Here is a 56,954-nt window from a genome sequence, read left to right on the forward strand (position 1 = left end):
AGCTTCACAGCGAGTTGGTCACGTGTCTCGTCCGGGATGGGCATACCACACCAACGATCCCCAGAACGGGAAGCAACACCTTGATTCCCTGCAAGCCCTAAGGACTGTCCCGCAAACTGCCTGCTCGGGGGCCTGATGGCATGATCGAGGCGTGATCGGTGAACCTGCTCAGCCCGGAGCTAAGAAGTATGTCCTGTTTGATGTCGATGGCACGTTGATCGATGCCGTGGACAACCAGCGCCGGGTTTGGCGCGTGTGGGCGGAGCGATACGGGCTGGATCCCGATGAGGTCTACCAAGTGGCGCTGCGGACAAGGCCGATGGAGACCTTCGCGCAGGTCGTTCCCGACCGTGACCCGAGGGGGTGCCTGGCCGTGCTGCATCAGCTGGAGGACGAGGATGTGCGGTCCGGCGTGTATGCGGCCTTCGACGGTGCGTCTGAGCTGCTGGGCGCTCTGCCCTCCGGGGCGTGGGCGTTGGTGACGTCGAATTACGAGCACCGGGTGCGCGGACGCTTCGCCCGGACGAGCTTGCCGGTGCCGGATATCATCGTGGATGCCGCCTGTGTCGAGGAAGGCAAGCCCTCGCCTGTCCCTTATTTGCTGGCTGCCAAGGGGCTCGGTGCCGAGCCGGAGGACTGTCTGGTGATCGAGGATGCCCCCTCCGGGGTGCAGTCCGGACTGCGTGCCGGCATGACGGTGTGGGGGGTCAACTCTCCCGTTGCGGTGGACGGCGTGCACCGTCACTTCAAGAGCCTGCGTGCAGCAGTCCCCGACGTTCTCGCCTTCGCGTCGGGAACCGACCCTCACCGGCCGGAGGGCTCAATGCCAGTGGAATGATCTTGCTGTGGCTGGTGTGATCACGGCGTCGGAGCCGTCTTGGATAGCCCGTTCACCGGGCTGAACCCGCGCCAGTTCGCAAAGCTGGTGACGGTGCTGCGTCGCGCCGGTGTCGATACTGACCACCGAGGTCGGCCGTGGGGATTGTCGCTTGACGACCGCACGCTGCTGGTCACGGCGTACTGGCGCACGAACTTGACGATGCGCCAGCTCGCCCCACTGTTCGGCATCTCGAAGTCCGCGGTCGACCGCATCATCGATCACCTCGGACCGCTGCCGGCACTGCGACCTCGGCGCCGCTTCGCGAAAGGCACCGTACTCATCGTGGACGGCACCTTGGTCCCGACCCGTGACCACGCCATCGCCGAGCAGTCGAAAAACTACCGGTACTCCACCAACCACCAGGTCGTCGTTGACGCCGACACCCGGCCGGTAGTCGTGGTCGGACAGCCGCTGCCGGGCAACCGTAACGACTGCAAGGCGTGGGGGGAGTCCGGCGCAAAGGGCGCCGTCGGCCACACCATGACGATCGCCGACGGAGGCTACCCAGGGACCGGACTCGTGATGCCGCACCGTCGCCGGGCCGGCGAGGAACTGACCGAGTGGAAACAGGAGCACAACCGCTCACACAAACAGGTCCGGGCCCGCGTCGAGCACGCCTTCGCCCACATGAAGACCTGGAAGATCCTTCGCGACTGCCGTCTCAAGGGCGACGGCGTACACCACGCCATGCTCGGCATCGCCCGCCTACACAACCTCACCCTCGCTCTGGGCCCGCACGGGCTGGTCGTCAAGACCATCGGTGGTCAGACGGTGCGGATGACAGAGACGGGCTTGATGTCCTGGGCGTCGATGAGGGTGCGGACGTCGTTCGGGTCCGAGGTCCAGATGATGGCGCCGAGGCTGGCTGCCATGGTCACGACGGTGGCGTCGACGATGTCGGAGGTGCCGGCCTTGCCGCAGAGGATGCCTGCGGCTCTGGCGGTTTCGAGGCCGACGGGTACGACGTGGCACCCGGCGAGGAACTTGCCGAGTCTGACCTGGCGGCGGGAGTCCCGCCATGCCTGGCTGACGACGACGGCGGGGACGTGGATGTCCCGGCCGTCTTCGAGGGCCAGGCTGTGGCGGGCCCACATGCGTCGGTCGTCGTTGTCGATGGCGATGAGTACCCCGGCGTCGTACAGGTAGGGGATATTCACGCGGCCGAGGCTCCCGAGCTGCTGAGGTACTCGGCGTCGGCGGCGGCCAGGTCTGCGCGTGCGGCGGCGAGCTCTTCCGGGGTGAAGGCGCCGTGTTCTGCCTGCCACTCCCGGATGACGGCCCGGCCGGCCCGCAGGCGCAGCTCGCGTTCGGCTGCTCCGGCGACGAGGCGGGAGAGTGGGATGCCTTCTTCCTCGGCGGCTCCGGCCAGGGCTTCGACCAGGGATTCGTCGAGAGTGATAGTCACCTTCTTGGTAGCCATACATCAACCATAGCGTGGTATGGCCTTCAGAGTGGATGCGTGGATCACGTGCCGGCGAGCGGAGGGTGTGAGTGCATACAGCAAGGAGGCCCCTCGCCGACTCGATGGGCCGCGTGGCTGCGGGTGAGGCTGGGTCCACATTCGCCGGAAAGAGCGGATTCGTGATGAATATCTTGCTCGGCCGTTAGGTGGCGGCGCACGGTTTCGAGCACGGGCCAGGCGAAGGGTCGGGGCATGGGTGGCGAGCGTTTTTCAGAGGTGCAAGAGGGATGTCCGGGACCGGAACTTTCCCTGTGATCGTCCGCGGTGCCGACATGGGTGGACGGTGCGGTACCGGGAGAGGTCGTTTCCCCGTCAGGTGGGCTCGGATGGTGCGGACGCTTTCGCCGACACGGTCGAGAACGACAAGGAGGACGGCGTTCGCTTTCGATCCTGCGCGAGGGCTTGTGCCGTTGCGGGTCTGGGCTCAGGAGTGGCTGGAGCGGCGGGTCATCGGTGAGTCGACGCGCCGCAACTACGAAGGGTTCATCCATAACCATCTCGTGCCGCGCCTGGGGCGGGAGATGCTGGCCAGGCTGGCGCGGCGCGATTTCGAGGAGTTTGTGTCAAGGACGTGCATGCCTCCGGTGCCGGGTTGGCGGTCTCCACGGTCAATGACCGGATGGTGATGGTGGCCGCCATGCTGGAGGCGGCCGTCGTTGATAAGCGCATCCCGGACAATCCCGCGCGCGGCATCCGGGTATCCCGGGCGGACCCGTGCGCGGTGGACGAGGACGAGATTCCCACGCTGGGCGACGTCGATCTGATCGCGGAGCACATCGCCCCGCAGTACCGGCTCGCCGTCTACCTACAGTCGGGTACCGGCCAGCGCCCCTGCGAGGCCCTGGCCTTCTCCGCCGAGTGCCGACGGTCCGGCTACGTCAGGGTCCGCTGGCAGGTCAGCGCCAAGGCTCACCGCGATGACTGCCGCACGGTCTTCGTGCCGCTCAAGCACCGGGCGGAGGGCGAGTACCGGGACGTCCCGGCCGCCCCGTTCATCGAGCAGGAGATTGACGACCACCTGTCGCGGTGGGAGCCGGTGCCCGTAGCCTTCACCGGTCAGCGGGGGCAGACGACGGCGACTGGAGGTCCTCTTCGCCCCGCGCCGGCGTGGCAAGGGCGTGATGCCCACCGCCTCCACCTACGGCTACCACTTCAGGAAGGCGTACGTGTCGGCCGGCCTGGTCGATGTGGACGGCAAGGCCAAGTGCGCGCCCGGCAGTCTGCGGCACTTCTTCGCCTCGATCGCGTTGGCGAAAGGCGTACCGATCTGCGAGGTCTCGCGATGGCTCGGGCATGAGTCGATCAAGACCGCCGTGGACATCTGCGGTCACCTCGTCCCCGAGGCGTGGGATCGTTGTCGAGACATCATGCAGAACGCCATGCGCCATGCGCCCTGCGGTCGAGGACTCGGAGGGGTCTGTCTCCTCGGCTTGACGTGCTGGATGTGTTGGATCGGTCCCGACGGTGCTGGATGCGTGCTGGATACGATCAACCGAAGGAACATTTCCGCAGGTGGGAGCGCTGCATTGAGCGTTCCGGATCAACGTGTAGGCGCAGTTCCACCACATCGCTGCCGTCAAATATGCAGGTCAGAAGGGTCCGGCTCGTTGGAGTCGGGCCCTTGCTCTTTGAGTCGCGACGTGAGTGACGTGAGCTAGGCTAAACGTAGATTGAATCTACGTAATATCGAAACTGTGTTTGTGTGGGTACCCCCGGTCGAGGTGATGGGCTGTGAGCGGCTTCAAGGGCAGGGCGCTGGACCTGGAGCGGCTGGATCGCCAGCTGGGTCGGGTGGCTCAGGGCGCTGGGACCACGCGCGGTCAGGCTGTGATCATGACGGGGCGGCGGCGGGTGGGGAAGTCGCGGCTGGTCCAGGAGTTCTGTGATCGATCCGGGCTGCCGTACTTGGTCTTCCAGGCCACGCGAGGCCGTAACCCTGTGGCCGAGCGGGCTGATTTCATCGCCGCGCTCGCGCAGTCGCCGCTGCCGGGGGCGGAGTTGGTGGCCGGGCTGCAGGCCGGCGACTGGAACCAGGCGCTGCGGTCCCTGGCCGTCGCGCTGCCCGACGACGCCCCGAGCATCGCGGTGATCGACGAGGTGCCGTGGTTGGTGGAGCAGGACCGAGAGTTCGAGGGTGCGCTGCAGACGGTCTGGGATCGCCACCTGTCCGCCAAGCCCGTGCTGCTGATCCTGGTCGGCAGCGATATCTCCGTGATGGAGGCCTTGCAGACCCATGGTCGCCCGTTCTTCGGACGGGCCACGAAGATGACCGTCGATCCGCTGCGCCTGGCGGATGTGCAGGCCGCCACCGGGCTGGGCGCGGCAGAGGTGGTGGATGCCCTGCTGATCACCGGGGGGTTCCCGGAGATCGTCCAGTCCTGGCGGCCGGGGATGAGCCGTACCGACTTCCTGGCCGAGGCGGTGGCCAACCCGCTCTCGCCGCTGCTGGTGGCGGGCGAGCTGTCGCTGCTGGGCGAGTTCCCCGAGGCGTCCCACGCCCGGTCGGTACTGGAGGCTGTGGGCGCCGGCGAGCGGACGTTCTCCACCATCGCGGCCCGGGCCGGCGGGTCCGGCGCACTGCCTTCCGGGGTGCTGACTCCGCTGCTGAACACGCTGCTGGGCAAGCGCGTGCTGGCCGCCGACCTCCCGCTGTCGGCCAAATCCGACCGCAAGAACAAGCGCTACCGCATTGCCGACCCCTACCTGCGCTTCTGGCTGGCCTTTCTGCAGCGCGGCCTGCCGCTGATCGAACGTGGCCGGGGCGACCTGGCGCTGGAGCGCATCGAGCGGGGCTGGACCAGTTGGCGCGGACGGGCGGTGGAGCCGATCGTCCGCGAGTCGCTGCTGCGGCTGCTGCCTGACGAGGCGTGGCCGGACACCGAGGCGGTAGGCGGCTGGTGGAACCGGCAGAACAACCCCGAGATCGACCTGATCGGCGCCGACCGGGAGCCGGTGGCCGGGCGGGTGCACTTCCTCGGCTCCATCAAGTGGCTGGAGGACCGGCCGTTCGACCGCCACGACTACGACGCCCTGGTCCGCGACATGCTCGCCGTCCCGGGCGCGGGGACGGACACCCCTCTCGTCGCGGTGTCACGCAGCGGCATCGCCTGCGGCCTGCCGCTCGCGGCGCACTGGGGCCCGGAGGACCTCGTACGCGCCTGGCGGTGACCAGTCGGCGCCTGCCCTCTGGGGTGGGGGCGGATCACTCCCGCCCACCGGTGCTGCAACGTCATCGCTGGACCACGGTCGGACGAGACCACGACCGGCAGCTACGGGCGTTCCGCTTCCACGGCTGATCGGACTGCCGGAAGGGGCCGAGCCCACGAAAGCCCAACCCCTTCTGCGTTCCCGAGCTTGATCCGTGCCGACTTCTCCGGCGCTCAGCCGGGGAAGACGTGGTCGTGGGTGACGTGGCGGGAGCGCAGGAGCAGTTCGCCGTTCTCGCCGCGGACCAGGACGTCGTGGACGACGCAGCTCGGGCCGAACTCGGGCTCCTTGACGTCGGCGTGGACGGTGAGGACCAGGCAGTAGCTCGTCGCCGTGATCGAGCCGTCGGACGCCTGGTCCACGGCCACGTGGTTGAACCAGTGCCGGCGCTGGATCCTGCGGGCGTCGAACTTGCGGTGGAAGTCCTCCAGGACGGCGATGATCCCGGCACGGGTACGGGCGGCCGGCAGCGAAGGGGAGTGCTTGAACTCGCCGTCCTCGGTGAAGGTCGCGGCGTAGCCGGCGAATTCGCGGCCGTCCAGCTTCTGCATCTGGTGGCCGTAGAACGACAGGACCTCGGCATACAGGCCGGTGGGAAGCTCGGTGATGGTCATGCGGCCACGGTCGCCCCGTGGCCTCGAAGTCCGCTCGAGCCGGGTTCGAGTGGGCCCTGCCAGCCTCGTCGCCATGAGCACCGTGACAGTGATCGGGGCGGGCACGATCGGCCTGGGATGGATCAATCTGTTCAGCGCCTGCGGGCTGACCGTACGGGTCAACAGCCGCAGGCCTGACGCCCGGCGCATCGTGCGCGAGGGGCTCGAGTTGTTCTCCCCGGGCCGGGCGGACGAGCTGGCGGCGCGGATCGAGTTCGAGCCGGACGTCGGCCGGGCGGTGGCCGGAGTGGACCTCGTCTCCGAGAACGCCCCCGACGACCTGCCCCTCAAGCAGCGGCTGTTCGCCGAGATCGGCGAGGCCGCCCCCGCCCCCGCCCTCGTGCTGTCCTCGACGTCGAAACTGCTCCCCGACGATCTGAGCCGGGACATGCCCGGACCGGGCCGGCTGGTCGTGGCCCATCCCTTCAACCCGCCGCACATCGTTCCGCTGGTCGAGGTGATCGGCGGGGAACGCACCGACCCGGAGGCCGTCGAAAGGGCGGTGACCTTCCTGGAGTCGGTCGGGCGGACCCCGGTCGTGCTGCGCAGGGCGCTGCCCGGCTTCGCCGCCAACCGGCTGCAGTCCGCGCTGCTGCGCGAGAGCATCCACCTCGTCCTCGAAGGCGTGGTGACCGTCGAGGAGCTCGACCGGATCGTCACCGACTCGATCGGGCTGCGCTGGTCCACCATCGGGCCGTTCCACGCGTTCCACCTGGGCGGCGGGCCGGGCGGCCTGCGCAAGTGGCTCGAGCATCTCGGCAGCGGCCTCGAACAGGGCTGGCGTGGGCTCGGACAGCCCGCCCTCGGCGCAGAAGCCGTCGAGGCCCTGGTCGAACAGACCGAAGCCGCCTATGGCGACCGGACCTATGCCGAGCTGGTCCGGGACCGTGACGACCGGCACCACGCCGTACTGGCCGCCCTGGGGCGGACCGGGCAGTCCCAGGAGGAGAAGAAGTGATGCGTGCCGTGCAGTTCGACCGGTACGGCGACCCCGACGTGCTGTACGTCGCCGAGCGCCCGGTCCCCGAACCCGGCCCCGGCCAGGTGCGCATCGCCGTCGAGGCGGTCAGCGTCGGCCATGCGCAGACCCAGATGCGGCGCGAGGTCTTCCCCGCGCCGATGTGGAAGCCCGTCTTCCCCGTCGTGCTCGGCGGCGACGTGGTCGGCAGGATCGCGGCGGTGGGGCCGGACGTCGCGGGGCTTCGCCCGGGGGACCGGGTCGGCGCCTTCACCCTCTACGGCGCCTACGCCGAGCAGGTCGTCGTCGACGCCGTCACCGTCGTACCCGTACCCGAGGAGCTGGACGCCGCCGAGGCCGCGGTCCTGCCGGGCACCGGACTGATCGCCCTCGGCATTCTGCGGACCGGGCAACTGAGCAAGGGCGAGACGGTGCTGGTGCATGCCGCGGCCGGCGGCGTGGGCCATATCGCGGTCCAGCTGGCCCGGGCGGCCGGGGCCGGCCAGGTCATCGGCACCGCGGGGGCGGCCGACAAGCGCGAGTTCGCCCGCGCGACGGGCGCCGACGCCGTCGTCGACCACCGTTCCCCGCACTGGGCCGAGGAGGTCCGGGAACTCACCGGGGGACGCGGGCCCGACCTGATCCTGGACGGCGTCGGCGCCGAGGTCCTGCAGCAGGGCATCCGCCTGCTCGCGCCGGGCGGCCGGCTGGTGTTCTACGGCTCGTCCGGCGGCGAGCTGGAGATCCCGCGGGTGTCGGTCATGGACCTCATCGGCATCAAGTACGTCACCGGCTTCGCGCTGTCGGCCTGGAGGGGCGGCCGCCCGCACGAGTACGAGGCGGGCGTCGCCGAACTCACCCGGCTGCTGGTCGGCGGACAGGTGAAGTCCGCCGTACACGCCCGGCTGCCCCTGGAGCGGGCCGCCGAGGCGCACACCATCCTCGAGGCCAGGGCCCAGCTCGGGCGGGTCGTACTCATTCCCTGACCCGCCCCGACCCTTCCCTGATCCTCCCTGGCCCTTCTCCGACCTCCATCCCGACCTTCCGAGTTCGTATTCCAAGAGTCCGAAGGAGACCTTTTCCATGACCTCATCGCGTCAACAGGTGATACGTCTGACCACCGCGTCCGCCCTCGCGCTGGCGGGAGTCATGAGCCTGGGCACCAGTGCGCACGCCGCGAACGTGGACGTGCCGTACGAGTGCCGCACCTGGGTGCAGGGCAACACGCACCCGGTCTACGACTACAAGCGCGGGTTCGACGTCACCGTGCCCGCCTCGGTCCGCGCGGGCAAGCAGTTCCAGGCCACGTACGACCCGGCCCCGATCACCGCCTTCGCCGAGTACAACAAGATCGTCAAGGATGTGCGGGTCGCCTACCGGATCCCGGAGGGCGCGAAGGTCAAGAAGGTGAAGCTCACCGGCGGCAGCGGTCTCGGCGACTCCGCTCTCCAGGTCAAGGTCGAGGGCAAGGACATCATCGTCAGCGCGTCCGGCCCGCTCGACGGCGGTGTCGAGTTCGACCTGCCGACGCTGAAGGTCACCTACAAGGCCCCGAAGGCCACCGCTACGCTCAACTTCGGCCCCGGCGGCTCGAGTTATGAGCAGCCCGGCTTCTACTGGTACCGCTACCAGCCGATTCTGGACGAGTGGGGCCCGTTCGAGTGCTTCCCCGACCCGGCGAAGCCCGCGACCGTTTTTGCCAGCACGCAGGTCGCGAAGTAGCAGCAGCCGTCAAACGAACGTGGAGAACGCATGCCCAAGGCCATAGCCATCCAGCAGTTCGGCGGACCGGACGTACTGGGTCTCATCGATGTCCCCGAGCCGGTGCCAGGGCCGGGCCAGGTGACGGTCCGGGTGCGGGCCGTCGGGGTCAACGGGTTCGACTGCCGGGTGCGTTCCGGCGGCATGCGGGGTCGTTATCCGGTCGAGTTCCCGCAGATCATCGGCAACGAGTTCGCCGGGGTCGTCGAGCGGACCGGGCCGGAGGTGACCGGGTTCGCACCCGGCGACGAGGTACTGGGGTTCGCCGTCATGCAGTCCGGCGCCGAGCTGCTCGCCGTCGGCGCGGACCAGATCACCGCCAAGCCGGCGGAACTGTCGTGGGAGGTCGCGGGGTCCCTGTCGGCCGTGGGGCAGACCGCGGACATCGCTCTGGCCGAACTGCGCGTCGGCCAAGGGGACACCGTGCTCGTGCACGCCGCGGCCGGCGGCGTCGGCAGCCTCGCCGTCCAGCTCGTCAAGGAGCGGGGCGGCACGGCGATCGGCAGCGCCGGTGAGCACAACCACGAGTTCCTGCGCTCGCTGGGCGCGCTGCCCGTCGCCTACGGCCCGGGCTTCGCCGACCGAGTGCGCGCCCTGGCCCCGGACGGCGTCGACGCCGCCCTCGACTGCCACGGGGGACCGGAGGCGCTCGCCGTGTCGCTCGAACTCGTCGCGGACCGGTCCCGGATCGCCACCATCGCCAACTTCCGTGCCGCGGCCCAGGAGGGCATCGTCATGCCGCAAGTGGTGCGGTCCGCCGAGCGGCTCGCCGCGCTGGCCGCGCTCTGCGCCGAGGGCCGGCTGCGGCCGCACGTCGAGGCCGTCCTCCCCTTCGCCAAGGCGGCCGAGGCCCACCACCGGCTGGAGCAGGGCCATGTGCGCGGCAAGCTCGTCCTGGTGCCGGACCTGTGACATCCGGACCTGTGACACCGGGTCCTGCTCGACCGGGCGGCCCGGCGCACGAGGGGCATCCGCGGCGCTGGGCCGTCCTGGTGGTGCTGGTCCTGAGCCTGGTGAGCATCATCCTCGACAACACCGTGCTCAACGTGACGCTGCGCACCCTCACCGACCCGGAGCAGGGCCTCGGCGCCTCGCACAGCCAGGTCGAATGGGTGCTCAGCGCCTACACCCTGGCCTTCGCCGCGATGCTGTTCACCTGGGGTGTGCTCGGTGACCGGCTGGGCCGCAGACGCGTACTCCTGCTGGGCCTCGCCCTGTTCGGGCTGTCGTCCCTGGCCGGGGCCTACGCCGGGTCGCCGGAGCAGCTCATCGCCGCCCGCGCCTGCATGGGCGTGAGCGGCGCGGCGGTCCTGCCGAGCACCCTCGCCACCATCGCCGCCGTGTTCCCGATGCGGGAGCGCCCCAAGGCCCTCGGGATCTGGGCGGCTTCGGTCGGCTTCGCCCTCGGCATCGGACCGGTCACCGGCGGGCTGCTGCTCGCGCACTTCTGGTGGGGCTCGGTCTTCCTGGTCAACGTGCCGATCGTGGCGGTCAGCCTGGTCGCGGTGGTGCTGCTGGTGCCCGAGACCCGGGGCACCGTGGGCAAGCGCGTCGACGCGGGCGGGCTGCTGCTCTCGATCGCCGGTCTCGTGCTGCTCGTGTACGGGATCATCGAGGCCGGCCGGACCGGCGGGGTCACCCAGCCCACGGTCTGGGGACCTGGCCTGGCGGGCCTCGGCCTGCTGGGTGTGTTCCTGTGGCATGAGCGCCGTACCGCGGAACCCTCGCTGGAGCTCGGCTTCTTCCGGTTGAAGGCCTTCTCCACCGCCGTCGCGGCCGTCGGCTTCGTCAGCTTCGCGATGATGGGCTTCCTCTTCTTCAGCGCCTTCTACCTGCAGAGCGTGCGCGGCTACACCCCGCTGCAGGCCGGGAGTTGCACCGTGGCGCTGGCCGGCGCGAACGTGGTCTGCGGACCCCTCAGCACGGTCCTGGTCCGCAGAGTCGGCCCCCGGAACGTGTGCGCGGCGGGCATGCTGGCCGTGACCGCCTCACTTGCCGGGGTCGTCTTCGTGACGCAGCACGCTCCGCTCTGGCTGATCCTCGCCTTGTTCGCCGCACTGGGAGCGGGCGTAGCCTGCGTCATGCCGACCGCAGCCGTGTCCATCATGAACGCGATCCCACGCGAGAAGGCGGGCGTGGCCTCGGCGATGAACAACACCGTGCGCCAGCTGGGCGGCGCCCTGGGCGTCGCCGTGCTCGGTTCCCTCATGGGCGCCGCCTACCGCAGTGGCATCGAGGACGAGCTCGCCGTACTGCCGCCCTCTGTGCGGCACGAGGCCGGCGAGTCCCTGGACGCCACGCTGCTGGCTGCGACTCGGCTGGGGGAGAGCGGACTTGTCGGTCCCGCACGGCAGGCCTTCCTGGACGCCATGCATCTGGCCGCCGGGGCAGCTGCCGTGGCGGCCCTCGTGGGCGCCCTCGCCGTGCTCCGCTGGCTGCCGTCCACCGTCACGACTCCGAAGCTCGCGGCGGGCCCCGTGCCCGGCCGGGAGCATTCCGACCAATCCAAGGCCCAAGGAAGCTGACATGCCTTTCACTCCTGACGAGCTCGAGTACTACGCCTCCCAGAACCTCGGCCGGCTGGCCACCGTGGCGGCCGACGGCCAACCCCAGGTCAACCCCGTCTCGTTCACGATCAACACCGAGACCGGCACGATCGACATCGGCGGGCACAACCTGACGGCCAGCAAGAAGTTCCGCAACGTCGGCAAGAACGACCAGGTCGCCTTCGTCGTCGACGATCTGATCTCCACGCAGCCGTGGAACGTACGCGGTATCGAAGTGCGCGGCCGTGCCGAGGCACTGACCGACGCCCAGCCGCCGCACCCCTACTTCGGCACCGCGATGATCCGCATCCACCCCAAGCGCATCATCACCTGGGGCCTCGGCGAGGACACCGCTCAGCGCGGCCGCAACGTCTGACGACAGGGCCCAGGGGCCCCAGACCCCTTCGACTCCGCTTCGAGTGGCCCTCGATGCCCCCTTGCCAGGGTGGAGCCCGTAGGACGGGCACACCACGGGGAGGGCCGGATGAGCACGGAAATCTTCCATGAGGGTTTCACCGGGGGACTGAGGACCGAGGGACCGGGCGCGCCATGGCGGCTGCGCCCGGTCGACGGTCTCCCCGAAGGAGACGGGGTGGTCCGCGGCGGGCCGGACGGCCTGAGGGTCGTGCCGAGCTCCCTCCAACCCCGCACCAGGCGGCCGGCGTTCACCGAGCCCAAGCCGGGACCGGACGGTACCCCGCTCCATCTGCGCTGGGGAGCCTTCACCACCGGCGGCACCGCCTCCGCGCGCGGCGGGTTCACCGCGGTGCCGGGTGAACTGCTCTCGGTCACGGCCGAGATGGGACTGCGCGGCTTCGGCCTGCGCTCCCATCCGTACGACGACGTCGACGAGCCGACTGCGGACGCCCGGCTCGGCGCGGGCGGTCTGATCTCGGTCGACCTCGAGACCGGCATGATCTTCGACTTCTTCCTCACGCACAGCCGCCTCTACGCGGTCTACGAGCGCCTCGCGCTGCAGCCGGACGCCGAGTTCGCGTCCTTCACCTACTGCGTCCCGGTCGCCGACCGCACCCCGGGCACGCTCCACCGGCTCGAGGTCGGCTACGACGGCGCGGCCGGCACCGTCCACTGGAAGGCCGACGGGCAGGAGGTGCTGTCCGTGGACCGGATCGGCTTCCGCTCGCTGGACGCGCGCTGGCTGCGGCGGGACAACGGCGGCCGGGAGGAGGCCGTACGGCCGCGCGGCCTCAGCTTCGGCCTGGGGCTCTTCCTGGAGCGCTACTTCGGCCAAGGGGTGCGGCTGTCGGTGCGCCGGCTCTCGGTGTCCACCTCGCCCGCCGGTTCGCGCGACTCGTGACGACACCAACGAAAGGCACAGCCATGCCCGATGAGAACAAGCCCGTACTGGTCCTCGGCGCCACCGGCAAGCAAGGCGGCTCCGCGGCCCGGTACCTGCTGGAACGCGGCTGGACCGTCCGGGCCTTCGTCCGCGACCCGGGCGCGCCCAAGGCCAAGGAGCTGCGCGAGCTGGGCGCGAGCCTGCACACCGGCGACCTGGAGGACGCCGAGTCGGTGCGCGCGGCGATGAAGGGCGCGTACGGCGTGTTCAGCATCCAGACGCCGATGACTCCGGCGGGCGTGGAGGGCGAGGAGCGGCAGGGCAAGATCTGCGCCGACGCCGCTCGCGACCTCGGCATCCAGCACTACGTCCACAGCTCGGTCGGCGGGGCGGAGCAGCCGGAGGGCGTGAACTGGCGGCTGTCCAAGCTCGCGATCGAGCAGCGGATCCAGGAGAACGAGCTCAGCTTCACCTTCCTGCGGCCGTCGTACTTCATGGAGAACCTGAACCACGACATGTCGCCCCTCGTCATGGAGGACGGCGAGCTGACCTTCCGGCGGGGGCTCGGGCCGACCAACACCCTGCAGATGATCAGCGGCCCCGACATCGGGTACTTCGCGGCCGACGCCTTCGACGACCCCGGGACCTTCGGCGGCGCCAAGATCGAGCTGGCCGGGGACGAGCTGACCGGCGAGCAGATCGCGGACGCGTTCGGCCGGCACACCGGACTGCCCGCCCGCTTCGTCTCGGTGCCGATACCGGAGCTGCACCGCACGGGCTTCGAGTGGCAGGCGATCTCGTACACCTGGCTCAACGGGATCGGCTATCACGCCGACATCCCCACGCTGCGCGCCCGGTTCCCGCAACTGCTCACCCTCGACCAGTGGCTGGCGAAGACCGGCTGGGTCCCGATGGATGCGGCATGAGTGCGGGCGCGATGACCCAGGAGACCCAGCAGATCCCGGCGGCCCGGGAGCCGTCGCCCCTGGAGGCCGGGGCCCGCCGGATCGCCGAGCTCGCCGGGAAGCGGGCGGCCGACGCCGAGCAGCAGCGCCGGCTGAGCCCTGACGTCGTCTCCGCGGTCCTTCAGGCCGGTTTCGCCGCCCACTTCGTTCCGGTGGCGCACGGCGGCAGGGCTGCGACGTTCGCCGAGCTCGTGGAGCCGGTCGCGGTGCTGGGCGAGGCCTGCGCGTCGGCCGCCTGGTACGCGTCGCTCACGGCGAGTCTCGGCCGGATGGCCGCCTATCTGCCGGACGAGGGCCAGGCCGAGCTGTGGTCCGCCGGCCCCGACGCCCTGATCGTCGGTGCCCTGATGCCGCTCGGCCGCGCCGAGAAGACGGCGGGCGGCTGGCAGGTCTCGGGCACCTGGCCGTTCGTCAGCGTCGTCGACCACTCCGACTGGGCGCTGGTGTGCGCGAAGGCGGGGAAGGAGCCGTGGTTCTTCGCGGTGCCGCGGCAGGCGTACGGGATCGTCGACAGCTGGTACCCGATGGGCATGCGCGGAACGGGCAGCAACACCCTCGTACTCGACGGGGTGTTCGTGCCGGACTCGCGGGCCTGCACCCGTGCGGCCATCGCCGCCGGGCTCGGTCCGGGTGCCGAGGCGATCTGCCACACCGTGCCCATGCGGGCGGTCAACGGGCTGGCCTTCGCGCTGCCGATGCTCGGCGCGGCCCGCGGCGCCGCGGCCGTGTGGACCTCATGGATCGCCGAGAAGCTGGCCGGGCCGACCGGACAGAACGCCGTCTCGTCCCAGGACCGTGTGCTGTACGAGCACACGCTGGCCCGGGCCACCGGCGAGATCGACGCGGCCCAGCTGCTGCTGGAGCGGGTCGCCGAGGTCGCCGACGCCGGCGGGGTGACCGGTGAACTCGTCGGCCGTGGGGCGCGGGACTGTGCGCTTGCGGCCGAGCTGCTGACCGCCGCGACCGACCGGCTGTTCGCCTGCGCGGGCACCAGGGCGCAGGCGCAGGACAGCCCGATGCAGCGCTTCTGGCGCGATGTACACGCGGCCGCGAGCCATATCGGGCTGCAGTTCGGGCCGGGAGCGACCTTGTATGCCGGAGAGCTGCTGAGGAGGAGCAACGATGGCTGAAGTGAATGATCCGCAGGTGGGTTTTGTCGCCGTCGTCACCTTCGCGGTGGACGGCCCCGCCACCCAGCGCAAGCTGGTGGAGCTGGCCACGGGCGGGGTGCAGGAGTGGATCCGCGAGGTGCCCGGCTTTCTGTCGGCCACGTATCACGCGAGCACGGACGGCACCGCGGTCGTCAACTACGCCCAGTGGGAGAGCGAACAGGCCTACCGGGAGAACTTCAGCGCCGACCCGCGCTCGGCGAAGCTGCGGGAGGCGCTGAGCTCTCTGCCCGGCCTGATGGGACCGCCGAAGGCCGTCTTCATGACTCCGGAGGGGTCGATCCTGCCGACGACCTGACACCGTCGTCCGCACCGTCGTCGGCCCCGGCCCCGGCCACCAGGCCGGCGATGATGATCTCGAGGCCGAGCTCGAACCGGCGGTCGGAGTCGAGCGAGGTGATCGGGCCGGCCAGGTGGACCAGGTTCGGGAACTGCGTGGCCGGCAGCGACTTCAGGTAGCCGTGGAGCTGGTCGGCGAACATGCCGGCCTGCTCCTGGCTCTGTTCCGCGCCGGAGTGCCGGGACGACTGCTCCAGGGCCTCCGCCGTGACGAAGGTCGACAGCAGGTCGCCCCCGTAGGCGGCGAGTTCGTCCTGCAGGCCCCCGGCGCGCAGCAGATTCAGGGTGCGCTCCATCCCCATGATCCCGTTGGGCCCGAGAGGCACCCGGTCGATCGCGATGCGCGCCAGATCCCGGTGGGCCAGGAACATCCGCCGCAGTGACCGGCACATCTCCTTGACCTGCTCCGCCCAGCGGCCCGGCTCCGGTTCCGGGATGTCCACCTCGGTCAGGACCAGGTCGAAGACGAGGTCGAGCAGCTCGTCCCGGTTCCCCACGTGCGCGTACAGCGAAGCGTGCCCGGTCTTCAGCTCCTGCGCGAGCCGCCGCATGCTCAGGGCGTCGAGTCCCTCGGCGTCGAGGATGCCGAGCGCCGTGTCGACGATCCGGTCCTGGGTCAGGGGCATGCGCGGCGGCGCCTTCTTCGGCCGGCGCCACGGAGGTACGGGGATCTCCTCGGGCATGGGCCTCCTTCCTTCGCTTCGGAGCAGGTGGACTCGCAGCAAGTGAACTCGCAGCAGGTGGATCTCATCGTATGGCATCGACGGGCCACCGTTTCTTGACACGACCACCGTTCCATTATAGAACGGTGGTCGTTCGTGGACCTGTTGTCGAGAATCTCGGGGGATGCCATGAGTTCCGTTGAAGCAGACGAGCCGGACGCAGCCGCGGCCGAGCCCCCGGCCGAACCCCCGGCCTACGCGCGCCGCTGGGCTGCGCTGGGTGTCATCCTCGGCGCCGAGATCATGGACCTGCTCGACGGCACGATCATGAACATCGCCGCGCCCGCGGTCCGCGCCGATCTGGGCGGCAGCCTCAGCGTCATCCAGTGGATCACCGTCGGGTACACGCTCGCCTTCGCTGTCCTGCTGGTGGTCGGCGGCCGGCTGGGCGACATCTACGGCCGCAAGCGCATGTTCGTCATCGGCGCCGTCGGCTTCACCCTGGCCTCCGTGCTGTGCGCGGTGGCGGGCAGTCCCGAGATGCTCATCGCCGCACGCTTCCTGCAGGGCGGGCTGGGCGCGCTGATGATTCCGCAGGGGCTCGGCCTCATCAAGCAGATGTTCCCGCCCAAGGAGACCGCGGCGGCGTTCGGCGCGTTCGGGCCCGCCATCGGACTGGGCGCCGTGCTCGGCCCGATCGTCGCCGGATTCCTGGTCGACGCCGATCTGTTCGGCACCGGCTGGCGGGCCGTCTTCCTGATCAACCTGCCGATCGGGGCAGCCGTGATCATCGGTGCGATGCTGCTGCTGCCCGAGGGCAAGGCACCCGTGCGGCCGAAGTTCGATTTCGGCGGCATGTTGCTGGTGACGCTCGGGCTGACCTTGCTGATCTTCCCGCTCGTCCAGGGGCGCGAACGCGGCTGGCCTGCCTGGACGTTCGTGCTGATGGCGGCCGGAGCGGCCGTGCTCGCCGCCTTCGTCGCCTACGAACTGCGGCAGGAGAAGCGCGGCGGCGCCACGCTCATCGAGCTCAGCCTGCTGCGCCGTTCCCGCTACGCCGCGGGACTGGCGGTGGCGCTGGTGTTCTTCACCGGCATCTCCGGAATGTCGCTGCTGCTCGGCCTGCATCTGCAGATCGGCCTGGGCTTCAGCCCGACCCGGGCGGCGCTGACCATGACGCCCTGGTCGGTGTTCCTGGTCGTCGGCGCCATCCTGACCGGGGCGGTGCTGGGCGCGAAGTTCGGCCGCAAGGCGCTGCACGGCGGGCTCGCGGTGCTGGCGATCGGCGTACTGATCATGCTGCTGACCATCGGCGACCAGGCCGGCGATCTCACCAGCTGGGAGCTCGTCCCCGGCATCGCCGTGGCGGGGCTCGGCATGGGCATCATGATCGGTCTGCTCTTCGACATCGCCCTGGCCGACGTCGACAAGCAGGAGGCCGGCACCGCCTCCGGGATCCTCACCGCGGTCCAGCAACTCGGCTTCGCGGTCGGGGTCGCGGTGCTCGCGACCCTGTTCTTCGGGCTGCTCGGCTCCCAGGCCACGGCGAGCGTCGCCGACGGCGAGAGCCGCACCCGCGCCGAACTCACCGCCGCCGGGGCGGCCCCGGCCGAGCAGGACCGGCTGCTCACCGACCTGCGGGTGTGCCTGAGGGAATCGGCGAGCCAGAAGGACTCCGAACGGACGCCGGGCAGCTGCTGGAACATCCAGCAGGCCCGGCCGGAGCTGGCCGAGGCCACGGCGCGGGCCTGGCAGCGGGCCCACACCGAGAACTTCAGCACCGCGATGGTCCGCACGCTCTGGATCGTGATCGGACTGCTGGCGGTGTCCTTCGCGCTGGCCTTCCGGCTGCCGCCCAAGCCTCGTGAGGAAGAGGGTTTCTGATGACACGCACACTGCTGGCCTGGCCGGGCGGACGCCGGCTCAAGTGGCTGGTGCTCGTGGGCTGGATCGGTCTGCTGATCGTGCTCCAGCCGCTGGCCGGCAATCTCGGCGACGCCGAGTCCAACGACGCCGCCGCCTGGCTCCCCGGCAACGCGGAATCGACCGAAGTACTCGAACTCTCCGAGAAGTTCCAGCCCGCCGACACCAGCCCGGCCATCGTCGTCTACGACCGCCCGTCCGGGATCACGGCCGCCGACGAGGCCAAGGCCCGGGCCGACGCCGCGGACTTCGCGGACGGCACCCACGTGGTGGGCGAGCCGTACGGCCCGGTGCGCTCGGAGGACGGCAAGGCCCTGCGGACCGTGGTCAACGTCCACCTCGGCAAGGAGGGCTGGGAGGGGCTCAACGAGGCCACGAAGGATCTGCGGAAGACCGCGCAGCCCAACGCGCCCGACGGACTCGGCGTCCATGTGACCGGCCCGACCGGCTATGCCGCCGACTCCGCGGAGTCCTTCAGCAGCGCCGACTTCAAACTCACCCTGGTCACCCTCCTCATCGTCGTGACGATTCTCGTCATCACCTATCGCAGTCCGCTGCTGTGGCTGCTTCCGATGATCTCCGCGGGCATGTCCCTGGTCATCTCGCAGGCCATCATCTACCTGCTGGCCAAGCACGCGGGACTGACGGTCAACGCCCAGACCTCGATGATCCTCACCGTGCTGGTGCTCGGTGCGGCCACCGACTACGCGCTGCTGCTCGTCGCCCGCTACCGGGAGGAGCTGCGGCGGCACGAGGACCGGCACGAGGCCATGGCCGTGGCACTGCACCGTGCAGGCCCTGCCATCGTGGCCAGCGCCGCCACCGTCGCCATCAGCATGCTCGTGCTGCTGCTGGCCGCCCTGAACTCCACCAAGGGCCTCGGCCCGGTCTGCGCCGTCGGTGTGCTGGTCGGCCTGCTGTCGATGATGACGCTGCTGCCCGCCCTGCTGGTGATCTTCGGGCGCTGGATCTTCTGGCCGGCCCGGCCCAAGCACGGTACGGAGCCCGATGTCACCCGGGGCGTGTGGACGCGGGTCGCCCGCATGGTCTCGGGCCGTCCGCGTGCGGTCTGGGTCACGACCAGCGTGGTGCTGGGGGCGGTGGCCGTGCTGGCCGTCACCCTGAACGCCGACGGGCTGCAGCAGAAGGACGGCTTCAAGACCAAGCCGGAGTCGGTGGTGGGCGAGGAGTTTCTCGCCCGGCACTTCCCGGCCGGTTCCGGTGAGCCGATGGTCGTCATCGCCAAGGACTCCTCGGCGGCTGAGGTGCGCGGCGCTCTTCAGAAGGTGCCCGGCGTCACCGAGGTCGCGAAGCCCCAGGTCAAGGACGGGCTGGCCTATCTCGAGGCGACGCTCGGCGCCGGAGCCGACAGCCCGGCGGCCATGGACGCGGTCACCGCGGCCCGCGAGAGCCTCGGCCGGCTGGACGGGGCGGAGGCGAGGGTGGGCGGCAGCAGCGCCGTCGTGCACGACATGCGCGAGGCGTCCAGCCGCGACCGCGGCCTGATCATCCCGGTGATCCTCGCCGTGGTGTTCTGCATCCTCGCGCTGCTGCTGCGGGCACTCGTAGCCCCGCTGCTGCTGATCGCGAGCGTGGTGCTGTCCTTCTTCACGGCGCTCGGTCTCGCCGCCTTCTTCTTCAACCACGTCTTCGACTTCGCTGGGGCCGATTCCGCCTTCCCGCTCTGGGTGTTCGTCTTCCTGGTCGCCCTGGGCGTCGACTACAACATCTTCCTCGTCACCCGGATCAGGGAGGAGAGCAACCGGTTCGGCACCCGGCAGGGTGCGCTCAAGGGCCTCACCTCGACCGGTGGCGTGATCACCGCGGCCGGTCTGGTGCTGGCCGGGACCTTCGCCGCACTGGCCACGCTGCCGCTGGTCTTCATCGCCGAGCTCGGCTTCACGGTGGCGGTGGGCATCCTGCTCGACACCATGATCGTGCGGTCGGTCCTGGTCACCGCGCTCACCCTCGATGTCGGCCGGTGGATGTGGTGGCCGCACCGGCTCTTCCGGCGCGAGGACTCCCCCGAGGAAATGGCCGGATCGGGAATTTCCGATTCTGTGAATTCGGAGGCGCCGGCTCCTGTTTCCCCGTAGAAAAGCCGGAAAATGTGAATCAGCGCAGCTCGCTGCGCTGATTTATATTTGGACAAATAAATGATCTCTTGTGACGCCGGCCACATTGAAATCTGTCAAGTAGGCCTGTTATTGTCGCCCCTAAGAAAACGGAGAATCTCGACGGGGGCGCAGGATGAGATTCAATCTGTTGGGGCATGTTCATGTAATCACGGATGCGGGGCGGTTGATTCCGCTCAAATCCTCGAAGGCGACCCAGCTCCTGGCGCTCCTGCTGCTCAGACGGCATGAGGTGGTGGGAGCGGGGGTGCTCATCGAGGAACTGTGGGCGGACGATCCGCCGCGCAGCGCCATGACGACACTGCAGACCTACGTCTACCACACCCGCCGGCTGCTGGCGGAGCATCAGGTGACCTATCAGGAGCGGGAGTTGCTCCTGACCCGGCCGCCCGGTTACTTCGCCCTGATCGACGACGACGAGCTCGATGTCACGATCGTCGAGCGGCTGATCCGCACGGGCAGCCGGCTGCTCGAGGAGGACCGGCCCGAGGAGGCACTCGCCTCGCTGAACGCGGGACTCGATCTCTGGCGCGGCCCGGCGCTGTCCACCGTGCCGTGCGGCCGGGTGCTTGAAAGTCATATCGCTCATCTGGAAGAGCTCCGGCTCTTCGGCGTGCAGCTCCGCATCGACGCGAATTGGCGGCTCGGCAGGATAGGGCCGATGATTCCGGAGCTGCGGTCCCTGGTAATTTCCCATCCGTTGAACGAGACCCTGCACGCCAAGCTGATGGGGGCGCTCTATCGGGTGGGCCGGCGGGCGGAGGCGCTGGCGTCGTACCGAAATCTCCGGCAGATTCTGTCCGACGAGCTGGGGGTGGACCCGACGCCTGAAATCCAGCGCATGCATATGGAGATTCTCAACGGTGACCATGTGCTCGCGTAGAAACGTAGAAACCGGCCGGTGAACGTGGTGGAGCCCCTCGCAGACTGCGAGGGGCTCCACCACGTTCACCGGCCGCCGGGCGTCAGTAGTTCCCCAGGCCGCCGCAGACGTTCAGCGCCTGCGCGGTGACCGCGGCCGCCCCGTCCCCGATCAGATAGGCCACCATCTCCGCCACCTCGGACGGCTGCACATAGCGGCCGATCGGCACGCGCGCGGTGATCCGGTCGAAGGCCTCCTCGGTCGACACCTCCCAGATCTCCGAGTAGTGCTCGCGCACGGACGCGGCCATCGGCGTCTCGACGAAGCCGGGGCAGACGGCGTTCACCGTGATGCCGGTCCTGGCCAGTTCGAGGCCGAGCGCCTTGCTGAAACCGACCACGCCGTGCTTCGACGCCGAGTACGGGGCGGCATGCACGACACCCTGCTTCCCGCCCGTCGAGGCGATGTTGATGATGCGGCCGGTTCCCCTCTCGAGCATGCCGCCGGCCTTCAGGACCTGCTTGGTCACCCGGAACACGCTGGTGAGATTGGTGGCGATCACATCGAGCCAGAGCTCGTCGAAGAGCTCGGCCGTGGCGCCGCCGCCGGGCCGGCCCGCGTTGTTCACCAGGACGTCGACCGGACCGTAGCGCTCGACCACCGCCGCCACGAGAGCCTCGATCTCGGCGACCGAGCGGACGTCGCAGGTCCGGCCGTCCGCCTCCACCCCCGCTTCCCGCAGCTCCTTCAGCGTCGTGTGCAGCGCTTCCTCGCCGCGCGCGCAGACGAAGACGCGCAACCCCTCCTTACCGAGCCTTCGGGCGATCTCCAGCCCGATACCGCTGGTTGCGCCCGTCACCAGTGCGACCTTCGAGCCCTGCGTGGCCATGTGCCCTCTCCCTGCTTCGTGGTCCCTCACCTGCCCAGCCTTGGGCGCCCGGCTCGAGCGGCGGTCGAAGGGGAGTGGGGTGCGGCTGGGACGCCGCGCCGGTGGATCCGGCATCGAGGGGCTCCGTATCGGCCTTCGAGCCGCTTTCGAGCCACCGGGCCGACGATGACGACGACCACCGGACGAACTCATCGAAGGAGCTGTTCGGATTGAAGCGCAGAGTCGTCATCACGGGCGTCGGCGTCCGCGCCCCGGGCGGGAACGGCACGCGGCAGTTCTGGGAACTGCTCACCTCGGGGCGGACGGCGACGCGCCGGATCTCGTTCTTCGACCCCTCGCCGTACCGTTCGCAGGTCGCCGCGGAAGCCGATTTCGACCCGGTCGCCGAGGGCTTCGGCCCGCGGGAGCTCGACCGGATGGACCGGGCCTCGCAGTTCGCCGTGGCCTGTGCCCGGGAGGCCGTCGCCGCGAGCGGGCTCGAGTTCAGCGCCCTGGACCCCACCCGGGTCGGGGTCAGCCTCGGCAGCGCGGTGGCCGCCGCGACCAGCCTGGAACGCGAGTATCTGCTGCTGTCGGACTCCGGCCGTGACTGGGAGGTCGACGCCGCCTGGCTGTCCCGGCACATGTTCGACTACCTGGTGCCCAGCGTCATGCCGGCCGAAGTGGCCTGGGCGGTCGGCGCCGAGGGCCCGGTCGCGATGGTCTCCAACGGCTGCACCTCGGGCCTGGACTCCGTGGGCCACGCGGTGCGGCTGATCGAGGAGGGCAGCGCCGACGTGATGCTCGCGGGCGCCGCCGACACCCCGATCACCCCGATCGTCGTCGCCTGCTTCGACGCGATCCGCGCCACGACCTCGCGCAACGACGACCCGGAGCACGCCTCGCGGCCGTTCGACGGCACGCGCGACGGCTTCGTCCTGGCCGAGGGAGCCGCGATGTTCGTCCTGGAGGACTACGACAGCGCACTGGCCCGCGGCGCCCACATCCACGCCGAGATCCCGGGGTACGCGACGCGCTGCAACGCGTACCACATGACGGGGCTGAAGGCCGACGGCCGCGAGATGGCCGAGGCCATCCGGGTCGCCCTCGACGAGTCCCGCACGGACGCCACGGACATCGACTACATCAACGCCCACGGCTCCGGCACCCGGCAGAACGACCGGCACGAGACCGCCGCCTACAAGCGCGCGCTCGGCGATCACGCCCGGCGCACCCCGGTCAGCTCCATCAAGTCGATGGTCGGCCACTCGCTCGGCGCGATCGGCTCGCTGGAGATCGCGGCCAGCGTGCTCGCCCTCGAACACGGCGTGGTGCCACCGACCGCCAACCTCCACACCAGCGACCCCGAGTGCGACCTCGACTACGTCCCGCTCGAGGCGCGGGAGCGGAAACTCGGCACCGTACTCACCGTGGGCAGCGGCTTCGGCGGCTTCCAGAGCGCGATGGTCCTGCGCAGCGCCGAGGCTGCGGGGGCGGTCGCATGAGCATCCACATCACCGGAATCGGCGTCGTCGCACCCAACGGCCTCGGCCTGGAGCCGTACTGGGCGGCCGTACTGGCCGGCCGCATCGGCCTCGGCCCGGTCACCCGCTTCGACGTGCGCCGCTACCCGGCCACGCTCGCCGGCCAGATCGACGACTTCCACGCGCCGGACCACATCCCGGGCCGGCTGCTGCCGCAGACCGACCCCTCCACGCGGCTCGCGCTGACCGCCGCGGCCTGGGCGCTCCAGGACGCGAAGGCCGACCCGGAGTCGCTCACCGACTACGACATGGGCGTCGTAACGGCCAACGCCTGCGGCGGATTCGACTTCACGCACCGGGAGTTTCGCAAGCTGTGGACCGACGGCCCCAAGTCGGTCAGCGTGTACGAGTCCTTCGCATGGTTCTACGCGGTCAACACCGGCCAGATCTCCATCCGGCACGGCATGCGCGGCCCGAGCAGCGCCCTGGTCGCCGAGCAGGCCGGGGGCCTCGACGCCCTCGCCCATGCCCGCCGCACGATCCGCCGCGGCACCCCGCTGGTGGTCTCCGGCGGGGTCGACTCGGCACTCGATCCCTGGGGCTGGGTCTCGCAGCTCGCCGGCGGGCGCGTCAGCACCGCCACCGACCCGGCCCGGGCCTATCTGCCCTTCGACGAGCAGGCGGCCGGTTACGTCCCCGGCGAGGGCGGCGCCCTCCTCGTCCTGGAGGACAGCGCCGCGGCCGAGGCCCGGGGCCGGCACGAGACGTACGGCGAACTCGCGGGCTGCGCCTCGACCTTCGACCCGCCCCCCCGGTCCGGACGGCCCCCGGGCCTGGAGCGCGCGATCCGGCTCGCGCTGACCGACGCCGGGCTCGGCCGCGAGGACGTCGACGTCGTGTTCGCCGACGGCGCGGGCGTACCCGAGCTGGACGCCGCGGAGGCCCGGGCCCTCGGCCAGGTGTTCGGCAGCCACGGCGTGCCCGTCACCGTCCCGAAGACGACGACGGGCCGGCTCTACTCCGGCGGCGGCCCGCTCGACGTGGTCACCGCCCTGATGTCCCTGCGCGAAGGCGTGATCCCGCCGACCGCGGGCGTGCGGTCCGTACCGCAGGAGTACGGCATCGACCTGGTGCTCGGCGCACCGCGCACCGCACCCCTGCGCACCGCCCTGGTCCTGGCCAGGGGCCGCTGGGGCTTCAACTCGGCGGTCGTCCTGCGCCGTCCCGAACCGACCCCGTAACGACCCCTCAGCGACACTGAGAACTGGAGACAGCAATGGCAACCCTGCTGACCATCGACGACCTGCGCCGCATCCTCATCGAATGCGCCGGGGAGAGCGAAGGATCGGGCCTGTCCGGCGACATCCTCGACATCCGCTTCGAGACCATCGGCTACGACTCCCTCGCCCTGATGGAGACCGCGGCGCGACTCGAGAGCCGCTACGACGTGGCCATACCCGACGACATAGCGGCCCGCGTCGACACTCCCCGCGAGCTGCTCGACCTGGTCAACGGCGCGCTGGCCGAGGCAGCATGAGCCGGCCGGGAGAGCACCGGGCGGTCCACACCCTCAGGACCACCGCCCCGGCGCGGCGGCTGTACGAGCTGGTCGCGCGGGCCGAACTCTGGCCGGCCGTCTTCGAACCCGCGGTGCACGTGCGGATTTTGCAGCGCGGCCAGGGCACGGAACGCTTCCAGATCTGGGCGCGCGTGGCCGGCCAGGTGAAGACCTGGACGTCCCGTCGGACGCTGGACCCCGACGCCCTGCGGGTCACGTTCCGGCAGGAGCGCACCCAGCCGCCCATCGCCTCGATGGGCGGGAGCTGGGAGTTCCGGGCCGACGGCGACGGCGACGGCACCGAAATCGTGCTGACCCACGACTTCGCCGCGGTCGACGAAGCCGCCCTGCCGGGACTGCGCGCGGCGCTCGACACGAACAGCGAGAAGGAGCTGGCCGCGCTCGCCGGGCTCGCGGAGCAGCAACACCCGGTCGAGGAGCTCCTGTTCACGTTCGAGGACACGCTCCAGGTGCCGTCCGGGGACGACGCCTACGCCTTCATCGAGCGCAGCGACCTGTGGCCGGACCGGCTGCCGCACGTGGGGAAGGTGACGCTGACCGAGGAGGCGGCGGGCGCCGGTTCCCCCGGCGTGCAGGACATGACCATGCAGACCGTGACTGCCGACGGCAGTACGCACACGACCCGTTCGATCAGGCTCTGTTTCCCCGGCGAGAGCATCGTGTACAAGCAGCTCGTGCCGCCCGCCCTGCTCTCCGGACACAGCGGCGCCTGGCTCTTCGACAACGACGACAACGACGACAACGACGACAACGACGACAACGACGACAAGGACGACAAGGACGACAAGGACGACAAGGACGACAAGGACACGGTCACCGCCCGCCACACCGTGGCGATCGACCCGACCCGGATCGAAGAGGTCCTGGGCGAGGGCAGGACCGTCGCGGACGCCCGCGCCTATCTGCGGGAGGCGCTCGGCGCCAACAGCCGGGCCACGCTCAGCCACGCGGCTGCGGCGGCGGCTGCCGCAAGGCCGACGCCGTGACGGCCGAGGTCCGTGAGGTCGCCGAGGGGGTCTACGCCTACGAGCAGGCCCCCGGCGGCTGGTGTGTCAGCAACGCGGGCATCGTCGTGGGCGGCGACGGCGCCCTCGTCGTCGACACGCTCTCGACGATCCCGAGGGCGCGGCGGCTGGCCGAGACGGTCGACAAGCTCGCCGCGGGCCCGGGCCGCACCGTGGTCAACACCCACTTCCACGGCGACCACGCGTTCGGCAACCAGGTCTTCCCGCCGGGGACGCAGATCATCGCGCACGAGGACATGCGGACCGCCATGGTGACGACGGGCCTGGCCCTCACCGGGCTCTGGCCACGGGTCGACTGGGGCGACATCGAGGTGACGCCGCCGACCGTGACCTTCCGCGACCGCCTCACCGTGTATGTCGGCGAGCGACGGGCCGAACTGATCCGCGTCGGCCCCGCGCACACCGACCACGACGTGGTGGTCTGGCTGCCCGAGGAACGGGTGCTGTTCGCAGGCGACATCGTCATGTCGGGCGTCACCCCGTTCGTGCTCTTCGGTTCGGTGGCCGGCACGCTGGCCGCCCTCGACCGGCTGGCGGAGCTGGCGCCCGAGGCGGTCGTCGGCGGGCACGGCCCGGTGGCGGGACCGGAGGTGCTCGACGCCAACCGGGACTATCTGCGCTGGGTCCAGCGCCTCGCCGCCGAGGCCGCCGACAGCGGGCTGACACCGCTGCAGGCCGCCCGCGAGGCGGACCTCGGCGCCTTCGCCGACCTGCTGGACGCGGAGCGCCTCGTCGCGAACCTGCACCGGGCTCACGAGGAACTGCTGGGCGGACCCGCGCGCGACGCCATGGAGATCTTCGCGGAGCTGGTCGCCTACAACGGTGGGCGGCTGCCCACCTGCCTCGCTTAAGGAGTCAAAGATGGCCGCCGACCAGGGAATGCTCCGGGACGCCATGGCCCGGGTGCCCGCCGGGGTGGCGCTCGTCACCGCCCATGACCGCGGGGGAGTCCCGCACGGCTTCACCGCCAGCTCGTTCGTGTCCGTCTCGATGGAGCCGCCGCTCGCGCTGGTCTGCCTGGCCCGTACGGCCAACTCCTTCCCGGTGTTCGACAGTTGCCGCGAGTTCGCGGTGAGCGTGCTGCGTGACGACCACACCGAGCTGGCGATGCGCTTCGCGCGCAAGTCCGCGGACAAGTTCGCGGGCGGAGAGTTCATCCGCACCGCCCGGGGGGCGACTGTGCTCGACGGGGCGCTCGCGGTCGTCGAGTGCACGGTCCACGAGCGCTACCCCGCGGGCGACCACATCATCCTGCTCGGCGAGGTCCAGTCCGTGCACGTCGAGGAGAAGGGGGCGCCGGCGGTCTACGTGGACCGCAGGTTCGCCGCCCTGTGCTCCGGGACGGGCGCCTGCCTGGCCGCCGCCGAGCGGGGCGCGCATGCGCACGCCGGATGAGGATTGTCGAGGAGGAACCATGTCCGTGACCGACGAGGTGACCGGTGAGGTGACCGGTGGGCACCTGGCCGGACTTGCTCGGATCCGGGCGCAGGCCGAGGCCGGCCCGGGGGAGCAGGCGACCCGGGCGCAGCACGCCAGAGGGAAGCTGACGGCCCGCGAGCGGATCGCGCTGCTGCTGGACCCCGGCTCCTTCCAGGAGGTCGAGCAGCTGCGCCGACACCGGGCGAGCGGCTTCGGTCTCGAGCGCAAGCGGCCGTACACGGACGGTGTGATCACCGGCTGGGGCACGGTCGACGGCCGGACGGTCTTCGTCTACGCGCATGACTTCAGGATCTTCGGCGGCTCGCTAGGTGAGGCGCACGCCGCGAAGATCCACAAGATCATGGACATGGCGCTCTCGGCGGGCGCTCCGCTCGTGAGCGTCAACGACGGGGCGGGGGCACGGATCCAGGAGGGCGTCTCCGCGCTGGCCGGCTACGGCGGGATCTTCCGGCGCAACACCCGTGCCTCGGGGGTGATCCCGCAGATCTCGGTGATGCTCGGCCCGTGCGCGGGCGGCGCGGCGTACTCGCCGGCGCTGACGGACTTCGTGTTCATGGTGCGCGAGACCGCGCAGATGTTCATCACCGGCCCGGACGTGGTCAGCGCCGTCACCGGCGCGCAGCTCACCCAGAACGCGCTGGGCGGCGCCGATGTGCACGCCACGACATCCGGAGTGGCGCACTTCGTGTACGAGGACGAGGAGACCTGTCTGGCGGAAGTGCGCTACCTGCTCTCCCTGCTGCCCTCCAACAACCGGCAGAACCCGCCCGTCCACCCCTGCGACGACCCGGCGGACCGGCTCACCTCCACGCTCTACGACCTGGTGCCGCAGGACGGCAACCAGCCGTACGACATGCACAAGGTGATCGAGGAACTCGTCGACGACGGCGACTGGCTGGAGGTCCACGAGCGCTGGGCCCGGAACATCGTCTGCGGCCTCGCCCGGCTGGGCGGCCGGGTGGTGGGCATCGTCGCCAACCAGCCGCAGACACTGGCCGGGGTACTGGACATCGCGGCCTCGGAGAAGGCCGGTCGCTTCGTGACGATGTGCGACGCCTTCAACATCCCGATCGTGACCCTGCTCGACGTGCCGGGCTTCCTGCCCGGGGTGGACCAGGAGCACGGCGGCATCATCCGCCACGGTGCGAAGCTGCTGTACGCGTACTGCAACGCCACCGTCCCCCGGGTCTCGATCGTCCTGCGCAAGGCCTACGGCGGCGCGTACATCGTGCTGGACTCCCAGTCCATCGGCGCCGATCTGACCTTCGCCTGGCCGGCCAACGAGATCGCGGTGATGGGCGCGGAAGGCGCGGCCAATGTCATCTTCCGGCGCGATATCGCCGCGGCCGACGACCCCGAGGCCAAGCGCGCCGAGATGGTCGAGCAGTACAAGTCCGAACTGATGCACCCGTACTACGCGGCCGAGCGCGGCCTGGTCGACGATGTCATCGACCCGGCGGAAACCCGCGAGACCCTCATCCGCTCGCTCGCGATGCTGCATACGAAGCACGCCGACCTGCCGTCGCGCAAGCACGGCAACCCACCGCAGTGAACGCGCCGCCCGGCACGGAAGCCGCCCAACTCCGCGTCGAGAAGGGCCAAGCGAGCGCCGAGGAGATCGCGGCCCTCACCGCGGTCCTCCTCGCCCGGGCGGCCACCTCGCCGGACACCGCCGCGGAGCACTGCCCCGACAGCACAGCGGGCTGGCGCCGCCTGGAACGCACCCTGGGATTTCGCGCACCGCACAGCTGGCAGGAGTCCGGTTGACGGCGATCCCAGCGCCCCGAGGCGGCCCTAGTACTTGTAGTCGCAGGGCCGGGACGTCGGGGGCTTCGGGGCGCATTCCGCGATCTCGGATTCGGAGACATCGAAGACCTGCTTCTGCTTCTCCGCGATGCCGCGCACGGCGAAGCCCTTGCCGTTGTTCGTGATGTCCTGGGTGTGTGTTCCGTCGGAGTCGACGTAGGTGACCTCGAAGGCCTTCCAGGTGCAGTCCTGCGTGCCGGACGTGACCTGGATCCGCAGTCCTCTGGGTGTGGCGCCGTTGCCGAGGTCGATCGTGCTGTGCTTGAAGTACGGTTCCCCGTAGTGCTCCGCGTCGGCGATGAGCAGCGTGTCGGGGCGTGCGGTGTCGAAGAGCACTCCGGCGTAGTTGTGGATGAGCCCGTCCGGGTGGATGATCACGGTGGTGGCCTTGGCGGGGACACACTCAAGTCCCTTCATCCGCATGCCGTTGATGACGAGGGTGGCTCTCCTGTCGCTGAAAACGTCCACCATCCATGCCTGGGCGTACCCCCGGGTCTCGACTCCCATGCTCTCGTTCCAGACGTCGGTGAAGAAGACGCCTCGTCCGTGGTGGGCAGCCCGGTAGGGGGCAATATCCTTCCGCGGTCCGATGAGCAGCCTTTTCTCCTCGGCGGAGAAAGGCTTGTCGAAGAGCGTCGCCTCGAGGCTGTCCGTGTCCGCCCGGACGCTCGCCGAGAACGCGGGGCCCTGCCGGTCGACCTTGTCCTCGGCGTCGCTCGCGACCTGCGCGTTGTACACCGACAACAGCCACTCGGTGCCCTTCGCCGTCAGGAACAGTACGAGCGAGCTCACGACCACCCAGCACAGCCTGATGAGGATCTTCCGGTTCCGTCTGCGCGGGTCCGCGTCCGCTGCCTCGGGGACGACGCCGGCGATCACATCGTCCATCAGCGGCGAGGTGCCCGAGGACCTGGGCGACGGGGGAGGCGGCGTCTCGCTGTCTGCCATGGCGGTGGCCTCGCTGGCGTAAGTGAGGGGTACAGACGGGAAGTTGATGCTACGTCATGGGGTCCGCCGGCCTCGGCGCCTCTCGGCATGCCTCCGCATACGCCCGGACCAGTGGCCGCCCCCCGTCCTCCTTGCGCCACGCCAGCGCATACCGGCTCGGCGAGAGCCCCCGCACCCGCCGCGTCACCACCCCACCCAGGCTGATCAGCGGGGCGTTGCCCGCCGCGACCAGGCAGACACCGAGACCGGCGACCAGCGCCTCGTACGTCTCCTCCGTGCTGGCGATTTCCGCACCGATGCGCGGCGGACGGCCCCCGCGCTCGTCCAGGGCGAGCCAGTAGTCGCGCAACGGCCCCGCGGTGGCCGGCAGAGCGAGGAACGGCTCGTCGGCGAGGTCCGCGAAGTCGACCTCCGTACGGACCGCCAGCGGGTGGGTGTCGGGAAGGGCGACCAGACGGGGTTCCTCGGCCACCACTGTCCACTCATAGCGCTCTGCGTCGGGCAGCGGCAGCCAGACGAAGGCGACGTCCGCCTCGCCGTCCGCCAGGCCCGCCGTCGGATCCTCCCAGCTCACCTGCCGCAGCCGGATCACCGCCTCGGGGTGGGCCGACGTGAACCGGGAGCGGATCGCGGGCAGCAGCCCGCCGCGCCCCGGGCTGGTGCTCATCCCGACGACCAGCGTGCTGCGCGCCGCCGCCCGGGCGGACTCCACCGCCGCCGATCCTTCCGTCCAGGCGTCCAGCACCTGCCGGGCGTGCGGCAGCAGTGCCGTGCCGGCGCCGGTGAGCGTCACGCCGTGCGGATCGCGGCGGAACAGCTCTACGCCCAACTGCCGTTCCAGCGCGCGTACTTGTTTGCTGAGCGCAGGCTGGGAGACGTACAACCGCTCCGCCGCGCGGGTGAAGTGCAGCTCCTCGGCCACCGTCACGAAGTAGCGCAGGTCCCTCACATGAACATCCATCGTCATAACCATCGGTTATCAGCGTGGGTCTTGGACGCGCAACCGGCCCCGGCGGCAGGCTTGTGCCATGAACAAGGTGTGGATGATCACAGGGGCAAGCAGCGGTTTCGGGCGGGCGATCGCGGAGGCGGCGCTTGCCGAGGGCGACGTGGTGGTCGGCGCGGCACGGCGGCCCGAGGGGCTGGACGACCTCGTGGCCGCGCACCCCGACCAGGTGGAGGCGCTGCGCCTGGACGTCACGGAGACGGGGGCGGCGGAAGCCGCCGTGCGGGACGTCGTCGCGCGGCACGGGCGGATCGACGTCCTGGTCAACAACGCGGGCCGCACCCACGTGGGCGCCTTCGAGGAGACGACCGAGCAGGAGTTGCGCGAGCTGTTCGACCTGCATGTCTTCGGGCCGGCCGCCCTCACCCGTGCCGTCCTGCCGCACATGCGCGAGCGGCGCTCCGGCGCGATCGTGCAGATGAGCAGCATGGGCGGGCAGATGTCCTTCGCGGGCTTCTCGGCGTACAGCGGGACCAAGTTCGCGCTGGAGGGCCTGTCCGAGGGGCTCGCGGACGAGGTCGCCGAGTTCGGCATCAAGGTGCTGATCGTCGAGCCGGGTTCCTTCCGTACGGCGCTGTTCAAGACCGGGCGGGCCGGGGCCAGCCAGGACAGCGGCCTGTACCCCAAGGTGAGCCAGACCCGTGGCTTCGTCTCCGACGGTGACGGCAGCCAGCCCGGCGACCCGGCGAAGGCGGCGGCCCTGGTCCTGGCCGCCCTGGAGGCCGACCGCACCCCGCTGCGTCTACCGCTCGGCGACGACGGCGTCACCGCGGTCCTCGGCCACCTCGACCAGGTCCGCGAGGACATCGCCGCGTGGGAGAAGTCGACCCGGGCGACGAGCTTCGACGACTGACGCCGCCGTGCCCGTCGGGCAGACGCTGGAAGCGCACGCGGAAACCGGGGTCCTCGGTGGCTTCAGTCAGCGAGCTGAGTGAAGGCCTTCCAGGCGGTGGGGCTGATGTGGAGGGTGGGGCCGTCTTGTGGGTTGTTCTTGGAGTCGCGGATGTGGATGGTGTGGGGGGAGAGGGCGACTTCGAGGCAGGCGCCGCCCTCGTCACTGCTGTAGCTCGACTTGAACCACTCAAGTGCGGTGCTCATTTGTCTCCTAGCAGGCGATCAAGCAAACCCTTGGACTCTTGAGGTGTCAGGGCCTGCGACCGCAGCATCGCATACTTGCGCGCCAGGATGGACACCTCATTCGGGTCGGAAACCCACTGGCTGCCGCGTTGGCTCTCGGTGTAGGCCAGGTGCTGGTGGTCGGGTGTCTCCAGCAGGATGAAGGGGCCGGCGAGTCCGGCGTGCGCCGAGGTCTTCATCGGGAGGAACTGCAGGGCCAGGCCTGGTAGTTCGGCGCATTCGCGGAGGTGGCGGAGCTGGTCACGGCGGACCTTCGGGCCTCCGATGCAGAGATGAAGCACCGGCTCCCACACGATGAAGCTCATCGTCGGTGCGCCCTTGCGCTGCAGGATCTCCTGGCGCTGGATGCGCGCCTCCGTCATGACCGTGATCTCGTCCTCGTCGTACGCCGGTACGCGCTCGGACAGGATCGTGCAGGCGTACTCCCGAGTCTGGAGCAGACCGGGCAGGACGACGCACTCGTACCAGGAGATGGCGATGGCCTCACGCTCCTGCGCCATGTACTGCTCCGCGAACAGCGGGAACTGGTCGATCTCCGGCAGGTTCTCGACCCCGGCCGCCAACGTCCCCTTGGTGCCCAGAAGCTGGTCCAAAAGCTCGGCCATGTCCGGCATCAACGTGCGCCTGCCCTGCTCGATCGACGCGATGGTCTCCTCGTCCACCAGGCACTGGGCGGCGAGTTCGCGCTGTGTGAGCCCCGCCGCCTTCCGTGCCGCCTGCACCTGCGCACCCAGCATCCGCATCGACGAGACATTCCTCTTCCGCGGCAGCTTCTTGGAGTTCATGCCTGCCTAACTCCCCACACCCACCCGAACCGACCCGGTGCGGACCCGTACAAATCACGAGTACGGGTTCACGCACTGATCAACCGTAGTCACGCTGCGCGACATTCGTCTCGTGAACGAGGCAAACGAACTCCCCTACCAACGCGACCAGTTCTACGTACGCGACCGCCGATCCATCCCCAGGGCACGACGCTCGGCGAGCTGGGCCCTCACCCACTGGGGCCTCGCCGACTGGGACCGAGCCGACGACGCCCTGCTCTGCGTCAGTGAACTGGCAACCAACGCCCTCCTCCACGGCGTCCCACCCGGCCGCGGCTTCCTCCTTCGCGTTCGCTACGACCGTGACGTCCTCCGCGTCGAAGTGCACGACAGCGGAACCGGCGTACCCCGGATCCCGGATGACCCCGACGAGGGCGGCCGCGGCCTGTTCCTGGTTGCCGCGCTGGCCGACAAGTGGGGCGTGGGGGAGCGGAACCCCGGCAAGGTCGTGTGGGCGGAGTTCGCGGTGTAGGCACCCTTGTGCAATTCCTGTGGAGGCCTCAATCTTTCGGCTGGCGCACAGGCGCGGCCCAGGAGATTGACATGCTCCTGTCGCTCCATCGTTCCATCGCTCCCGTGCACCCCCCACCAGCGCACCACCGATTGAGGAGGACCCCTCAGATGGCAGTGATGCGTAACACCCGGCGAAGACTGACCGTGCTCAGCGCGGCGGCCACCGCGGTACTCGCCGCAGGCCTCGTCTCCGCTCTCCCCGCCGCGGCCGCCCCCGAAGGCCGTATCCAGTACGCGGGCGCGGCCAACGCCGTGGCCGACAGCTACATCGTGACCCTCAAGCCGGGCGCGGCGCGCGCCGGTTCCGCCGAGGGCAAGGCGATAGCCAAGGAGTACGGCGCCACCATCGAGCGCACGTACAAGAAGGCCCTGAACGGCTACGCGATCGAGGCCTCGGCGACCGAGGCGAAGCGACTCGCCGCCGATCCGGCCGTCGCCTCCGTCGTCCAGAACCGCACGTTCAGCATCAACGCGACGCAGGCCAACCCGCCCTCCTGGGGCCTGGACCGCATCGACCAGCGCAACCTCCCGCGCGACAACTCCTACACCTACCCGGACTCGGCCGGGCAGGGCGTGACCGCGTACGTCATCGACACCGGCGTCCGCATCACCCACAGCGACTTCGGCGGCCGTGCCTCCTACGGCTACGACGCCGTCGACAACGACAACACCGCCCAGGACGGCCACGGCCACGGCACGCACGTCGCGGGCACGGTCGCCGGGTCGTCGTACGGCGTCGCCAAGAAGGCGAAGATCGTCGGCGTCCGGGTGCTGAACAACTCCGGCGAGGGCACCACCGCCCAGGTCGTCGCCGGCATCGACTGGGTCGCCCAGAACGCGGTCAAGCCGGCCGTCGCCAACATGTCCCTCGGCGGCGGCGCCGACACCGCCCTCGACACGGCCGTACGCAACGCCATCGCCGCCGGCGTCACCTTCGCCGTCGCCGCCGGCAACGAGTCGACCAACGCCTCCACCAGGTCGCCCGCACGCGTCACCGAGGCCATCACGGTCGGCGCCACGACCAACACGGACGCCAAGGCGAGCTACTCCAACTACGGCACGGTGCTCGACCTGTTCGCGCCGGGCTCGTCCATCACCTCGACCTGGAACACGAGCGACTCGGCGACCAACACCATCTCCGGTACGTCGATGGCGACCCCGCACGTCGCGGGCGCGGCCGCGCTCTACCTCGCCGCCAACCCCTCGGCCACCCCGTCCCAGGTCTCCTCGGCCCTGACGTCCGCCGCCACGACCGGCGTCGTCACCAGCCCCGGCACGGGCTCGCCCAACCGCCTCCTGTACGTCGGCGGCGGCACGACCACCCCGCCCGGCCCGCGCTTCGAGAACACCGGCGACTACACGATCAGCGACAACTCCACGGTCGAGTCCCCGGTGACGGTCTCCGGCGTCTCCGGCAACGCGCCCTCGGCCCTGGCCGTCGAGGTCCACATCGTCCACACCTACATCGGCGACCTCCAGGTCCAGCTGATCGCCCCGGACGGCACGGCGTACACGCTGAAGTCGTACGGCACGGGCGGAAGTTCGGACAACATCGACACCACGTACTCGGTGAATGCCTCCTCCGAGGCCGCCAACGGCACGTGGAAGCTGCGCGTGAGCGACAACGCGAACTACGACACCGGGCGGATCGACGCCTGGGCGCTGCAGTTCTAGCCCAGGATCAGTAGCCCCTCAGTAGCCCCTCAGTAGTCCTCCTCGTCCTCGCGGAACGGCTCCGGGTCCATGACCCAGCCGGCCGCGAGGACGAGCCGCGTGTGGCGGTGCAGGGCCAGGAAGCCGAAGGGGCGGTCGAAGGTGGCCTGAATGCCGGTGGTGACCCAGCGGAGGGCGGGCGGGGCGCCGCCGGCGACGACGGAGAAGGCCGTCACCGCGGCCGCACGGAAGCCCAGATTGCCGAACTTCGCCATTGTGGCCTGCTGGGCCGACCCGATGGCCAGGGGGAAGTCGCTGATGCCGGGGAAATGGCCACGGCCGATGTCCATCGCCGCCGTCAGACCGAAGACCCGGTGCAGCTCCAGCAGATCGTGCTGCGCGCTCATGTCGAACGCCACCGTCTCCACCTCCAGCGTCGGCGGTACCGGACGCGTGCTGCGCTTCTTCACCACCCGCAGTCCCGGTCCCACTTCCCCGTAAGGCAGTTGGGGCCCCGGCAGCACCGGCCACCTGCGCGCCAGGATGTCCACCCCGGCCCCCAGCACCTGCCCGGCCGTCATTCCTTCCTCGCCCAGCAGCAGATGCACGTCGACGGCGTTGTCGCCCAGCACCTTCAGTTCGGTGACGTGCCCTGTCGGCGTGTCCGCGACCCCGACCCGGTCCAGCAGCTCGCTCCGCCGGCGCAACCCGAGCAGCGTCCGGTCGCTCCAGGGCCCGGTCTCCGGCGTCATCGGGCAGTCCCGGAACGGCCGCAGCCACTCCGTCCGCAGCGCCAGCGCACTCGCCAGCACCATCTCGGTGTCCTCGTCCAGCAGGACGGGCATCTCTTCGATCAGCCCACCCGTCCGCTGCGCCGCCCAGGCGTCCAGCGCGGCCTTGTCGGCCCCCGCGTCCCCCGTCAGCACCCCGTGCGCCTCGGAGGGCAGCCCCGCCTCCCACCGCTCCCGCAGTTCCAGCGTCCGCCTGGTCCACAGCCCGAGCGCCGAGTCCAGCCCCCGCATCGCCCCCATCGCGCCCAGCAACTCCCGCGCCGCACCCGTTGCCTCGTCCGCCGGAAGACCCACCGCGTCCGCCAGTTCAGCACGGGCGGTGCCGCCCGCCCCGTCCGCCAGGAAGGCGAGCAACGGCCACACGCCCGCCGCCGAGAAGACCGTGCCGCCCTCGGAACCCCCGGCGGCCTCCGGCCCCTCAGCCGACCCCGCCGCGCCCGTCGCCCCCGCCCACCGCGCCGTCAGCCCGTTGGCTGCCCGGATCGTCGTTTTCGTAACCCCCATTACGTCCCCCCTCGCCCCCCGCTTACCATTCGCCCAGTCGTACGCCAGTTCCCGCCGCTCGGCACCGCCGCCTGAACCAGGAGCACGGTACCCGTGTCCATACCTCCGCCCTCCGGGCCCCAGCAGCCACAGGGGCCCCCGGAGCAGCCCCAAGGGCAGTACGCGCAGGGCCAGTACCCACCGCCGTCGCCGTACCCCTACGGCGCACCCGGCGCCTCGGGACCGTACGCGTACCCGTACCACCCCTACGGCCCCTACGGCCGCCCCACGCCCGTCAACGGCTTCGCCATCGGCGCCCTCGTCCTCGGCATCCTCTGCTTCGTGCCGGCCCTGGGGCTGGTGCTGGGGCTGATCGCGCTGGCGCAGATCAAGAAGAAGGGCGAGCGCGGCAAGGGCATGGCGATCGCCGGATCCGTGCTGTCCTCCGTAGGGCTCGCACTGTGGGCGCTGGCGCTGTCCACGGGCTCCGCCTCCGACTTCTGGGACGGCTTCAGGGACGCCGCGAACGGCCAGGGCACCGCCTACGCGCTCGCCAAGGGCGACTGCTTCGACACGCCCACCGGCAACCTGGAGGGCGACGCCTACGACGTCGACGAGGTGCCCTGCGCCCGCGAGCACGACGGCGAGGTGTTCGCCGTCGTCACGCTCCCGGGCGGCTCCTTCCCGGGCGACGACGAGGTCGAGCGGACCGCGGACGACAAGTGCTACGCGCTCCAGGACGGTTACGCCATGGACCCCTGGGCCGTACCGGACGACGTGGACGTCTACTACCTCGTCCCGTCCCGGCAGAGCTGGCGCCTCGGCGATCGCGAGATCACCTGCCTGTTCGGCAGCACGGCGGACAACGGCACGCTGACCGGCTCGCTGCGCGGCGACTCCACGACCCTCGACGCGGACCAGATCGCGTTCCTTTCCGCGACCAACGCCATTGACACCGCGCTGTACGAGGAGCCCGAGGACTACCCCGAGGACGACCTGGCGGCGAACCGGGCCTGGGCGAAGGACGTCCACGCGGAGCTCGGCGAACAGATCGAGGCATTGCGCGGGCACACCTGGCCGGCCGGTGCGAAGCGGCCGGTCGCCGACCTGATCGAGGAGATGGAGGACGCCCGCAAGGACTGGGCGCGAGCGGCCGCGGCCACCGACGTGGACACGTACTACACGCACTACGACAACGGCTACGAGTACGTCGACGGCCCCACGACCGTCACCGCCCGCAAGGCTCTGGGCCTGGACACCACGGCGCCGACGTACGAGGACGACTCCGAGAGCGCCGACGACAGCGGAAGTGCGGGCGGCATCGAGGTGTGAGCGCGGCTATAGCGGGGAGAAAGTGCCTGCGCAAAGCCCTCCGTAAGCGCAAGTCATCACATCGAGTGATTCTCTGGCCTTTGCTTGCATGAGACAACCCACGGTTGCCACGCTGTTGCTGTCTGTACAACCTGATGGGAGCGGCCAGTGACTTTCGGTGAGCAGCCGGCGTACCTGCGCGTCGCGGGTGATCTCCGCAAGAAGATCGTCAACGGTTCGCTGCCACCGCACACCCGCCTCCCGTCCCAGGCCAGGATCCGCGAGGAGTACGGCGTCTCGGACACCGTCGCGCTGGAGGCACGCAAGGTACTGATGGCCGAGGGGCTGGTCGAGGGCCGCTCCGGCTCCGGGACGTACGTCCGTGAGCGCCCCGTCCCCCGCAGGATCTCCCGCTCCGGCTTCCGCCCGCCGAGCGGTGCCACCCCCTTCCGCCAGGAGCAGTCCGACGGCGAGGCGCGCGGCACCTGGGAGTCCAGCAGCGAGCAGGCCGAGGCGAGCGTCGCCGTCGCCGAGCGGCTCGCCATCCGCCCCGGCGACCGCGTCATGTGCACGAGGTACGTCTTCCGGGACGCCGGCGAGACGATGATGCTCTCCACGTCCTGGGAGCCCCTCGCCGTCACCGGCCGTACGCCCGTGATGCTGCCCGAGGAGGGCCCGCTCGGCGGCATGGGCGTCGTCGAGCGCATGGCGGCCATCGACGTCGTCGTGGACAACGTCACGGAGGAGGTGGGCGCGCGCCCCGGCCTGGCGGAGGAGCTGCTGGCGTTGGGCGGCGTCCCCGGCCATGTGGTCCTGGTCATCCAGCGCACGTACTACGCGTCCGGCCGCCCCGTGGAGACGGCGGACGTGGTGATCCCGGCGGACCGCTACCGGGTCGCCTACCACCTCCCGGTGAAGTAGCGCACTCGATGGTGAAGTAGCGCACACCTTCACGGCAGTTGCCTCCGCCCGAGCTCCAACTCCCGCCTCCCTCATCGCCGTTGGAATCTGGCCGATTTCGCAGGTCGTAACGGGCGTGTTCGATATGCCCGTGACCGGATGCGTCGACGTCTGCGCACGGCGCATTCGATGCCGTGCGCCCCCTGCGACTTGGCTGGTTGCGTACCTCTTTGTGAAAAGCCGTATTCGCTGCGTAAAGGTTAGGCGTAGGCTCGGGCATATGCGGATTGCGGTTTCCTTAGCGGGCGGGGCACGGCACAGGCCGCGAGCCGGGCGGTCGTGGGCGGGAAGGAGCAGTGGGGCGCGATGAACGACAGCACGATCACTCTTCCCTGGCTCGTCGTCCGACAGGACGACAACGGCAATCGCTATCGCGTGGGCCGGTACGCGACACGGGCGGAGGCCCAGAAGATCGCGGACAGCCTCGACAACCGCGGACACAAGCAGCTGTACTGGGTCGAGCGGGTCGCGCAGAACGGGGCCGGGGCCGACAGCTGACGTACCCCTGCTCCCGTAGGCTCCGGCGCATGACGGAACGGATCGTGGTCGGTGCCGCGCTGTTGGAGGGGCGCCGCCTGCTCGCGGCCCGGCGCAGCGCGCCCGAGGAACTGGCCGGGCGCTGGGAGCTGCCCGGCGGGAAGGTCGAACCCGGTGAGGCGCCCGAGGCGGCGCTCGTGCGGGAGCTGCGGGAGGAACTCGGCGTGGACGCCGAGGTGGTCGAGCGCGTGCCGGGGCAGTGGCCCCTGAAGTCGCCGTACGTCCTGCAGGTGTGGGTGGCCTGTCTCCTCCCCGGCAGCGGCGAACCCAAGCCCCTCCAGGATCACGACGAGCTGCGCTGGCTGGCGCCCGGGGAACTCTGGGACGTGGACTGGCTGGAGCCGGACGTGCCGGCGGTCCGGGAGGTGGCAGGCCGGCTGGGGGCGGCGGGTGCCTGAGTCCGGAGACGGGGGGGGCACCTGAGCCCGGAGGCGGGGGCTTGCCCGAGTCGGGATGCGGGGGCTGTCTGAGCCAGGCGGGGGTAGTTGAGTCACCGAATCCCCCGTGCGGTACTGCCTGCCGAATATCGGGTATGTGCCCATTAACCCCATGAAACCGGACGTGGGGGCATCCGCTGGCCCGGGAAGTGATCGGCGTGATCGACTCCGAAGGCGTCTGCGCCGAGTGGACCTTTCCCGCAGAGGCGGGTGCCGTGCGTGCCGCTCGGGCCGCCGTTCGCGGCCGGCTGCGCGACTGGGGCCTGGACAGCCTCGCCGACATCACGGCGCTGCTGGTCAGCGAGCTCGTGACCAACTCCCTGCGGCATGCGACGGGCCCCATCGGCGTACGCCTGGTACGCCCCGCCGATCTCGGCGACGTCCTCCTGGTCGAGGTCTCCGACCCCCTCCCCGACCCGCCCCTCGAACGCGTCGCCGCCCTCGAGGACGAGAGCGGCCGTGGACTCCAACTCGTGGCGCACTCCTCGCGCCGATGGGGAACCAGGCCGGGGCGGAACACGGGCAAGACGGTGTGGTTCGAGCTCGTGGTGCCGCGGTGACCGCCGCTCGCTCTACAACCCGTCAGTACACGTCCACCGCGGTGTACGCCGGTCCTCGCTCTGTCGATCGAATGGTTCAGGCCAGTGGCAGTTGGCGAGCCCGGTGATTCGACTGCGTGTCCGCTGGTTAGAAGACTGGAAGTGTTTCCGCGGCCGGGACCGAAAACCATCGGGAACGTGCTGTGATCGTGAACACCGTGTTGTGCGGGGCCGTAGTGCTGGATACTGCGGGCAGCCGCTGCCGGTGACCGGTGCCGGACGCGGTGAGCTGGAGGGGACGGTTCGCGTGAGCGAGATACCAGCGAAGGCCACGGAGTCCGAGGACCCGTCGGACGGCGCGAGGGCGAAGGCCACGGGAGAGCGGCTTACGGGAGAGCGGCTTTACGACACCCAGGTCTCCCATGACACACAGGCCTCGGACGAGTTCCGCCCCGGCGACGCCGTCTGGCAGAGCAGTCCGCCCGGCTCGATCTACGACTACATCAAGGTCGCGTCCTTCTCCATCGGCCCCGACGGCCTCGTCGACCAGTGGAGCCTGCGCGCCGAGCAGCTCTTCGGCATCCCCGCCGAGCGTGCCGTCGGCATGGACCCCATAGCGGCGTTCATCGACCCGGACCTGCGCGAGCAGGGCCAGCGCAAGATGGCCGAGATCCTCGACGGGCGGGAGTGGACCGGCGTGGTCCCCTTCCGGGCGCCGGACGGCTCCGACGGAGAGCGCGGCAAGGACGGTCTCGCCGAGGTGTACGTCATGCCGACGCGGACGGAGGACGCCGAGAAGGCCGCCGTGTGCATCGTCGTCGACGTCCGCACCCTCCGCCGCATCGAGACCGACCTGGCCGCCTCGCAGTCGATTTTCGGTCAATCTCCGTTCGGCTTCGTGCTGATCGACCCCGAACTGAAGGTCCGCCGCGTCAATCACCGGTTCGCCTCCCTCTTCGGCGGCACACCGGACGACCACCGCGGTCGCGGCGTCCACGACTATCTGCCCCGCCCCGAGGCCGAACGGGTCGCGGCCACCCTGCGCCGCGTCCTGGAGAGTGGCAACTCCATCACGGACATGCACGTCACGGGCTTTCTGCCCGGCTCCGACGAGCGCCGTCACTGGTCCATCAACCTCTACCGGGTGCACAGCGGCAGCGGCCGCCCCATCGGCATCGCGTGGCTCGGAATCGACATCACCGCCCGTCGCGCCGCCGCCCGGGAGGCCGCCGCCGCCCGGCGCAATCTCGCCCTGCTGAACGAGGCCGGTGCCCGCATCGGCAACTCCCTCGACCTGGAGACCACGGCCCGCGAACTCCTCGACGTCGTCGTCCCCGGCTTCTGCGACCTGGCCACGGTCGACCTCTACCAGGGCCTGCTGGCCGGCGACGAGACGCCGCCCGGCCTCGCCGACGGCAGCGCGGAACTGCGCCGCGTCGCCTTCGCCAGCGCCGTCTCCGACGCGCCCTTCGTCGGCGGCGGTGCCGCCGTCGCGGTCGGCGCCGTGCACCACTACCCCTTCAACTCGCCCTGCGCGGACGCCCTGCGCACCGCCCGGCCGCAGCACGTGCCCGGCGAGGAGGGCGGCCTCGTCCAGTCCACGCTCGCCGTGCCGATGGTCGCCCACGACACGGTCGTGGGACTGGCGCAGTTCGCCCGTACGAAGGGCAGCGAGCCGTTCGGCGACCGGGACCGCGAGCTGGCGGTCGAACTCGCCGCACGTGCCGCGGTCTGCATCGACAACGCCCGCCTGTACCGGCGCGAGCACGAGCGCGCGCTGATACTGCAACGGTCCCTGCTCCCGCCGGGGGACCCGGTCGCGTCCGGCCTGGACATCGCGTGCCGCTATCTGCCGGGCAACTCCTCCTCCGACCGGCCCAGCGAGGTGGGCGGCGACTGGTTCGACGTCATCGAACTCCCCGGCCACCGGACGGCGTTGGTCGTCGGGGACGTCATGGGCCGTGGCCTGCGTGCGGCCGTGGCGATGGGCGAACTCCGTTCGGCCGTACGAACGCTGGCGTTGCTGGACCTCGAACCGGCCGAGGTCCTCTCGGCGTTGGACGAGATCGCGCGCGGCCTGGGCGCGCCCGGGGGCGTCCAGCAGGCCACGCGTGCGGCCCGCCGGCCCCGTGAGGCGGATCTGTCCGAGGTGTACCTGGCGACGTGCGTGTACGCGGTCTACGACTCCGTCACCCGCCGCTGCACCTTCGCCAACGCCGGGCATCTGCCGCCGGTCCTCGTCGAACCCGGTGAGGCGGCGCTGATGCTGGACGTGCCGCCGGGGATGCCGCTGGGCGTGGGGGGAGAGCCGTTCGAGGAGGTGGAGGTCGAGCTGCCGGAGGGTGCGCTGCTGGCGCTCTACACGGATGGACTGGTCGAGTCCCGCGACCACCCGCTGGACGAGGGGCTGCAGGCCTTCGTGGGCGCGCTCACTGATCCCACCCGGCCCTTGGAGGACGTCTGCGACCACGTCCTCAACACCCTCGACAGCCACCACGGCGAGGACGACATCGCGCTGTTGATGGCCCGCGTCCAGGGGCTGCCCGCGGAGTCGGTCGGGGACTGGACGCTGCCGCGCGAGCCGCGCAGTGTGGGGCGGGCCCGGGAGTACGCCCGCGGGCAGCTGCTGTCGTGGGACCTGGAGCCGCTGGTCGACACGACGGAGCTGCTGGTGAGTGAGCTGGTCACCAACGCCCTTCGCTACGGCGAGGGCGAGATCAGACTGAGGCTGCTGCTGGACCGCACGCTGGTGTGCGAGGTCTGGGACTCCGGGCTGGTCCAACCACGCCGGCGGCGTGCCCGTGACACGGACGAGGGGGGCCGGGGGCTGCAACTCGTCGGTCTGCTCAGTGCGGCGTGGGGCTCGCGACGTACGCCGCGTGGGAAGACGGTGTGGTTCGAACTGCCGTTGCCGGACGGGGAGAACGGGCTCACGGATCCGGCGGAGGCGTTGCTGAGCCTGTTCTGAGCGGGCCGGGAGGGTCCTCGCCCCCGCCGCCCCTACCCGTCCCATCCTGAAGGGGCTCCGCCCCTTCGACCCCGCCAGGGGGCTGCCGCCCCCTGGACCCCTGCTTCGGCCCTGAACGGGCCTCGTCCTCAAACGCCGGACGGGCTGAATTATGCGGACCGGCGCTGAGAAGCGAAGGCCCCAGCGGGTGGGTGGGGGTTAGGGATGAGTGGGCTCACGCGCCAGGCCCGCCTCCTCGCCGATCCCGTGTGCGAGGCCCGCCGAAGCTTGCCGGAGCCCCGCCCAGCAGGACGCCGCCGAGGACCGCTCCGGCGAGCCCGCCGGCGTCCTCGCCGGGGCCGTCCATGGGGTGGCCGTGCATGCGTACGTCCTGGTCGGCCAGGTCGCGGGCCTGCTGGGCCAGGGTGTCGGCCGTGAGGAGGTCGGCGAGCTCCCGACGTGGGTCCCGGCCGGACGCCGGGGCCGTGAGCAGGCGCCGGGCCTCCGCCAGGCGGGTGCGGGCCTCGCTGCCCACCGCAGCCCGGTGCGCCGCGATCACGTCGTCCGCATCGGCGACTGCACTGCGCGCGCACACCAGCGCGGCGGCCGGAAGTACGCCGGCCCGCCCCGCGACGACCGGCCCGACGGCCCGCACGATCCGCCGCAGCAGGTCGAGGGGGTCGTACGGCCGGGTGGTCAGCTCTTCTCGTACGGCGGCCAGGACGAAGTCGGCATGGGTGACGCGGGCGCGCAGCTCACCGGGAGGGATGTCTGCGTGCGCGGCTCCGAGCCCTGCCCGGGACTCCCGCGCCCCGGCGATCTCCACCTCCGCGCCCGTCAGCGTGGCCGGAACCATCGCCGCGGCCGTCGCGAGCTCCCCGGCGAGCCGGTCGATGCCGTCGATGAAGACGGCGGCCTGGGCGATGGCGCCCTCGGCGGACCGCAAATGGCCCGCGGCCCGCCCGTTCTCGCCCGAGTCGGCGCTCTGGCGGGCTTGGTTGAGGCGGGTCGTGGCGAACACCAGCCGGTCCTTGGCCTGCTCGACGTGGCCCACGACGGCGGCGACGGCCGAGTGAGCGTACCGCTCAGCGAGGCCGCGGACAGCCGCGTCGGCACCGCCGGTACGCCCGGCCAGCGCCCGGAACCGGGCCTCCGCGACGGCCAACGCCTCGCCCAGCCCTCCGCCCAGGCCCGCCTCCAGCCCGCGCACCTGGTCGAACGCAGCGGCCTGCGCATCCAGCAACCGCCCCGTCTCCTCCGCCCGCCCGACGATCCCCGCCAGCACATGCCGCCGAGCCGCGTCCTCCACCGGAACCCCGCCCTCGTACTGCCACCGCATCCGAAACGCGACCGCCAGCTCGGCCTCGGCGTCCCGCAGAACCCGTACGAAAGGCTCGATGTCCGCCTCCTTGAGCGAGGCGTCAGGGCGGCGGACGCCGGCGACCCCCACCCGGCCCTCGACACACCCGAACTCCTCCCGACTGACCCGCACCCAGTCGTCGGCCTCGACCAGCACGGCCCGCGCCCGCTCATCGAGTTCCCCGCCCGCCGGCTCCGCGACCTGGACCGGCGCCCCACCCGGCGTCGTCCGCCCTCGCACCCGCCGCCTCCGCCGCAGGAACCCGTACCCCGCGAGCACCACCACCGTGACCACGGCCAGCATCGGCATCACCAGATCGGCGGCGGACGTCTCCCCGACCTCCCCCTGAGCCACCGCACCGGCAACGGGCCGCTCCGCACCGCCCGCAACAGGCCCTGCGCCCGCCATCGTCATCCCGGGCAACACCAGCCACGCCACCCCGACCAGCCCACCCACCAGGGCATGCACGACCCGCACCGATATGTGCGAGGCCCCACGCCGCGGCCGGCCCCGGATCAAGGATGACGTCACATTTCGGAGCGTATGGGCAGGAATGTGGCAGCGCGACCGGGGTGGGTCGGCGCCTTTACGGAATCCATTACGGAATCCATGCGCGGCATGGTGCTACGAAGACCGCCTCCTGATCTTCGACCCCAGCCACACCAACGGGTCGTACTTGCGGTCGACGGCCCGTTCCTTCAGAGGGATCAGCGCATTGTCCGTGATCTTGATGCCCTCGGGGCAGACCTCCGTGCAGCACTTGGTGATGTTGCAGTAGCCGAGACCGTGTTCGTCCTGGGCGGTCTTCTTGCGGTCCAAGCCGGTCTCGCTCGCCGCGTCCAGCGGGTGCATGTCCAGCTCCGCGACGCGCATCAGGAAGCGCGGGCCCGCGAACGCCGGTTTGTTCTCCTCGTGGTCGCGGACGACATGGCAGGTGTCCTGGCACAGGAAGCACTCGATGCACTTGCGGAACTCCTGCGAGCGGTCCACGTCCTCCTGCATCATGCGGTACTCACCGGGGGCCAGGCCCTCCGGCGGTACGAAGGACGGGACCTCGCGCGCCTTGGTGTAGTTGAAGCCGACGTCCGTGACCAGGTCCCGTACGACGGGGAAGGCGCGCAGCGGCGTGACGGTGATCGTCTCCTCCCGGGTGAAGACGGACATCCGCGTCATGCACATCAGCCTCGGGCGCCCGTTGATCTCGGCGGAACACGAACCGCACTTGCCCGCCTTGCAGTTCCAGCGGACGGCCAGGTCGGGGGCCTGGGTGGCCTGGAGGCGGTGGATGATGTCCAGGACCACCTCGCCGTCGTTCACCTCGACCTTGAAGTCCTCCAGGCCGCCGCCCTGCACATCGCCCCGCCACACCTTGAAGCGGGCCTCGTAGCTGCTCACTGGTAGAGCTCCTCTTCGGCGAGGTACTTGACCAGCTCCTCCTTGTCGAAGAGAGCGAGCAGGTCGGGGCGGACGGGGTCGGTGGTCTCGCGCAGCAGGGTGATCTGGCCGTGTTCCGGGTCCGTGGCCGCCAGACCGCCCGTCGGGTCGGCGAGCCGGCACAGCAGATTGATGTTGCGCCACTTGCGGTCCATCGTCGGATGGTCCTCGCGGGTGTGGCCGCCCCGCGACTCCGTGCGCTCCAGCGCCGCCCGCGCCACGCACTCGCTGACCAGCAGCATGTTGCGCAGGTCGAGTGCGAGGTGCCAGCCCGGGTTGAACTGGCGGTGGCCTTCGACTCCGGCCCGGCGGGCACGTACGCGCAGATCCGCCAGCTTCTCGAGCGCCTGCTCCATCTCGCCTGCGCGGCGGATGATGCCGACGAGGTCGTTCATGGTCTGCTGGAGTTCCTGGTGGAGGGTGTACGGGTTCTCCGGCGGACGCCCGTCGTCCACACCCCCGGCCGGACCCTCGGCCGAGAAGGGGCGCAGCGCCTCCGCGGCGGCCGTGTCGATCTGCAGGTCGCTGACCTCGGGGCGTTCGAAGGCCCGCGCGGCCGCGTACTCGGCGGCGTGCCAGCCCGCCCGGCGGCCGAAGACCAGGAGGTCGGAGAGCGAGTTGCCGCCCAGCCGGTTCGAGCCGTGCATACCGCCGGCCACCTCACCGGCCGCGTACAGGCCGGGCACCCCGCGCGCGGCCGCCGTGTCCGACTCGACCGCGATGCCGCCCATGACGTAGTGGCAGGTCGGCCCGACCTCCATCGCCTCCGCCGTGATGTCCACGTCCGCCAGCTCCTTGAACTGGTGGTACATGGACGGAAGGCGACGGCGGATGACCTCCGCCGGCATACGGGTGGACACGTCCAGGAAGACCCCGCCGTGCGGGGAGCCCCGCCCCGCCTTCACCTCGGCGTTGATCGCCCGCGCCACCTCGTCACGAGGGAGCAGCTCCGGAGGCCGCCGGTTGTTGTCCGGGTCCTCGTACCAGCGGTCGCCCTCCTCCTCCGACTGGGCGTACTTCTCCTTGAAGACGTCGGGGATGTAGTCGAACATGAACCGCTTGCCCTCGGAGTTGCGCAGCACCCCTCCGTCGCCGCGCACCGACTCCGTGACCAGGATGCCCTTCACCGACGGCGGCCAGACCATGCCCGTCGGATGGAACTGCACGAACTCCATGTTCAGCAGCGGCGCACCGGCCAGCAGCGCCAGCGCGTGGCCGTCGCCCGTGTACTCCCACGAGTTCGACGTCACCTTGAAGGACTTGCCGATGCCGCCCGTCGCGATGACGACCGAGGGGGCCTCCAGCACGAAGAAACGGCCCGTCTCGCGCTCGTACGCGAAGACCCCGGAGACCCGGCTGCCGCCCGCGGCGGAGCCGCTGTCAGACGCAGTGAGGATCCTCGTGACCGTGCACTCCTGGAAGATCTTCAGGCGGGACTCGTAGTCGCCGGTCTCCTTCTTGTCCTGCTGCTGCAGCGAGACGATCTTCTGCTGGAGCGTGCGGATCAGCTCCAGGCCGGTGCGGTCGCCGACGTGTGCGAGGCGCGGGTACTCGTGGCCGCCGAAGTTGCGCTGGGAGATACGGCCGTCCTTCGTACGGTCGAAGAGCGCCCCCCAGGTCTCCAGCTCCCACACCCGCTCCGGCGCCTCCCGCGCGTGCAGCTCGGCCATCCGCCACTGGTTGAGGAACTTGCCGCCGCGCATGGTGTCGCGGAAGTGGACCTGCCAGTTGTCGTGCTCGTTGGCGTTGGCCATGGCCGCCGCGATGCCGCCCTCGGCCATCACCGTGTGCGCCTTGCCGAACAGCGACTTGCAGATCACGGCCGTACGGGCGCCCCGCTCGCGTGCCTCGATCGCCGCACGCAGGCCCGCGCCCCCGGCGCCGACCACGACGACGTCCCACTCCTGCCGTTCGACCACGGACATCTGTTCAGTCCCCACTCACGATTAGAAGAAGCGCGGATCGTCGAAGACCCCGGACGAGATGAGATAGACGTAGAAGTCGGCGAGCGCCACGCTCACCAGCGATGCCCAGGCGAGCAGCATGTGGCGGGCGTTCAGCTTCCCGATCCACTGCCACATCCGGTAGCGCACCGGGTGTTTGGAGAAGTGCTTGAGCTTGCCGCCGACGATGTGCCGGCAGGAGTGACAGGAGAGGGTGTACGCCCAGATCAGCACGATGTTGACGACGAAGACGAGGGTGCCCAGGCCCATGTGGCCCCACTCGTAGTTCTCGTCGCGGAAGGCGAGCACCGTGTCGTACGTCAGGATCCCGGCGACCGGGATCGCGGCGTAGAAGAAGTACCGGTGGATGTTCTGCAGGATCAGCGGGAAGCGGGTCTCACCGCTGTACTTCTTGTGCGGCTCCGCCACCGCGCAGGCCGGGGGCGACATCCAGAAGCCGCGGTAGTAGGCCTTGCGGTAGTAGTAGCAGGTCAGGCGGAAGCCGAGCGGGAAGATCAGGATGATGATCGCGGGGGAGATGCCCCACCAGCTCCCGAACAGGTCCCAGTTCGGCCCGGCGCGCATGGGCTCGCAGTTCTCCGCCAGACAGGGCGAGTAGAACGGGGAGACGTACGGCGCCGCGTAGTAGTCCGCGTTGGCGAAGGCCCGCCAGGTCGAGTACACGATGAACGCCAGCAGACCGGCCGCGGTGGCGGCCGGGGCCAGCCACCAGCGGTCGGTCCGCAGGTGCGGGGCGGTGATCGCGGCGCGCGTACCGGTTCGTACGCCGCCGCTGTTCAGATGAGGTTCCGTACCAGTGGCCAATGCATGACTCCGGTCGGGTGTGGGTTCTCAGGGGATCTCAGGGGGCGTGGCGGTCCCGGGCGCCGAGACCTTCGTCATCCGTGTCGATCCACAGAGAGTCGTCGTACGGCGTGTCGGGGATGGTGACGAGCTCGGGTTTGCGTTGCGTGGTCGGGCTCGCGGCCGACTCCCGCAGCAGCGCGACGCTCTCGCGCAGATGGTTGGCGTCGGTGCGGACGCGGCGCATCTCCAGCCCGGCGGTGCCGAGCTGCTTCTCCAGGCGGCCCACGGACCGCGACAGGTCGTCGAGGCAACGCTGGACAGCTGTCAGGTCGTCTTGCACGGACATGACGTGACCTCACTTCCGTGGGCCCTTCGGCCCTGGGTGGCAACGTTCATGCGCCTGCGAGTGTTGCGCGTCACACCTGTCGCTGTGAAGGGATGTGCAGCGATTGGCGGATTGCATGCCTCCGACGCGCGCCTGCATGCGCTCTGTGTACGCCGGGGGAGCTGAAGGAGTGCGCGGGCGCGTTGCTCCACCCGCGTGGGAGTGCGTTGCTCCACACGGGTGGCCTTGCGCGCCCTCGCCGCCGTGTCGTCTCCGCCTGGCGAACCCTTTCCCCTTCAGTGGGGGGCCGTAGATCTGATCAACTCCAAAATACCGCCAAATGTGATCAGAACGCACTTATTGTCACCGGCGGGAGCTGCTCCCCGGAGGTACCAGAGATGTCCTACGACGTCGGACCCAGGCCTGGTCGCAGCGCGGTCATGCGCTCGGTCGCCTTCCTCGCAGCGGGCGTGCTCGCGGTGCCCGCTCTCGCCGGTTGCAGCGACCCGGACCCCGCCGGAAAGCCGCTGGCCGGGCAGGACATCGAGCCGGCCGCCCGGACCCTGATCGCCGACGGCGGCACACTGCGGTGGGCCGTGGACGCCGTACCGGAGACGCTGAACACCTTCCAGTCGGACGCCGACGCGACCACGACCCGGATCGCGCAGGCCACCCTGCCCTCGATGTTCCGGCTCGACGAGAGCGGGCGGCCGGAGCGCAACCCGGACTACCTGGAGTCCGCCAAGATCGTCGAGACGGAGCCCAAGCAGGTCGTCCTGTACAAGCTCAACCAGCAGGCCGTCTGGAGCGACGGCCGAGAGATCGGCGCCGCCGACTTCGCAGCCCAGTGGCGGGCCCTGTCCGGCAAGGACAGTGCCTACTGGACCGCCCGCAACGCCGGCTACGACCGCATCGAGAAGATCGAGCGCGGCGACAACGACCTGGAGGTGCGGGTCACCTTCGAGCGGCCGTACGCGGACTGGCGGTCGCTGTTCTCGCCGCTGTACCCGAAGGAGGTCATGGGCACGCCGGACTCCTTCAACGACGGGGCGCGGCGCAAGCTCAAGGTCAGCGCCGGGCCGTTCGCCGTGAAGAAGATCGACCGGGCGGGCGACGAGGTCCGGCTCACCCGCAATCCCCGCTGGTGGGGGCAGCCGGCCAAGCTGACCGAGATCGTGCTGCGGGCCGTGCCGCGCGACGAGCGGGCCGCCGAGCTGGCGGCCGGACGGCTCGACCTCGCCGAGATCGACCCCTCCGCTGCCCGGCGCATCGCGCTCGCCTCGCCTCCCCGGGGTGCGACCGCCCGTGCCACCGGTACGGCGCTGATGGGCCCGGAGCGGGGCCGGACGACCACCAAGGAGCCCCGGCAGCAGGTGGCGTTCCGGGGCTTCGAGGTACGGAAGTCCCTGGAACCGGCGTACACCCAACTCGCCCTCAACGGTGCCGACGGTCCCCTCGCCGACGAGCGGGTGCGGCGGGCCGTGGCACGCGCGCTCGACCGCAGGGAGCTGGCGAAGCTGGTCCTCGCCCCGCTCGGCCTGCCGACCGAGCCGGTCGGCAGCCATCTCGCGCTGTCCGGCCAGGCCGCGTACGCCGACAACAGCGGCGCGATCGGCGACCAGGACACGAAGGAGGCACAGGCGCTGCTGGCGGACGCGGGGTGGGTGCAGGGCGGGCCGATCAAGGAGCAGAAGGAGAAGAAGGGGGAGAAGGCGGCCGGGGCGGAGGGGGAGAAGGCCGGGAAGGGCGAGAACGGCGAGAAGACCGAGAAGGCCGGCAAGACCGAGAAGGCCGGCAAGAGCGAGAAGAGCGAGAAGAGCGAGAAGGACGAGAAGGGCGAGAAGGCCGACAAGAAGTCGGAGTCCTCGTCGGAGTCGAACTCGGAAGGCGGGGACGACGGGACGTACATCGTCGGGGAGGACAACAAGGCGGACGGCGGCGAGGGCCGCGACGGGGAGCACCTCGCCCAGGACGGCAAGCAGTACGGCAACAAGCAGGTGCAACAGGGCGGGGCGCCCGGCGCGTACGCTCCGCAGGGCACCGCCGCTCCCGCGGGTGTGGCAGCGCGGCCGCTGGCGAAGGACGGCAAGCCGCTGACGCTGCGTTTCGTGGTGCCGTCGGGGGAGGGCTCTCAGACGCTGCGCACGGTGGCGGACCGGATCGGCCTCATGCTGGAACGGGTCGGTATCCGGACCGAGATCACCAAGGTCGCGGACGAGAGCTACTTCAAGGACCACATCGCGTCCGGCCAGTACGACCTCGCCCTGTACTCGTGGCCCGCCTCCGCCTACCCCGCCACCGACGCCCGGCCCATCTACGCCAAGCCGGTCCCGGCCGCCGACGGTTCCCTGAACGTCGAGCAGAACTACACGCGGGTCGGCACCGACCAGGTCGACCAGCTCTTCGACCAGGCGATCGCCACGCTCGACGAGTCCGAGTCGCGCTCCCTGATCCGCAAGGCCGACTCCCGCATCTGGGCCGCGGCCGGCTCGATCCCGCTGTACCAGCGCCCCCAGCTGACAGCGGCGAAGAAGAACGTCGCCAACGCGGGCGCCTTCGGCTTCCGGACACCGGTGTACGAGGACATGGGCTTCCTGAAGAAGGGCGCGAAGCCGTCACCGAGCGCGTCGTCGGGCGGCTGAGATCGCCGTACCTCAGAGGTCGCTCAAAGCCCTTGCCGCCCCCGCCCGGCGCCCGCACCATGAGTCCAACAGTGATCATGGTGCGGGCGCCGACCACGTCCGCCCAACGGGGGAGAGGTACCGATCATGCGAGGTACGGCACGACGGACCTGGACGGCGGGACTGGCCACGGTGGCGCTGGCGGCGGGGCTCACGGCCTGCACCGGCGACGCGAAGGACGAGTCCGAGAGCAGCGGCAAGAGCGACAAGGCCGTGGTGAAGGCGTGCGCCGACGGCACGTTCACGTGGAGCGGCGTCCGGAGGACGGACCGGCTGACCGGGGTCTCCGAGGCCCAGCGAGTCGGGGACGACGGCACGATGAACGTGAAGCTGGAGCGGGTGTACACCCCGAAGCCGGCCGTACGGGCCGAGGGGCCGGCCGTGTCGCCGGCGGAGGTCCTCTTCTCCCTGGGCAAGAGGATCGGCGAAATCGACTCCGACGCCCGCACTCTGGCGGAGGTGAGCGGCGAGACCTATGCCTTCACCGATGTGCACCTCGCGGCGCCGGAGCTGGACAGCGGCCTGTCCAAGGTCACCGGCCCGGGAGAACTCGTGGAGTACGCCGGGGTGCGGGAATGGGAAGGTGACTTCCGCTACACCTGCTCCGGCGGAGAGACCACCACCGGCCACGCGAGGAACCGGACCGTAGACATCGGTGGAGCCCTCTCCTGCCAGGAGTCCGTCGACGGTGACGGCCTCGCCCTCCAGGCCGCCCTCCGCTCCTGTGCGGAAGGCTCCCCGGCCATCGGGAAAGCCTGATCCCATCCGCCCGGCGAGCCCCCGCCACCGCGGCCCCGTACCATGGGGTGAGGCCGTGGCGTGTCAAGCCCGGCAGGGCCCGCGTCACACAGACGTACGCGCAGGCCATCCTCACACTCCGGGAGAACGCCGCACTATGGCCACGCGCCACGACATCCGCAACGTCGCTATCGTCGCCCACGTCGACCACGGCAAGACGACCCTTGTCGACGCCATGCTGAAGCAGGCCGGTGCCTTCGCGGCGCACGCCGCCGAGTCGCTCGACGACCGCATGATGGACTCGAATGACCTGGAGCGTGAGAAGGGCATCACGATCCTGGCCAAGAACACGGCCGTGAAGTACCACCCCAAGGATGGCGGCGACGTCATCACCATCAACATCATCGACACCCCGGGCCACGCCGACTTCGGTGGCGAGGTCGAGCGCGGTCTGTCGATGGTGGACGCGGTGGTCCTGCTGGTGGACGCCTCCGAGGGCCCGCTGCCGCAGACCCGCTTCGTGCTGCGCAAGGCGCTGCAGGCCCGCCTGCCCGTCATCCTGTGCATCAACAAGACGGACCGCCCCGACTCCCGCATCGACGAGGTCGTGAACGAGGCCTACGACCTCTTCCTCGACCTCGACGCCGACGAGGACCAGATCGAGTTCCCGATCGTCTACGCGTGTGCGCGTGACGGTGTGGCCTCGCTGACCAAGCCCGAGGACGGCACGGTCCCGCAGGACAGCGACAGCCTGGAGCCGTTCTTCTCCACGATCCTGTCGCACGTCCCGGCTCCGGAATACGACGAGGCGGCCCCGCTCCAGGCGCACGTCACCAACCTGGACGCGGACAACTTCCTCGGCCGTATCGCGCTGCTGCGCGTCGAGCAGGGCGAGCTGCGCAAGGGCCAGACCGTCACGTGGATCAAGCGTGACGGCACGATGTCCAACGTGCGCATCACCGAGCTGCTGATGACCGAGGCGCTCACCCGCAAGCCCGCCGAGGTGGCCGGCCCGGGTGACATCTGTGCCGTCGCCGGTATCTCGGACATCATGATCGGCGAGACCCTCGCCGACCCCGAGAACCCGATCCCGTTGCCGCTGATCACGGTCGACGAGCCGGCGATCTCCATGACCATCGGTACGAACACCTCGCCGCTGGTCGGCCGTGGCGGTACCGGCAAGGGCGCCGACAACAAGGCCGCGGTCAAGGACCGCAAGGTGACTGCCCGTCAGGTCAAGGACCGCCTCGACCGCGAGCTGATCGGTAACGTCTCCCTGCGCGTGCTGGACACCGAGCGTCCGGACGCCTGGGAGGTCCAGGGCCGCGGTGAGCTCGCGCTCGCCATCCTGGTCGAGCAGATGCGCCGTGAGGGCTTCGAGCTGACCATCGGCAAGCCGCAGGTCGTCACCAAGCTCGTCGACGGCAAGGTGTACGAGCCGGTCGAGCGCATGACGATCGACGTGCCCGAGGAGCACATGGGCGCGGTCACGCAGCTCATGGGCGTCCGCAAGGGCCGGATGGACAACATGTCCAACCACGGCTCGGGCTGGGTCCGCATGGAGTTCGTGGTGCCCTCCCGCGGTCTCATCGGCTTCCGGACCGAGTTCCTGACGCAGACGCGCGGTACAGGCATCGGCCACTCCATCCACGAGGGTCACGAGCCCTGGTTCGGCGCCCTGCAGACCCGTAACAACGGCTCGCTGGTCGCCGACCGCGCCGGTGCCGTCACCGCGTTCGCGATGACGAACCTCCAGGAGCGCGGCGTGCTGTTCACCGACCCGGGCACCGAGGTGTACGAGGGCATGATCGTCGGCGAGAACTCGCGCTCCGACGACATGGACGTCAACATCACCAAGGAGAAGAAGCTCACGAACATGCGGTCGTCCTCGGCCGACTCGTTCGAGGCGATCGTCCCGCCGCGCAAGCTCTCCCTGGAGCAGTCCCTGGAGTTCTGCCGCGACGACGAGTGCGTCGAGGTCACCCCGGAGGCGGTCCGTATCCGCAAGGTGAACCTGGACGCCCGCGAGCGCGCCCGCGCCGCGAGCCGCGCCAAGCACGGCTGATCATCGGGTAGTTGAGCCCGGGTTCCCCGACATGGGGGAACCCGGGCTTTTTCGCGCTTTGACGACCCTCAGCTGTGACTCAATCGAAATTGAAAAGACGGTAGTCGGTGGTTGGCTCATGGCAGATAGTTAGCGGCAAGCTCGGGCCAGACGTCTGTACACCCACACCTGTGAAACGGACGAACTGTGACAAGTCCTATCGACGTTGAGGGCGGAGGGACCCCGGTCGTCGCGGACGGCGAACCACAGCCACCAGCGAAGACCGAGGCGGAGCAGTTAGTCGGCCGGTCACCCGGCCAACTGATGTGGATACGCTTCAAACGCGACCGCACCGGCGTGATCTCGGCCTATGTGGTCGCCTTCTTCTTCCTGGTCGGGCTGTTGGCCCCGGTGATCGCCAACCTGTACGGCAAGAACCCTTACACGGTGTACGCCGACGAGCGCCCCGAACTCTTCGACAGCGCGGGCGTACCGGTCCAGCCCAACGGCGGCATCAGCGGGGAGTTCTGGTTCGGCCTCGAACCCGGCAACGGCTACGACGTCTTCACCAAGCTCCTCTACGGCATCCGGACCTCGCTGATGATCTCCGTCGCGGTCACGCTCGCGACCGTGCTCACCGGCATCCTCCTCGGCGTCACGGCCGGCTATCTCGGCGGCAGGGCGGACTACTGGATCAGCCGGGTCATCGACTTCCTCCTCGCCTTCCCGGCACAGCTGTTCTTCATCGCCAGCATGCCGGTGGTCGTCTCGCTCTTCGTCAGCCCGCGCGACGAGACCCCGGTCTACGTCCGGGTCGTCGCCCTCATCCTCGTGCAGTGGTTCCTGGGCTGGATGAGCCTCGGGCGGATCCTCAGAGGCACCACACTCGCCCTGCGGGAACGGGAGTTCATCGACGCGGCCAAGGTCAGCGGGGCCCCGCCGGGGCGGATCATCCGCAAGGAGATCCTGCCCAACGTGGTCACGCCGATCCTCGTGCAGGGCACCTACATGCTCCCCAACTTCGTGACCGCCGAGGCCGGTCTGTCCTTCCTCGGCGTGGGCATCGTCGAACCGACGCCGGACTGGGGGCAGATGTTCGCCAAGGCGTCCACCGAGCTCGTGATGCAGAACGACATCACCTACATGTTCTTCCCCGGCATCTCGATGATCGTCTTCATCGTGGCGTTCAACCTGCTCGGGGACTCGGTCAGGGACGCCTTCGACCCCAAGACGGCACGCTGACCTCAAGTTCTCGGTTCCTTCGCACTGGTGACAACAGATGGGTGGAAACCAAGTGATGGGTAGGAGCGGACGCCACACACGCGCCGTGATCTCGGTGCTCGCGGCCGGGGTACTCGTGCTGACCGGTTGCAGCTCCGGCGGCAGCAAGAGCGGCGGCAACGACAAGGAGCAGCAGGAGAACGCCGAACGGCAGAAGGCGTTGATCAAGTTCGGTGACGCCGCGGCCTCCAAGGGGCCCGCCGCCGAGGTCCCGGGTGCCAAGCCCGGCGGCACCATCTCGGTGCCCGCCCGCGACAGTTACGCCCACCTCGACCCGGCCCAGATCTATGTGTTCAACGAGATGGGCGTCGCCCTGCTGCTGCACCGAGGGTTAACCGGCTACAAGGCGACCAGCAACGACGGCAAGGAGCATGAGGTCGTCGGCGACCTCGCCACCGACTCCGGCACCACCACGGACGGCGGCAGGACCTGGAAGTACACCCTCAAGGACGGCATCAAGTTCCAGGACGGCTCCGCGATCACCTCCGCGGACATCCGGCACTCCGTCGAGCGGCTCTTCGCCCCCTTCATCAACCAGGGCCCGCCGTATCTCCAGCAGTGGCTGGCCGACACCCCGGGCTCCGACTACCGCAAGCTGCTGCCGGACGGCCCGTTCAAGGGCAAGCACCTGCCCGACAGCGTCCTGGAGACACCGGACGCGAAAACCGTCGTCTTCAAGTTCAAGAAGCCACACCCCGACCTGCCGTACGCGCTGGCCATGACGGGCTACGCGGTTGTCTCCCAGAAGGGCGACACCAAGGAGAAGTACGACAAGGCCCCGGTGGTGTCCGGGCCGTACAAGATCGAGTCCTTCAGGTCCGGCAAGTCGATGGTGCTGGTGAAGAACACCAACTGGGACCCGGCGACCGACCCGATCCGCCACCAGTACGTCGACAGGTTCACCATCACCTTCAACCAGCAGTACGAGGACTCCACCAAGGCCCTCGTCGCCGACAGCGGAACCGACCGGACCGCCGTCAGCTGGCAGAACTCCGTCGACGCGGGCAACCTGTCGAAGGTCCTGGGCGACCCGAAGATGAAGCCCCGCACGGTCATCGGCTACCAGCCGTTCGTCGGCCAGATCAACATCAACCTCAGCCACAAGCCGATGCAGGACAAGAAGGTCCGCGAGGCCATCGCCTACGCCCTGCCGGTCTCGCCGTTCGTGCGGGCCTACGGCGGCAGCGCCGCGATGGAGGTCGCGGGCGGCATCATCAGCCCGACCGTCAGC

The 56,954-nt window shown here is 70.1% G+C and carries 53 protein-coding genes and 1 pseudogene (1 of these 54 running past the window's edge); 39 read left to right on the plus strand and 15 right to left on the minus strand.

Features of this window, described 5'->3' with window-relative positions; genetic code table 11:
- Positions 1-151: 151 nt before the first annotated feature.
- Together ADL12_RS26250 and ADL12_RS26255 are read left to right on the plus strand one after the other, a co-directional pair.
- The gene (locus ADL12_RS26250) at positions 152-838 is read left to right on the plus strand and encodes an HAD family hydrolase (protein ID WP_062705782.1); all 687 of its coding nucleotides are present in this window, start codon (positions 152-154) and stop codon (positions 836-838) included.
- 7 nt (positions 839-845) lie between these two features.
- A pseudogene (locus ADL12_RS26255) lies at positions 846-1,606 on the plus strand (transposase); the annotation flags it as partial.
- A gap of 38 nt (positions 1,607-1,644) precedes the next feature.
- Here the strand turns inward: ADL12_RS26255 and ADL12_RS51020 are convergent.
- Together ADL12_RS51020 and ADL12_RS26260 are read right to left on the minus strand one after the other, a co-directional pair.
- Positions 1,645-2,037 (minus strand): PIN domain-containing protein, encoded by a 393-nt coding sequence (locus ADL12_RS51020; protein ID WP_079052297.1) that lies wholly within the window; start codon positions 2,035-2,037, stop codon positions 1,645-1,647.
- Positions 2,034-2,300, minus strand: coding sequence for a hypothetical protein (locus ADL12_RS26260; protein ID WP_062705784.1), 267 nt, complete (start codon positions 2,298-2,300; stop codon positions 2,034-2,036). Before ADL12_RS26260 ends, ADL12_RS51020 begins: the two co-directional genes overlap by 4 nt.
- Before the next feature lie 613 nt (positions 2,301-2,913).
- Between ADL12_RS26260 and ADL12_RS55680 the strand changes: the two genes are divergently transcribed.
- Both ADL12_RS55680 and ADL12_RS26270 read left to right on the plus strand, forming a co-directional pair.
- The gene (locus ADL12_RS55680) at positions 2,914-3,639 is read left to right on the plus strand and encodes a hypothetical protein (protein WP_063806737.1); all 726 of its coding nucleotides are present in this window, start codon (positions 2,914-2,916) and stop codon (positions 3,637-3,639) included.
- A 434-nt stretch (positions 3,640-4,073) separates the two neighbouring features.
- Positions 4,074-5,510 (plus strand): ATP-binding protein, encoded by a 1,437-nt coding sequence (locus ADL12_RS26270; protein ID WP_062705786.1) that lies wholly within the window; start codon positions 4,074-4,076, stop codon positions 5,508-5,510.
- Between the two features lie 212 nt (positions 5,511-5,722).
- Here ADL12_RS26270 and ADL12_RS26275 read toward each other — a convergent pair whose 3' ends face one another.
- Complete coding sequence (locus ADL12_RS26275) at positions 5,723-6,163, minus strand: nuclear transport factor 2 family protein (protein ID WP_062705788.1); 441 nt, start codon at positions 6,161-6,163, stop codon at positions 5,723-5,725.
- Positions 6,164-6,236: 73 nt separating this feature from the next.
- Here ADL12_RS26275 and ADL12_RS26280 point away from each other — a divergent pair, with 73 nt between their 5' ends.
- From ADL12_RS26280 to ADL12_RS26325, 10 genes are all read left to right on the plus strand, one after another.
- Positions 6,237-7,160: a 3-hydroxyacyl-CoA dehydrogenase NAD-binding domain-containing protein gene (locus tag ADL12_RS26280; RefSeq protein ID WP_062705790.1), complete on the plus strand. Its 924-nt coding sequence runs from the start codon at positions 6,237-6,239 to the stop codon at positions 7,158-7,160.
- The gene (locus ADL12_RS26285; protein ID WP_062705793.1) at positions 7,160-8,146 is read left to right on the plus strand and encodes a quinone oxidoreductase family protein; all 987 of its coding nucleotides are present in this window, start codon (positions 7,160-7,162) and stop codon (positions 8,144-8,146) included. Before ADL12_RS26280 ends, ADL12_RS26285 begins: the two co-directional genes overlap by 1 nt.
- A gap of 97 nt (positions 8,147-8,243) precedes the next feature.
- A complete protein-coding gene (locus tag ADL12_RS26290; protein ID WP_062705796.1) occupies positions 8,244-8,882 on the plus strand; it encodes a hypothetical protein in 639 nt (212 codons plus the stop codon).
- Between the two features lie 30 nt (positions 8,883-8,912).
- The gene (locus tag ADL12_RS26295; RefSeq protein ID WP_062705799.1) at positions 8,913-9,833 is read left to right on the plus strand and encodes an NADP-dependent oxidoreductase; all 921 of its coding nucleotides are present in this window, start codon (positions 8,913-8,915) and stop codon (positions 9,831-9,833) included.
- Positions 9,834-9,844: 11 nt separating this feature from the next.
- Positions 9,845-11,446, plus strand: coding sequence for an MFS transporter (locus tag ADL12_RS26300; protein WP_062705802.1), 1,602 nt, complete (start codon positions 9,845-9,847; stop codon positions 11,444-11,446).
- 1 nt (position 11,447) lies between these two features.
- Complete coding sequence (locus ADL12_RS26305; RefSeq protein ID WP_062705805.1) at positions 11,448-11,843, plus strand: PPOX class F420-dependent oxidoreductase; 396 nt, start codon at positions 11,448-11,450, stop codon at positions 11,841-11,843.
- A 108-nt stretch (positions 11,844-11,951) separates the two neighbouring features.
- Positions 11,952-12,785 (plus strand): DUF6081 family protein, encoded by an 834-nt coding sequence (locus tag ADL12_RS26310; protein ID WP_062705807.1) that lies wholly within the window; start codon positions 11,952-11,954, stop codon positions 12,783-12,785.
- Between the two features lie 23 nt (positions 12,786-12,808).
- On the plus strand, positions 12,809-13,693 hold the full coding sequence (locus ADL12_RS26315) for an NmrA/HSCARG family protein (protein WP_062705810.1): 885 nt from the start codon (positions 12,809-12,811) through the stop codon (positions 13,691-13,693).
- Positions 13,690-14,862: an acyl-CoA dehydrogenase family protein gene (locus ADL12_RS26320; protein WP_425265153.1), complete on the plus strand. Its 1,173-nt coding sequence runs from the start codon at positions 13,690-13,692 to the stop codon at positions 14,860-14,862. The genes ADL12_RS26315 and ADL12_RS26320 overlap by 4 nt, the downstream gene beginning before the upstream one ends.
- A complete protein-coding gene (locus ADL12_RS26325; RefSeq protein ID WP_062705816.1) occupies positions 14,855-15,199 on the plus strand; it encodes an antibiotic biosynthesis monooxygenase in 345 nt (114 codons plus the stop codon). Before ADL12_RS26320 ends, ADL12_RS26325 begins: the two co-directional genes overlap by 8 nt.
- On the opposite strand, the gene ADL12_RS26330 is transcribed toward ADL12_RS26325, so the two are convergent.
- Positions 15,162-15,950, minus strand: a complete 789-nt coding sequence (locus ADL12_RS26330) for a TetR/AcrR family transcriptional regulator (RefSeq protein ID WP_107120035.1) — start codon at positions 15,948-15,950, stop codon at positions 15,162-15,164. The genes ADL12_RS26325 and ADL12_RS26330 overlap by 38 nt on opposite strands.
- 141 nt (positions 15,951-16,091) lie before the next feature.
- Between ADL12_RS26330 and ADL12_RS26335 the strand changes: the two genes are divergently transcribed.
- The 3 genes from ADL12_RS26335 (at position 16,092) to ADL12_RS26345 (ending at position 20,843) form a co-directional block, all read left to right on the plus strand.
- Entirely contained in the window at positions 16,092-17,786 is a 1,695-nt protein-coding gene (locus tag ADL12_RS26335; protein ID WP_062705821.1) for an MFS transporter, read from the plus strand.
- Positions 17,786-19,921, plus strand: coding sequence for an MMPL family transporter (locus ADL12_RS26340; protein WP_062705824.1), 2,136 nt, complete (start codon positions 17,786-17,788; stop codon positions 19,919-19,921). Before ADL12_RS26335 ends, ADL12_RS26340 begins: the two co-directional genes overlap by 1 nt.
- Before the next feature lie 154 nt (positions 19,922-20,075).
- Positions 20,076-20,843, plus strand: coding sequence for an AfsR/SARP family transcriptional regulator (locus tag ADL12_RS26345; protein ID WP_062705827.1), 768 nt, complete (start codon positions 20,076-20,078; stop codon positions 20,841-20,843).
- A gap of 82 nt (positions 20,844-20,925) precedes the next feature.
- On the opposite strand, the gene ADL12_RS26350 is transcribed toward ADL12_RS26345, so the two are convergent.
- Complete coding sequence (locus tag ADL12_RS26350) at positions 20,926-21,711, minus strand: 3-oxoacyl-ACP reductase (protein ID WP_062705830.1); 786 nt, start codon at positions 21,709-21,711, stop codon at positions 20,926-20,928.
- Positions 21,712-21,785: 74 nt separating this feature from the next.
- Between ADL12_RS26350 and ADL12_RS26355 the strand changes: the two genes are divergently transcribed.
- From ADL12_RS26355 to ADL12_RS26390, 8 genes are read left to right on the plus strand one after another with little or no spacing between them, the layout of a single operon-like run.
- The gene (locus tag ADL12_RS26355) at positions 21,786-23,195 is read left to right on the plus strand and encodes a beta-ketoacyl-[acyl-carrier-protein] synthase family protein (RefSeq protein WP_062705833.1); all 1,410 of its coding nucleotides are present in this window, start codon (positions 21,786-21,788) and stop codon (positions 23,193-23,195) included.
- Positions 23,192-24,415, plus strand: coding sequence for a ketosynthase chain-length factor (locus ADL12_RS26360; protein WP_062705836.1), 1,224 nt, complete (start codon positions 23,192-23,194; stop codon positions 24,413-24,415). Before ADL12_RS26355 ends, ADL12_RS26360 begins: the two co-directional genes overlap by 4 nt.
- 35 nt (positions 24,416-24,450) lie before the next feature.
- Positions 24,451-24,711, plus strand: a complete 261-nt coding sequence (locus ADL12_RS26365; protein ID WP_062705848.1) for an acyl carrier protein — start codon at positions 24,451-24,453, stop codon at positions 24,709-24,711.
- Positions 24,708-25,739, plus strand: a complete 1,032-nt coding sequence (locus tag ADL12_RS26370; RefSeq protein WP_062705851.1) for an aromatase/cyclase — start codon at positions 24,708-24,710, stop codon at positions 25,737-25,739. The genes ADL12_RS26365 and ADL12_RS26370 overlap by 4 nt, the downstream gene beginning before the upstream one ends.
- On the plus strand, positions 25,736-26,629 hold the full coding sequence (locus ADL12_RS26375; protein ID WP_062705854.1) for an MBL fold metallo-hydrolase: 894 nt from the start codon (positions 25,736-25,738) through the stop codon (positions 26,627-26,629). Before ADL12_RS26370 ends, ADL12_RS26375 begins: the two co-directional genes overlap by 4 nt.
- A 10-nt stretch (positions 26,630-26,639) precedes the next feature.
- On the plus strand, positions 26,640-27,173 hold the full coding sequence (locus tag ADL12_RS26380; RefSeq protein WP_062705857.1) for a flavin reductase family protein: 534 nt from the start codon (positions 26,640-26,642) through the stop codon (positions 27,171-27,173).
- A 19-nt stretch (positions 27,174-27,192) separates the two neighbouring features.
- The gene (locus tag ADL12_RS26385) at positions 27,193-28,770 is read left to right on the plus strand and encodes an acyl-CoA carboxylase subunit beta (protein ID WP_062705860.1); all 1,578 of its coding nucleotides are present in this window, start codon (positions 27,193-27,195) and stop codon (positions 28,768-28,770) included.
- Positions 28,767-28,985, plus strand: a complete 219-nt coding sequence (locus ADL12_RS26390; protein WP_062705863.1) for an acyl-CoA carboxylase subunit epsilon — start codon at positions 28,767-28,769, stop codon at positions 28,983-28,985. The genes ADL12_RS26385 and ADL12_RS26390 overlap by 4 nt, the downstream gene beginning before the upstream one ends.
- A 27-nt stretch (positions 28,986-29,012) precedes the next feature.
- Here the strand turns inward: ADL12_RS26390 and ADL12_RS26395 are convergent, their stop codons facing one another.
- Both ADL12_RS26395 and ADL12_RS26400 read right to left on the minus strand, forming a co-directional pair.
- Complete coding sequence (locus ADL12_RS26395; protein ID WP_159053305.1) at positions 29,013-29,972, minus strand: hypothetical protein; 960 nt, start codon at positions 29,970-29,972, stop codon at positions 29,013-29,015.
- Positions 29,973-30,021: 49 nt separating this feature from the next.
- Positions 30,022-30,939, minus strand: a complete 918-nt coding sequence (locus ADL12_RS26400; protein WP_208614623.1) for a LysR family transcriptional regulator — start codon at positions 30,937-30,939, stop codon at positions 30,022-30,024.
- A gap of 61 nt (positions 30,940-31,000) precedes the next feature.
- Between ADL12_RS26400 and ADL12_RS26405 the strand changes: the two genes are divergently transcribed.
- The gene (locus ADL12_RS26405; RefSeq protein ID WP_062705875.1) at positions 31,001-31,831 is read left to right on the plus strand and encodes an oxidoreductase; all 831 of its coding nucleotides are present in this window, start codon (positions 31,001-31,003) and stop codon (positions 31,829-31,831) included.
- 62 nt (positions 31,832-31,893) lie between these two features.
- Here ADL12_RS26405 and ADL12_RS26410 read toward each other — a convergent pair whose 3' ends face one another.
- The gene (locus tag ADL12_RS26410; RefSeq protein ID WP_062705878.1) at positions 31,894-32,076 is read right to left on the minus strand and encodes a DUF397 domain-containing protein; all 183 of its coding nucleotides are present in this window, start codon (positions 32,074-32,076) and stop codon (positions 31,894-31,896) included.
- Positions 32,073-32,900 carry a helix-turn-helix domain-containing protein gene (locus tag ADL12_RS26415; protein ID WP_062705881.1) on the minus strand — a complete coding sequence of 276 codons (828 nt, stop codon included), beginning with the start codon at positions 32,898-32,900 and terminating at the stop codon, positions 32,073-32,075. Before ADL12_RS26415 ends, ADL12_RS26410 begins: the two co-directional genes overlap by 4 nt.
- Before the next feature lie 112 nt (positions 32,901-33,012).
- On the opposite strand from ADL12_RS26415, the gene ADL12_RS26420 reads away from it, so the two are divergent.
- Together ADL12_RS26420 and ADL12_RS26425 are read left to right on the plus strand one after the other, a co-directional pair.
- Positions 33,013-33,411, plus strand: coding sequence for an ATP-binding protein (locus tag ADL12_RS26420; protein WP_062705884.1), 399 nt, complete (start codon positions 33,013-33,015; stop codon positions 33,409-33,411).
- A gap of 149 nt (positions 33,412-33,560) precedes the next feature.
- On the plus strand, positions 33,561-35,126 hold the full coding sequence (locus ADL12_RS26425; RefSeq protein WP_062705887.1) for a S8 family peptidase: 1,566 nt from the start codon (positions 33,561-33,563) through the stop codon (positions 35,124-35,126).
- 29 nt (positions 35,127-35,155) lie between these two features.
- On the opposite strand, the gene ADL12_RS26430 is transcribed toward ADL12_RS26425, so the two are convergent.
- The gene (locus ADL12_RS26430; protein WP_062705890.1) at positions 35,156-36,400 is read right to left on the minus strand and encodes a serpin family protein; all 1,245 of its coding nucleotides are present in this window, start codon (positions 36,398-36,400) and stop codon (positions 35,156-35,158) included.
- 93 nt (positions 36,401-36,493) lie between these two features.
- Here ADL12_RS26430 and ADL12_RS26435 point away from each other — a divergent pair, with 93 nt between their 5' ends.
- From ADL12_RS26435 to ADL12_RS26460, 6 genes are all read left to right on the plus strand, one after another.
- Positions 36,494-37,711, plus strand: coding sequence for a DUF4190 domain-containing protein (locus tag ADL12_RS26435; protein ID WP_062705893.1), 1,218 nt, complete (start codon positions 36,494-36,496; stop codon positions 37,709-37,711).
- A 147-nt stretch (positions 37,712-37,858) separates the two neighbouring features.
- Entirely contained in the window at positions 37,859-38,611 is a 753-nt protein-coding gene (locus ADL12_RS26440; RefSeq protein WP_062705900.1) for a GntR family transcriptional regulator, read from the plus strand.
- Positions 38,612-38,956: 345 nt separating this feature from the next.
- The gene (locus ADL12_RS26445) at positions 38,957-39,148 is read left to right on the plus strand and encodes an SPOR domain-containing protein (RefSeq protein WP_062705903.1); all 192 of its coding nucleotides are present in this window, start codon (positions 38,957-38,959) and stop codon (positions 39,146-39,148) included.
- Positions 39,149-39,177: 29 nt separating this feature from the next.
- A complete protein-coding gene (locus ADL12_RS26450) occupies positions 39,178-39,585 on the plus strand; it encodes a (deoxy)nucleoside triphosphate pyrophosphohydrolase (protein WP_062705907.1) in 408 nt (135 codons plus the stop codon).
- A gap of 197 nt (positions 39,586-39,782) precedes the next feature.
- Positions 39,783-40,184, plus strand: a complete 402-nt coding sequence (locus ADL12_RS26455) for an ATP-binding protein (RefSeq protein ID WP_244188062.1) — start codon at positions 39,783-39,785, stop codon at positions 40,182-40,184.
- Between the two features lie 286 nt (positions 40,185-40,470).
- Positions 40,471-43,131: a SpoIIE family protein phosphatase gene (locus tag ADL12_RS26460; protein WP_062705912.1), complete on the plus strand. Its 2,661-nt coding sequence runs from the start codon at positions 40,471-40,473 to the stop codon at positions 43,129-43,131.
- A gap of 214 nt (positions 43,132-43,345) precedes the next feature.
- Here ADL12_RS26460 and ADL12_RS26465 read toward each other — a convergent pair whose 3' ends face one another.
- From ADL12_RS26465 to ADL12_RS26485, 5 genes are all read right to left on the minus strand, one after another.
- A complete protein-coding gene (locus tag ADL12_RS26465) occupies positions 43,346-45,001 on the minus strand; it encodes a hypothetical protein (protein ID WP_062705914.1) in 1,656 nt (551 codons plus the stop codon).
- A 93-nt stretch (positions 45,002-45,094) separates the two neighbouring features.
- Positions 45,095-45,865: a succinate dehydrogenase/fumarate reductase iron-sulfur subunit gene (locus ADL12_RS26470; RefSeq protein ID WP_062705916.1), complete on the minus strand. Its 771-nt coding sequence runs from the start codon at positions 45,863-45,865 to the stop codon at positions 45,095-45,097.
- Positions 45,862-47,829 carry a fumarate reductase/succinate dehydrogenase flavoprotein subunit gene (locus ADL12_RS26475; RefSeq protein WP_062705919.1) on the minus strand — a complete coding sequence of 656 codons (1,968 nt, stop codon included), beginning with the start codon at positions 47,827-47,829 and terminating at the stop codon, positions 45,862-45,864. The genes ADL12_RS26470 and ADL12_RS26475 overlap by 4 nt, the downstream gene beginning before the upstream one ends.
- 21 nt (positions 47,830-47,850) lie before the next feature.
- Positions 47,851-48,672, minus strand: coding sequence for a hypothetical protein (locus tag ADL12_RS26480; RefSeq protein WP_062705922.1), 822 nt, complete (start codon positions 48,670-48,672; stop codon positions 47,851-47,853).
- Between the two features lie 37 nt (positions 48,673-48,709).
- Positions 48,710-49,000 carry a hypothetical protein gene (locus ADL12_RS26485; protein ID WP_062705926.1) on the minus strand — a complete coding sequence of 97 codons (291 nt, stop codon included), beginning with the start codon at positions 48,998-49,000 and terminating at the stop codon, positions 48,710-48,712.
- Between the two features lie 377 nt (positions 49,001-49,377).
- Here ADL12_RS26485 and ADL12_RS26490 point away from each other — a divergent pair, with 377 nt between their 5' ends.
- The 5 genes from ADL12_RS26490 to ADL12_RS26510 all read left to right on the plus strand — a co-directional run.
- Positions 49,378-51,621, plus strand: coding sequence for an ABC transporter family substrate-binding protein (locus tag ADL12_RS26490; RefSeq protein WP_062705929.1), 2,244 nt, complete (start codon positions 49,378-49,380; stop codon positions 51,619-51,621).
- Between the two features lie 126 nt (positions 51,622-51,747).
- Complete coding sequence (locus tag ADL12_RS26495; protein WP_062705932.1) at positions 51,748-52,419, plus strand: hypothetical protein; 672 nt, start codon at positions 51,748-51,750, stop codon at positions 52,417-52,419.
- A 136-nt stretch (positions 52,420-52,555) separates the two neighbouring features.
- Complete coding sequence (typA, locus tag ADL12_RS26500; RefSeq protein WP_062705935.1) at positions 52,556-54,463, plus strand: translational GTPase TypA; 1,908 nt, start codon at positions 52,556-52,558, stop codon at positions 54,461-54,463.
- 186 nt (positions 54,464-54,649) lie between these two features.
- Positions 54,650-55,684, plus strand: a complete 1,035-nt coding sequence (locus tag ADL12_RS26505; protein WP_062705938.1) for an ABC transporter permease — start codon at positions 54,650-54,652, stop codon at positions 55,682-55,684.
- A gap of 55 nt (positions 55,685-55,739) precedes the next feature.
- Positions 55,740-56,954, plus strand: the 5' portion of a protein-coding gene (locus ADL12_RS26510; RefSeq protein WP_062705941.1) for an ABC transporter substrate-binding protein. Its footprint extends 594 nt past the window's final position; only the first 1,215 of its 1,809 coding nucleotides appear in the window; it begins with the start codon at positions 55,740-55,742; its stop codon lies off the right edge, out of view.

Source organism: Streptomyces regalis, from assembly GCF_001509475.1.
In the GTDB taxonomy this organism is placed as follows: domain Bacteria; phylum Actinomycetota; class Actinomycetes; order Streptomycetales; family Streptomycetaceae; genus Streptomyces; species Streptomyces regalis.

Excerpts from the sequence above, each read along its gene's own strand:
- ADL12_RS26260 (WP_062705784.1), bottom strand. The coding sequence starts at position 2,300 with ATGGCTACCAAGAAGGTGACTATCACTCTCGACGAATCCCTGGTCGAA.
- ADL12_RS26275 (WP_062705788.1), bottom strand. The coding sequence starts at position 6,163 with ATGACCATCACCGAGCTTCCCACCGGCCTGTATGCCGAGGTCCTGTCG.
- ADL12_RS26280 (WP_062705790.1), top strand. The coding sequence starts at position 6,237 with ATGAGCACCGTGACAGTGATCGGGGCGGGCACGATCGGCCTGGGATGG.
- ADL12_RS26285 (WP_062705793.1), top strand. The coding sequence starts at position 7,160 with ATGCGTGCCGTGCAGTTCGACCGGTACGGCGACCCCGACGTGCTGTAC.
- ADL12_RS26290 (WP_062705796.1), top strand. The coding sequence starts at position 8,244 with ATGACCTCATCGCGTCAACAGGTGATACGTCTGACCACCGCGTCCGCC.
- ADL12_RS26295 (WP_062705799.1), top strand. The coding sequence starts at position 8,913 with ATGCCCAAGGCCATAGCCATCCAGCAGTTCGGCGGACCGGACGTACTG.
- ADL12_RS26305 (WP_062705805.1), top strand. The coding sequence starts at position 11,448 with ATGCCTTTCACTCCTGACGAGCTCGAGTACTACGCCTCCCAGAACCTC.
- ADL12_RS26310 (WP_062705807.1), top strand. The coding sequence starts at position 11,952 with ATGAGCACGGAAATCTTCCATGAGGGTTTCACCGGGGGACTGAGGACC.
- ADL12_RS26315 (WP_062705810.1), top strand. The coding sequence starts at position 12,809 with ATGCCCGATGAGAACAAGCCCGTACTGGTCCTCGGCGCCACCGGCAAG.
- ADL12_RS26320 (WP_425265153.1), top strand. The coding sequence starts at position 13,690 with ATGAGTGCGGGCGCGATGACCCAGGAGACCCAGCAGATCCCGGCGGCC.
- ADL12_RS26325 (WP_062705816.1), top strand. The coding sequence starts at position 14,855 with ATGGCTGAAGTGAATGATCCGCAGGTGGGTTTTGTCGCCGTCGTCACC.
- ADL12_RS26335 (WP_062705821.1), top strand. The coding sequence starts at position 16,092 with ATGAGTTCCGTTGAAGCAGACGAGCCGGACGCAGCCGCGGCCGAGCCC.
- ADL12_RS26340 (WP_062705824.1), top strand. The coding sequence starts at position 17,786 with ATGACACGCACACTGCTGGCCTGGCCGGGCGGACGCCGGCTCAAGTGG.
- ADL12_RS26345 (WP_062705827.1), top strand. The coding sequence starts at position 20,076 with ATGAGATTCAATCTGTTGGGGCATGTTCATGTAATCACGGATGCGGGG.
- ADL12_RS26350 (WP_062705830.1), bottom strand. The coding sequence starts at position 21,711 with ATGGCCACGCAGGGCTCGAAGGTCGCACTGGTGACGGGCGCAACCAGC.
- ADL12_RS26360 (WP_062705836.1), top strand. The coding sequence starts at position 23,192 with ATGAGCATCCACATCACCGGAATCGGCGTCGTCGCACCCAACGGCCTC.
- ADL12_RS26365 (WP_062705848.1), top strand. The coding sequence starts at position 24,451 with ATGGCAACCCTGCTGACCATCGACGACCTGCGCCGCATCCTCATCGAA.
- ADL12_RS26370 (WP_062705851.1), top strand. The coding sequence starts at position 24,708 with ATGAGCCGGCCGGGAGAGCACCGGGCGGTCCACACCCTCAGGACCACC.
- ADL12_RS26380 (WP_062705857.1), top strand. The coding sequence starts at position 26,640 with ATGGCCGCCGACCAGGGAATGCTCCGGGACGCCATGGCCCGGGTGCCC.
- ADL12_RS26385 (WP_062705860.1), top strand. The coding sequence starts at position 27,193 with ATGTCCGTGACCGACGAGGTGACCGGTGAGGTGACCGGTGGGCACCTG.
- ADL12_RS26395 (WP_159053305.1), bottom strand. The coding sequence starts at position 29,972 with ATGGCAGACAGCGAGACGCCGCCTCCCCCGTCGCCCAGGTCCTCGGGC.
- ADL12_RS26400 (WP_208614623.1), bottom strand. The coding sequence starts at position 30,939 with ATGACGATGGATGTTCATGTGAGGGACCTGCGCTACTTCGTGACGGTG.
- ADL12_RS26405 (WP_062705875.1), top strand. The coding sequence starts at position 31,001 with ATGAACAAGGTGTGGATGATCACAGGGGCAAGCAGCGGTTTCGGGCGG.
- ADL12_RS26410 (WP_062705878.1), bottom strand. The coding sequence starts at position 32,076 with ATGAGCACCGCACTTGAGTGGTTCAAGTCGAGCTACAGCAGTGACGAG.
- ADL12_RS26415 (WP_062705881.1), bottom strand. The coding sequence starts at position 32,900 with ATGAACTCCAAGAAGCTGCCGCGGAAGAGGAATGTCTCGTCGATGCGG.
- ADL12_RS26425 (WP_062705887.1), top strand. The coding sequence starts at position 33,561 with ATGGCAGTGATGCGTAACACCCGGCGAAGACTGACCGTGCTCAGCGCG.
- ADL12_RS26430 (WP_062705890.1), bottom strand. The coding sequence starts at position 36,400 with ATGGGGGTTACGAAAACGACGATCCGGGCAGCCAACGGGCTGACGGCG.
- ADL12_RS26445 (WP_062705903.1), top strand. The coding sequence starts at position 38,957 with ATGAACGACAGCACGATCACTCTTCCCTGGCTCGTCGTCCGACAGGAC.
- ADL12_RS26450 (WP_062705907.1), top strand. The coding sequence starts at position 39,178 with ATGACGGAACGGATCGTGGTCGGTGCCGCGCTGTTGGAGGGGCGCCGC.
- ADL12_RS26475 (WP_062705919.1), bottom strand. The coding sequence starts at position 47,829 with ATGTCCGTGGTCGAACGGCAGGAGTGGGACGTCGTCGTGGTCGGCGCC.
- ADL12_RS26485 (WP_062705926.1), bottom strand. The coding sequence starts at position 49,000 with ATGTCCGTGCAAGACGACCTGACAGCTGTCCAGCGTTGCCTCGACGAC.
- ADL12_RS26490 (WP_062705929.1), top strand. The coding sequence starts at position 49,378 with ATGTCCTACGACGTCGGACCCAGGCCTGGTCGCAGCGCGGTCATGCGC.
- ADL12_RS26495 (WP_062705932.1), top strand. The coding sequence starts at position 51,748 with ATGCGAGGTACGGCACGACGGACCTGGACGGCGGGACTGGCCACGGTG.
- typA (WP_062705935.1), top strand. The coding sequence starts at position 52,556 with ATGGCCACGCGCCACGACATCCGCAACGTCGCTATCGTCGCCCACGTC.